Annotated in this window: 39 protein-coding genes (1 of these 39 running past the window's edge); 11 read left to right on the top strand and 28 right to left on the bottom strand. The window is 44.9% G+C overall.

Annotated features, from left to right (window positions below; translation table 11 throughout):
- Positions 1–8, top strand: the 3' end of a protein-coding gene (locus tag KTR07_RS14155) for a family 43 glycosylhydrolase (protein ID WP_113747897.1). The gene continues 994 nt to the left of window position 1, outside the view; the window shows 8 of its 1,002 coding nt (coding positions 995–1,002); the start codon falls outside the window, past its left edge; the stop codon is at positions 6–8.
- A 36-nt stretch (positions 9–44) separates the two neighbouring features.
- Positions 45–2,051, top strand: coding sequence for a glycoside hydrolase family 127 protein (locus KTR07_RS14150; protein ID WP_113747896.1), 2,007 nt, complete (start codon positions 45–47; stop codon positions 2,049–2,051).
- Between the two features lie 117 nt (positions 2,052–2,168).
- Here KTR07_RS14150 and KTR07_RS14145 read toward each other — a convergent pair whose 3' ends face one another.
- The 5 genes from KTR07_RS14145 to KTR07_RS14125 form a co-directional block, all read right to left on the bottom strand.
- Complete coding sequence (locus tag KTR07_RS14145; protein ID WP_048696025.1) at positions 2,169–3,020, bottom strand: TonB family protein; 852 nt, start codon at positions 3,018–3,020, stop codon at positions 2,169–2,171.
- A gap of 115 nt (positions 3,021–3,135) precedes the next feature.
- Positions 3,136–4,095, bottom strand: coding sequence for a BT_3044 domain-containing protein (locus KTR07_RS14140; protein ID WP_048696017.1), 960 nt, complete (start codon positions 4,093–4,095; stop codon positions 3,136–3,138).
- A 31-nt stretch (positions 4,096–4,126) separates the two neighbouring features.
- Entirely contained in the window at positions 4,127–6,202 is a 2,076-nt protein-coding gene (locus tag KTR07_RS14135) for a RagB/SusD family nutrient uptake outer membrane protein (protein WP_016269774.1), read from the bottom strand.
- Between the two features lie 24 nt (positions 6,203–6,226).
- Positions 6,227–9,334: a TonB-dependent receptor gene (locus KTR07_RS14130; RefSeq protein ID WP_048696015.1), complete on the bottom strand. Its 3,108-nt coding sequence runs from the start codon at positions 9,332–9,334 to the stop codon at positions 6,227–6,229.
- 31 nt (positions 9,335–9,365) lie between these two features.
- Positions 9,366–10,772: an IPT/TIG domain-containing protein gene (locus tag KTR07_RS14125; RefSeq protein ID WP_048696013.1), complete on the bottom strand. Its 1,407-nt coding sequence runs from the start codon at positions 10,770–10,772 to the stop codon at positions 9,366–9,368.
- A 216-nt stretch (positions 10,773–10,988) separates the two neighbouring features.
- On the opposite strand from KTR07_RS14125, the gene KTR07_RS14120 reads away from it, so the two are divergent.
- Positions 10,989–11,849 (top strand): AraC family transcriptional regulator, encoded by an 861-nt coding sequence (locus KTR07_RS14120; RefSeq protein ID WP_008767033.1) that lies wholly within the window; start codon positions 10,989–10,991, stop codon positions 11,847–11,849.
- 76 nt (positions 11,850–11,925) lie between these two features.
- On the opposite strand, the gene KTR07_RS14115 is transcribed toward KTR07_RS14120, so the two are convergent.
- The 7 genes from KTR07_RS14115 to KTR07_RS14085 all read right to left on the bottom strand — a co-directional run bounded on the left by KTR07_RS14115 (position 11,926) and on the right by KTR07_RS14085 (position 21,133).
- Complete coding sequence (locus KTR07_RS14115; RefSeq protein ID WP_081030174.1) at positions 11,926–12,315, bottom strand: L-rhamnose mutarotase; 390 nt, start codon at positions 12,313–12,315, stop codon at positions 11,926–11,928.
- A gap of 11 nt (positions 12,316–12,326) precedes the next feature.
- Positions 12,327–13,970, bottom strand: coding sequence for an alpha-L-fucosidase (locus KTR07_RS14110; RefSeq protein WP_016269770.1), 1,644 nt, complete (start codon positions 13,968–13,970; stop codon positions 12,327–12,329).
- Between the two features lie 118 nt (positions 13,971–14,088).
- A complete protein-coding gene (locus tag KTR07_RS14105) occupies positions 14,089–16,005 on the bottom strand; it encodes a glycoside hydrolase family 97 protein (protein ID WP_048694844.1) in 1,917 nt (638 codons plus the stop codon).
- Between the two features lie 11 nt (positions 16,006–16,016).
- Positions 16,017–17,429 (bottom strand): glycoside hydrolase 43 family protein, encoded by a 1,413-nt coding sequence (locus KTR07_RS28755; protein WP_234135610.1) that lies wholly within the window; start codon positions 17,427–17,429, stop codon positions 16,017–16,019.
- Positions 17,372–17,533, bottom strand: a complete 162-nt coding sequence (locus KTR07_RS14095; protein WP_008767038.1) for a hypothetical protein — start codon at positions 17,531–17,533, stop codon at positions 17,372–17,374. The genes KTR07_RS28755 and KTR07_RS14095 overlap by 58 nt, the downstream gene beginning before the upstream one ends.
- Positions 17,534–17,632: 99 nt before the next feature.
- Positions 17,633–19,018, bottom strand: a complete 1,386-nt coding sequence (locus KTR07_RS14090; RefSeq protein ID WP_062695788.1) for a family 43 glycosylhydrolase — start codon at positions 19,016–19,018, stop codon at positions 17,633–17,635.
- 171 nt (positions 19,019–19,189) lie between these two features.
- On the bottom strand, positions 19,190–21,133 hold the full coding sequence (locus KTR07_RS14085) for a glycoside hydrolase family 97 protein (protein WP_016269766.1): 1,944 nt from the start codon (positions 21,131–21,133) through the stop codon (positions 19,190–19,192).
- Positions 21,134–21,360: 227 nt separating this feature from the next.
- Between KTR07_RS14085 and KTR07_RS14080 the strand changes: the two genes are divergently transcribed.
- Together KTR07_RS14080 and KTR07_RS14075 are read left to right on the top strand one after the other, a co-directional pair.
- Positions 21,361–24,165: a two-component regulator propeller domain-containing protein gene (locus KTR07_RS14080; protein ID WP_225629652.1), complete on the top strand. Its 2,805-nt coding sequence runs from the start codon at positions 21,361–21,363 to the stop codon at positions 24,163–24,165.
- Between the two features lie 84 nt (positions 24,166–24,249).
- Positions 24,250–26,724, top strand: a complete 2,475-nt coding sequence (locus KTR07_RS14075; RefSeq protein ID WP_074858240.1) for a glycoside hydrolase family 31 protein — start codon at positions 24,250–24,252, stop codon at positions 26,722–26,724.
- A 977-nt stretch (positions 26,725–27,701) separates the two neighbouring features.
- Here KTR07_RS14075 and KTR07_RS14070 read toward each other — a convergent pair.
- The 12 genes from KTR07_RS14070 to folP all read right to left on the bottom strand — a co-directional run bounded on the left by KTR07_RS14070 (position 27,702) and on the right by folP (position 44,310).
- Positions 27,702–30,170 carry an alpha-L-arabinofuranosidase C-terminal domain-containing protein gene (locus tag KTR07_RS14070; RefSeq protein ID WP_117981101.1) on the bottom strand — a complete coding sequence of 823 codons (2,469 nt, stop codon included), beginning with the start codon at positions 30,168–30,170 and terminating at the stop codon, positions 27,702–27,704.
- Between the two features lie 70 nt (positions 30,171–30,240).
- Complete coding sequence (locus KTR07_RS14065; protein ID WP_080973934.1) at positions 30,241–32,676, bottom strand: family 43 glycosylhydrolase; 2,436 nt, start codon at positions 32,674–32,676, stop codon at positions 30,241–30,243.
- A gap of 41 nt (positions 32,677–32,717) precedes the next feature.
- Entirely contained in the window at positions 32,718–33,689 is a 972-nt protein-coding gene (locus tag KTR07_RS14060) for a glycoside hydrolase family 43 protein (protein ID WP_055229082.1), read from the bottom strand.
- 59 nt (positions 33,690–33,748) lie between these two features.
- On the bottom strand, positions 33,749–36,085 hold the full coding sequence (locus KTR07_RS14055) for a beta-galactosidase (protein WP_117981102.1): 2,337 nt from the start codon (positions 36,083–36,085) through the stop codon (positions 33,749–33,751).
- 297 nt (positions 36,086–36,382) lie between these two features.
- The gene (locus KTR07_RS14050) at positions 36,383–36,949 is read right to left on the bottom strand and encodes a hypothetical protein (RefSeq protein ID WP_008767050.1); all 567 of its coding nucleotides are present in this window, start codon (positions 36,947–36,949) and stop codon (positions 36,383–36,385) included.
- Positions 36,950–36,986: 37 nt separating this feature from the next.
- Positions 36,987–37,775 (bottom strand): DUF1266 domain-containing protein, encoded by a 789-nt coding sequence (locus KTR07_RS14045; RefSeq protein WP_008762597.1) that lies wholly within the window; start codon positions 37,773–37,775, stop codon positions 36,987–36,989.
- A gap of 28 nt (positions 37,776–37,803) precedes the next feature.
- The gene (locus KTR07_RS14040; protein WP_032841365.1) at positions 37,804–38,835 is read right to left on the bottom strand and encodes a DUF3137 domain-containing protein; all 1,032 of its coding nucleotides are present in this window, start codon (positions 38,833–38,835) and stop codon (positions 37,804–37,806) included.
- A gap of 7 nt (positions 38,836–38,842) precedes the next feature.
- A complete protein-coding gene (locus KTR07_RS14035; protein ID WP_113747888.1) occupies positions 38,843–39,403 on the bottom strand; it encodes a LemA family protein in 561 nt (186 codons plus the stop codon).
- Between the two features lie 293 nt (positions 39,404–39,696).
- On the bottom strand, positions 39,697–41,016 hold the full coding sequence (locus KTR07_RS14030; RefSeq protein WP_048696275.1) for a TldD/PmbA family protein: 1,320 nt from the start codon (positions 41,014–41,016) through the stop codon (positions 39,697–39,699).
- A 31-nt stretch (positions 41,017–41,047) separates the two neighbouring features.
- A complete protein-coding gene (locus KTR07_RS14025; RefSeq protein ID WP_113747887.1) occupies positions 41,048–42,589 on the bottom strand; it encodes a TldD/PmbA family protein in 1,542 nt (513 codons plus the stop codon).
- A gap of 18 nt (positions 42,590–42,607) precedes the next feature.
- Positions 42,608–43,372 carry a diadenylate cyclase CdaA gene (cdaA, locus tag KTR07_RS14020; protein ID WP_008762592.1) on the bottom strand — a complete coding sequence of 255 codons (765 nt, stop codon included), beginning with the start codon at positions 43,370–43,372 and terminating at the stop codon, positions 42,608–42,610.
- Positions 43,373–43,446: 74 nt separating this feature from the next.
- Positions 43,447–44,310 (bottom strand): dihydropteroate synthase, encoded by an 864-nt coding sequence (gene folP / locus KTR07_RS14015; protein WP_008767053.1) that lies wholly within the window; start codon positions 44,308–44,310, stop codon positions 43,447–43,449.
- A gap of 127 nt (positions 44,311–44,437) precedes the next feature.
- Between folP and KTR07_RS14010 the strand changes: the two genes are divergently transcribed.
- On the top strand, positions 44,438–46,453 hold the full coding sequence (locus KTR07_RS14010; RefSeq protein WP_008767054.1) for an ATP-binding protein: 2,016 nt from the start codon (positions 44,438–44,440) through the stop codon (positions 46,451–46,453).
- Positions 46,454–46,527: 74 nt separating this feature from the next.
- Positions 46,528–47,826: a UDP-N-acetylmuramoyl-tripeptide--D-alanyl-D-alanine ligase gene (gene murF, locus KTR07_RS14005; RefSeq protein ID WP_008762589.1), complete on the top strand. Its 1,299-nt coding sequence runs from the start codon at positions 46,528–46,530 to the stop codon at positions 47,824–47,826.
- Between the two features lie 153 nt (positions 47,827–47,979).
- On the opposite strand, the gene KTR07_RS14000 is transcribed toward murF, so the two are convergent.
- The gene (locus KTR07_RS14000) at positions 47,980–48,372 is read right to left on the bottom strand and encodes a VanZ family protein (RefSeq protein ID WP_008762588.1); all 393 of its coding nucleotides are present in this window, start codon (positions 48,370–48,372) and stop codon (positions 47,980–47,982) included.
- A gap of 103 nt (positions 48,373–48,475) precedes the next feature.
- Between KTR07_RS14000 and KTR07_RS13995 the strand changes: the two genes are divergently transcribed.
- Complete coding sequence (locus KTR07_RS13995) at positions 48,476–49,846, top strand: sodium-dependent transporter (protein WP_008762587.1); 1,371 nt, start codon at positions 48,476–48,478, stop codon at positions 49,844–49,846.
- On the top strand, positions 49,846–50,775 hold the full coding sequence (locus tag KTR07_RS13990) for a helix-hairpin-helix domain-containing protein (protein ID WP_113747886.1): 930 nt from the start codon (positions 49,846–49,848) through the stop codon (positions 50,773–50,775). The genes KTR07_RS13995 and KTR07_RS13990 overlap by 1 nt, the downstream gene beginning before the upstream one ends.
- A 202-nt stretch (positions 50,776–50,977) precedes the next feature.
- Here the strand turns inward: KTR07_RS13990 and KTR07_RS13985 are convergent, their stop codons facing one another.
- The 3 genes from KTR07_RS13985 to KTR07_RS13975 are packed head-to-tail and all read right to left on the bottom strand — an operon-like array spanning position 50,978 to position 54,495.
- Positions 50,978–51,634 (bottom strand): ABC transporter ATP-binding protein, encoded by a 657-nt coding sequence (locus KTR07_RS13985; RefSeq protein WP_117981103.1) that lies wholly within the window; start codon positions 51,632–51,634, stop codon positions 50,978–50,980.
- 9 nt (positions 51,635–51,643) lie between these two features.
- Positions 51,644–52,360: a ThiF family adenylyltransferase gene (locus KTR07_RS13980; protein WP_113747885.1), complete on the bottom strand. Its 717-nt coding sequence runs from the start codon at positions 52,358–52,360 to the stop codon at positions 51,644–51,646.
- Positions 52,360–54,495: a cation:proton antiporter gene (locus KTR07_RS13975; protein ID WP_113747884.1), complete on the bottom strand. Its 2,136-nt coding sequence runs from the start codon at positions 54,493–54,495 to the stop codon at positions 52,360–52,362. Before KTR07_RS13975 ends, KTR07_RS13980 begins: the two co-directional genes overlap by 1 nt.
- A gap of 184 nt (positions 54,496–54,679) precedes the next feature.
- Here KTR07_RS13975 and KTR07_RS13970 point away from each other — a divergent pair, with 184 nt between their 5' ends.
- Together KTR07_RS13970 and KTR07_RS13965 are read left to right on the top strand one after the other, a co-directional pair.
- Entirely contained in the window at positions 54,680–56,419 is a 1,740-nt protein-coding gene (locus tag KTR07_RS13970; RefSeq protein ID WP_062695795.1) for an ATP-binding protein, read from the top strand.
- A gap of 67 nt (positions 56,420–56,486) precedes the next feature.
- Positions 56,487–57,494, top strand: a complete 1,008-nt coding sequence (locus KTR07_RS13965; RefSeq protein WP_008762581.1) for an aspartate-semialdehyde dehydrogenase — start codon at positions 56,487–56,489, stop codon at positions 57,492–57,494.
- The last annotated feature ends 177 nt before the right edge of the window (positions 57,495–57,671 follow it).

Here is a 57,671-nt window from a genome sequence, read left to right as displayed (position 1 = left end):
CACCATAACACCACAACAGAGATTCATACTAAAATAATACCAAGATGAAAAACGTTCTGACTGCGACATTCCTGACCTGCATCTGCATAACAGGCAGCGCGCAAATAAATCATGGATATCCTATAGACCCTGTCCCCTTTACTTCCGTTAAAGTGACGGACAACTTTTGGGGACAGCGCCTTCAAGCAAGCCGTGAAGTAACCATCCCTCTGGCATTCAGCAAATGTGAAGAGACGGGACGTTACGAAAACTTTGTAAAGGCAGCACATCCCAGCGATACCTACAAAGTAGAGGGCTTCTCTTTCGACGATACCGATGTATACAAAACAATAGAAGGAGCCAGTTACTCTCTGCAAACCTATCCGGACAAGAAACTGCAAAAGTACATTGACAGCGTACTCGTCATTGTTGCCGGAGCACAGGAACCGGACGGTTACCTTTATACAGCCCGCACCATGAACCCGAAGCACCCGCACAACTGGGCAGGAAAAGAGCGTTGGGTAGCGGTAGAGAACCTGAGTCATGAGTTCTACAATCTGGGGCACATGATAGAAGGAGCTGTAGCACATTATCAAGCTACCGGAAAACGAAACTTCCTCGATATCGCCATTAAATATGCCGACTGTGTCTGCCGTGAAATCGGCAACGGCCCTCAACAGAAGAAATACGTACCGGGGCATCAGATAGCCGAAATGGCTTTAGTCAAACTATACATGGTGACGGGAGACAAAAAGTATCTTGATCAGGCAAAGTTCTTCCTAGATACCCGTGGATATACCAGCCGGAAAGACGCCTATAGTCAGGCACACAAACCTGTGGTAGAACAGGATGAAGCCGTAGGACATGCCGTACGTGCCGTATATATGTATTCCGGCATGGCAGATGTGGCAGCCATCACCGGAGACAGCAGCTACATCAAAGCGATAGACAAGATTTGGGACAACATCGTTTCTAAAAAGATTTATATAACCGGAGGCATCGGTGCACACCATGCAGGCGAAGCATTCGGCAACAACTACGAGCTGCCTAACCTGTCCGCTTATTGTGAAACCTGCGCCGCTATCGGCAATGTATACATGAACTACCGTCTTTTCCTGCTGCACGGAGACGCCAAATATTTCGATGTCCTGGAACGCACACTATACAACGGTCTGATATCGGGTGTATCACTGGACGGAGGTTCTTTCTTCTACCCCAACCCGCTGTCTTCTAACGGAAAATACAGCCGCAAACCTTGGTTCGGCTGCGCCTGCTGCCCTTCAAACGTCAGCCGTTTCATTCCGTCATTACCGGGATATGTGTATGCCGTGAAGAACGATCAGGTATACGTGAACCTTTATCTTTCCAACAAAGCCGAGCTAAAGGTAGACAAGAAAAAGATTCTGCTGGAACAAGAAACCGGCTATCCCTGGAATGGCGACATCCGCCTGAAAATAACGCAGGGCAATCAGGACTTCACCATGAAACTCCGTATCCCCGGCTGGGTACGCGGCAATGTACTTCCCGGTGATCTGTATTCTTACGCCGACAATCAGAAACCTGCCTACCAAGTATCCGTAAACGGACAGACAGTAGAAAGCGATGTCAATGATGGCTATCTCAGCATTGCCCGCAAATGGAAAAAGGGAGATGTGGTAGAGGTACATTTCGACATGATCCCCCGAATAGTAAAGGCAAATCCAAAAGTAGAAGCCGATCACGGACGTGTTGCCGTTGAACGCGGCCCCATCGTTTATTGCGCAGAATGGCCGGACAACAGATTCAACGTCCACAGCATACTTCTCAACCAGCATCCGCAATTCAAGGTAACAGACAAACCGGAGTTACTTTACGGCATCCGTCAGATAACGACCGATGCGCAGGCATTAAGTTATGACAAAGCTGGAAAACTGGTAACTAAAGACGTAGAACTCACACTGATACCCTATTATGCCTGGGCACATCGGGGCGAGGGTGACATGGAAGTATGGCTGCCTATCGATGTAAGCGCCACATCAGCACAGCCACAGGAAGCGGGAAAATGGGAAGATAACGGATTCTTTAAGAATTAATAATAAGCTGAGTCGAAGATAAGAAAGTACAGAGAACTTTTTAGGCACGGATTTCACAGATGAACACGGCTTTTATTCATTAAGACCGTGTAATCCGTGAAATCCGTGCCTAAAATATCAATCAGCCATTATCTTCACATCCGGCGAAGGGGCCCGGAACCAATATTCCGTCACTTTTCTTCCCTGTCCCGGAACCGTAAAAGACAACTTAATCAGATTATCATGCAATCGTTCCACACTGATTTCATTCTTTACTCCTTGTATAAAAACCGGATCAACCGATTTTTCCACCATCTCCACGTAAGTGCCATCCGATGGCAAACTGTACTCTCCCTGACAATAGATGATGGCATTTGACCTGCCGTTCATACCGGCTGTCATTATATTCATGAATGTCTGATCAGGCGATATGATCTTTATAACAGGCAATAACAGAATTTTATATCCATGTTCGCCCGGTTGCACAACACAACTCTGCCATACTCCTTGCAAAGACCTGTTTTCTACTTCCTGCCCGATAGGTACTACAAGTTCGGGGAAAGTAGGTCTCTGTGCCTCCGGTCTGGACAGATTAAACATTATCGGAGCTGTAAAACGTACTTTCACTGCCTCGCCTCTATCCATTCCCGGTTTCCATTTCGGCATTAATTTCACTACGCGCAAGGCTTCTTCGTCCAGCAAGGGATCGATTCCTCTTACAACTTTAGCCTGATCCAATGTTCCGTCTTCCATTATGACAAACTGTACGATCACACGACCGGAAACGCCTTTCTTCTGTGCTTCTACAGGATACTTAATATTTGTAGTCAAAAACTTCATCATCGCCTGCATCCCACCCGGAAACTCCGGCATTTGATCGGGCATCAGATAAACTCCATCACTATCTACCTTCTCTACAGGCTTTTGTTGGGCAAGCGAAGGCAGGCATACCAACAATGCGATAAACAAACCGAATAATTTTGTGTTCATGGCTATCATATTTTAAGGTTAAACAATACCGCAATATAGTGTATTTTTATTAAAACACAGCAATATTCGTCTGTTTCTTTTCGCATAATGAAAAAATATCTATAGTCGCCAATCACTATTTACTTATGATAGATTCGGCTCTTAAAGTTTCACGCACAACCTTCCAGCCTTCACCATTATCAAAACGATAATATAAGTAAAATTGCTTTTCTTCTGGATTATAATAGTTCCGATATCCATATGAGCCATCATTGGGATCAGAACTTGGAGATAACATTTCAACTTTTAATCCATTCTCAGAATCGAAAGCAGATATCAGCACTTGGTTATCGGCATCTACAGTGATTACCATCGAATTTTTGTTGATTGTTTCTTTGGTATCATTCGCATCGTAAATTTGTCCGGCAATGTAAGTGCGTATCTTATTATATGCCAATGGCATGATAATTTTAGAGTCGAACGGCATTACGACATCATCCATAAAGCCGGAAGAGGCATAGTAAGTGGGTGTCTTTTGGGATGCATACTGATTCTTTTTATAAATTCGGAATAATACATTCCTTTTTTCTTCATTGATTTCGTAAGGTGTTGCCTCTTTAATGCGGAACGAAAGAAAGTAAGCAGAGTCAACGGATAGTTTTTCAATGATCGATGTCTTTATTTTCACTTGTAATTTTCCCACTTCATAGCTGGGGTTCACTCCTGCTTTTATTTCAACGATAGAAGATAAAAGTGAATAATCCCCGTCCTTCAGCTCACGGGCATATTTATCTGTTTCATCCATGTAGGTATTATAGTTATATTCCGTCAACAGCTCCGGATCTTTTTCTATGTTCAGATGCACATCCTGATCTATAGGATTAGTGCCGCTTACTGCGAAAGGCTGCACGCCTATGATATCTTCTTCATTATTCAGTTCAAATTCAGCGTGAAATATTTGCTCATTGTCGCTGATTGCATAGATCATTTTCTTGTAGCGTTCATCCTTGAAGAACTCGTCGCCATTGGAGCATGCCACCAAGCTTCCCCCACATAAGATTGTCAAAAAAGCTATATAAATATATTTTGTTTTCATGGTTATTTATGTTTTAATACGAAGTAAATTATTAATTCTCCCAGCCCGGGTTTTGGTCGAGATTTTCTACACGACGTACTTCAGCTTTGGGCAAGGGTAATAGGATCAGTCTCTTATCTATCACGCGATTTCGGTTGTTAACCTGATTCACAGGAATCGGATTCTGATAATAAGTATATTTATCTCCTCCCAAACGCATTCCATAAACACCAGCTTTTTCAGTCTCTTCATATATGCCCCACCGACGTACATCAAAGTATCTGCGGTTTTCGCAAGCGAATTCGATCATATATTCTCTCTTGATGATGTTGTCCAAAGTTGTTTCATCTGATGCGGCTTCTGTGTCAGATAATCCAGGCAGACCGACGCGATTTCGTATCGGGTTGAAGTATTTTTGTATTTCAGTTGGAATACGTTCGACTGTATAGCTTTGCGGAGCATTATTTCCACCATTGATTGCGGGTAATTCGACGGTATAGCTTTTACTCAGGTGATTTATTGCTTCTACATATCCTAATAAAATTTCCGCATATCGGATGATAGGAAAATATTTGGTAGTTCGCATACTTCCGGTTCCTATCCATGCGTCGTCCGCATGGATCCATTTAGTCAGCACATATCCTGTTGCCGGATAATCCAGAGGATTGGTTATGGCGGAATTTTTCCCGGAAAACAGATCGCGTCCTGAAGTTACCATTTGATGATACCACGCCCTATAAGGGCCATATTGTTCTTGGGTATTGGAACGTGCTGCCCAGTAACGTCCGGAGTAACCTATTGTAGCATAAAAACGATTCTCTCGGTTTAGATACATACCGTATACTCCCATCGGAATAGTGTAGCCGGAGAACTCCTCTGCACTGGTGGAAAAGTAATCATCGGTCACTGTACCGTTTGCTACATGATATGGATATTCTTTACTTGCATCATTTTTATCTCGTCCATCCACCATATAATAAGCGTCTACCAGTTTTTGAGTAACGCAGAGGTTGTTCCATCCCCCCATTGCTTTTTCCGTCGGGAAACTGCATTGTGTCATGTTTGCCATAGCATCCGACTGTCTACCCCAGATAAATTCTGGATTTTTACTGCCTATCGTTTCTCCGGTGAACATTTCTGAATAGGAACGATAATAGTCGATATTCTGAAAATTGGGGTCAGTGATTGTCACGGAAGCCGGCAATGCTCGGGGAGGCATGCTTGGATCGATGGGAGAAGTATGCAATTTGTATTTGTTCATCTCAATGACACGTTTACATGCTGCAGCTGCTACTGCCCAGCGTGTTTCATCGTAGTTCAGATTCACATAGTTGGCTCCGTCCACTGTCCGCTTCCAGTTGCCGAAAGCTGTGCGTGCGGCCTGTCCGCCATTATATAACGGACTTGCTTGTTGCAACCGCAGACGAGCTATCAACGCAAAAGCAGCACCACGTGAAGGACGTCCAAAAAAAGTCGGATTTAAGTCTATAGGCATATATTTGGCAGCAAGTTCCAGTTCATTACAACAGTAATCCACACATTCGTCATAAGTCGAACGGGAATAATTGTAAGTTTCAGGTAATTCATTATTGGGTAAGATATCGTCACCGAGTATAATGCACGGACCATAAGACTGGATCAGATTGTAATAAGCATAACCACGCATCATGTGGGTGTAGCCAGTGATTTCCTCATCTTGTATTGTATTCATGTGAGCCTCTCCTTTGCGTGCCAGTATGTAGTTACATTTACGGATCACTTTATACATGGACGACCATATATTCATGCTATAGTTACCGATGTTATCGGCATTAATAGTTCCCAGAATGTAGGAGAGTCCGCGAAGGCCATGCTCCGGATTCTGACTTGAGAAAGCTTCATCCGTAGCCATCGGACCGGGAGTGACCGGATCAGAAAGGATGCGGCTCTCGTCGGGGAACTGATCTGATGTTCCCCACATATATTGTACCAGGTACTCGTATTTAGTAAAGATACTGTCAAACTTCATTGTATCGTCAAAATAGTCGTCGACTCTTAAAAAATTGCATGAGGTGAATCCTCCGGTTGTAAGTATCCCAAGAAATACGATGAATAGGTTTATTGATCGGTGTGATATATACTTTTTCATAATTTTGTTATTTAATGATCATGTTTAGAAATGAACAATTGCCTGGAAACTAACGCGGCCCGGAATCGGATAAGCACGTCCATTACTTGTGGCGAGTTCCGGATCGAATAATTTAACGCTGTCCCAAGTATGCAAATCGTTTGCTACCACAGCGAGATCGATCGAATTTATTCCAATACTTTTTAATAAATTACAGTTCCAGTTATAGTTCAGACTGATTTCATCGAGCCGTAAATATTTGCGATTACCTTTCCAGAATGTAGATGCCTGCGCATTGTTCTGATTGCTACCGTAACTTAGCCGCGGGAACATGGCATTGGGATTTTCTCTCATACTGGCTGGTATGCTGGGATCGTCATAATCGGCCGGAATCCAACGGTTGGCAGGATTGGCTGCAATAGTGAGTACATTGCCCAGTTTACCATCGTAGAAAGGAATATATCCCACATTGTTACTTCCCCATGTCCATATTTTGTAATAGTCTGTGTTACCTATTCCACTGAAACGTACGCCTAATGTCAGCTTTTTCCATCGAAATTCTCCTCCGAAGCCATACATCAGACGCGGGTAATCCTGATAACTGACCGGCACCTGGTCGTCACTGTTAACAACACCGTCACCGTTTACATCCTTATATTTGATATCTCCCGGCAGGTAGCTTCCAAAATCTTGTTTCGGACTGTTGTTTATCTCTTCCTGATCCTTGAAAAGTCCTAAAGCGATATAACCTTTCATGTAGCCGTTAGGGCGTCCTGTTGCTGATGTATATTCATACTTGGTATCTCCTTCTTCATAGTAGTTCACCTTATTGGTAGAGTATGTGAAATTAGCACGAAGCGTGAATTCCATGTCTTTATTGATGCGTTGGTTGAAGGTGATATTGCCGTCGCTACCCCAGCTTACCATGCTGCCCACATTACCGAATGGCATGTTTACGAGTCCTACAAAATCAGGAACTTGTTTGCGTTCTTGGAAAATTCCGTCGCGAGTATCTCGGAAGAAGTCTATTACAAACTCAAATTTATCGAATAATTTACCTTCCAAACCTACGTCAAACTTCTTTGCTTTTTCCCATTCCAGATTATCTGCCCCGATCGAGTTTTCCCAAATACCTCCCTTGGTATACTTCCAGTTTGTGGTAGCGGAACCATTTACATTTATACTAGTCAGATATGGAAAACGCTTGTCGGTGATACGGTCATTACCAACTAAACCGTATGAAGCACGGACTTTAAAATAATTCAACCATGGCATTTTATCTTTTGTCCATTGATAGCTACTCGGTACCCATGCACCAGATATGGATGGAAAGAATCCGAACTGGCGTCCTGGCTGGAAATTCTCGGAACCTGTATAACCGAAGTTGCCGTCGACTATATACGTATCATTATAATTGTAGCCGACTTTAGCGGAAAGTCCTTGATAACGAACTGGGATAGCCGACATCGTGTCATTGGCATCAGTTGACCGCTTTTGATCACTCATTTCATAATGCGCCAGTGCCATAAGCGTGTGTCCGTGTCCTAAATCATGTGCCCAGTTCATGGTAGCCTGAAGGAAGTATTTGCGGTATTGCATTTCCCATTTACTGTACTGGGTCGTTATGCGTTCGGTCTGGCGCTTTCCAGCAAGTTCTCCAGTTGCATTACGCTTATCATATGACCACAGTTCGGGGATGATGTAGCGTGTTTCATGAAAAGCGTTGTCGTTGGTATACGCTCCTTGTATATTCAGCTTCAATCCTTTAATCAGCATACCCAGGTCCTGATCTAAACTTAATGTATAGGTAGAAGTGAATTCTTCTTCTTGTTTCAATCCTGTGTGGTTCAGAAGTACATAAGGGGACATTTCATCTGTCACTCCATTGGCTGAAGGAAGCATTCCGTTAGAGTAAACCACTGGTATGGTAACCGGAGTAAGTTTGCTGCAAGCAGACCAGATCAGATTAGTATCTGCGGCACCCGGCAGATTTCTGATTGTTTTATTGGCATTGACACCAAAATATAATTTGGTAGTTTTAGTTAAATCTATATCAATATTAGCACGTAGCCCAAAGGTATTATATGCCAAACCTTTAAAATATTTACTGGATTTATCCTGTTGGTAAGCAGAAGTCTCGTTAGAACCATTTAAGCTGATAAAGTACCGTGCTATACTACCACCGCCCCGGGCACTCAAATAATAGGTTTGTTGCCAATAAGACCTTTTGAGAACTTCATCCTGCCAATTGACATCCGGATATAAATCCGGATCCAGGCCGTATTTAATGATATCCAGTTCCTGATTCGTATATTTAGGATCATCGCCACGTACTACGAGTGCTTCATTCGCCAATTTCGCATAGTTATATCCGTCACAATATTCCGGCAAGCGCTTTAGCCATGATATAGTAGCATTTGCACGTGCGGTAAAACTCAGTTTTTCTTGTTTTCCCCTTTTGGTGGTGACAAGTACTACACCATTTGCTCCACGTACTCCATACATGGCTGTTGCCGAAGCATCCTTTAATACGGAGAAGCTTTCAATATCAGCCGGGTCTACATCATTTAGGCTACCTTCCAGACCGTCAATGAGAACAAGTGCTGATGCGTTTGCTCCAAATGTTCCGATACCACGTATCCAGAAGTCTGAGATATTTTTACCCGGTTCGCCACTGCCTTGTGTCGAGATGATACCGGCAACTCGTCCTCCCAGCATATTAGCCAGGCTAGTGGCAGGAGTCTGTAATGTCGCTACATCTACGGAAGTGACGGCACCTGTCGTTGTTATTTTACGAGTCTTGCTTCCATAAGCTTCTACTACCACTTCATCAAGTGCACTTACATCCGGTACTAATTGGATAACCAGTTTTTTTTCAGTTTTTAATGCTAGATACTCGTGTCTGGCATATCCTATAAAACTGAACTGCACTTTATCTCCACGATCGACTTTCAAAACGAATTTTCCGTCCATATCGGTATTTGTACCTATGCCTGTTTTATCTTTTACATATACGCTGACTCCCGGGACAGGCTGTCCTGTTTCATCTTGGACTATACCGGATATCTCAAACTTTTGCTGTGCTTGTGCCATTATGGTAATGGAGCAGAAAAACAGCATAAGATATATTCTATTTGTTATATAAGCTTTCATTTTTTCTTCTTTAAACGATTACTACTCATCATTACATAAATGCCAGTTTCATTATTACTTTATTACCTGCATCTGCAATGTAAATGTCATTTTCGGGAGTTATACAGATACCATAAGGTCTGTTCATTCTTGAAACTGTAGGATTTCCGGCAGCATATCCGGATTTCCCGCCTATTCCTGCTACGGTACTCATTAATTTTGTTTCCATATTGTACATACGTACACAGTTATTGTTGGCATCACAAATGTATATCACCTTTTCTCCGGTTTCAGGGTCGTGCATTGACAAAATCTGTTGAGGATTGTTCAATCTTGCCACAGAAACGTGTCCATCTTGATATGCTCCTGGTCCCTGTATGCCGCAGACATCTGTCTCAAAGCCGCTGTCTTCCGGATTCTTTGTCAAATCAATACAGGTTATTTTGTTGTATTCATTCAAGGCACAATAAATCTTGGTCGGGTCGTCGGGGTCTGTAGCCAGACATGCATCTGATTTGGCAAAAGTGGTGACATAATCGTAGACACGATCTTCAAGTTTGAAACGGAAGAATTGACCTTGCCACGTCCGGCAATAGATAAAACTTTCGCCATTAGCATCTGTTGCACGAGCATAGGAACACATATACTCCAACTTCTGACCGCTTGGTACCGGACGATATCCTTTTGCCTGATAACTGGCGTCGGGAGCAATCAACTTCCTTTTCACAAAAGACCATGAATCCTTAGGATCAACTTCCCAAAAAAATGGAGCATGGTGCGCACAGAAGTAAACCTTCTCTGTTTTTTCATCATAATACGGAGTGCTAGGCGAACCTCCGTTTTCAGTAGATGCCCCATAATCCAAAAACTTAGAGTAGTTCTCAGGTTCATTAATATAAATAAGACTGCCACTTTGACCTGTATTTTTATGGTTCATATATATGACGCCACTGGGATCGCACGCTAGATGCTGCATACTATTGGCAAATGTTGTGGTTTCCAAGCTTCCTTCTACAAATGTTTCTGTATTGGAGTTGAGCTGTCCGGCTACATATATCAACTGATAATTCTTTTCATAGGCGAAATGCTTTTCTGCGAAAATAGTATCGGTGGTGTTACCGTTTAAAAGCATACCTATCTTACAATCATCACCCGGGAGCTTCGGGACATGAACCAGTACCCGATCGCCGGATGCTCCTACAACAATCGCTTCTTTTTTATTAAAGAATACACGTACCTTTTTAGGGTTGTTGCCAAAGTTTTCACCCTGGAGGATTACTTTATCAAAGTATCCGCCTTCCTGGGGAGACAATTCGCTAATTCTGACCGGAAGATTAGGGTTATACCCGTCTTCTTCTTTGTCATCGCTGCATGAAACAATTGTAAACGCTGTGGTCACAAAAAGAAAAGTTCGGAGTCCAATAAGAGGAAGCCATGTGTTTTTTCTCATACTTTTCATAAATATTCCTATTAGATTATATACCGCAAATGTAACAACTCGGCAGTTCACATTGTAGGACTAATACGATTTAGAGTAATACAATATCGACATGAACGACTATAGTAGGATTTATTATAAAACAATATCGATATATTATTTAAAATTATCGACATCAAAAGAATTATATTTATTTTTTATATATCTTTATCTTCACATTAATAAACCCTATATGCTATGGCTTCATTTGTTGATAAATTGCACCCGCTTGTTTTGAACATAGGTTTGGCTATTCATAATGCCGATTGGAACTGGAAAAATGTCAATAGCCCTTTTACACGTTTATATTATGTGACAGAAGGTACTGCACAAGTCTTAATATCGGGTAAAACTCAGATTCTAAAAGCTAACCACATGTATTTTATTCCAGCTTTTACCAAACATAGCTATATCTGCAACTCTTATTTTTCCCACTATTATCTGCATATATATGAAGAACACCAGTCAGACAGCAACTTACTGGACAATTGGGATTTTCCAATAGAAATCCCGGCTGTCGAAATAGATTTGGCATTATTTCAGCGGCTCTGCACTATAAATCCACATATGACCTTACAGAAATCAGACCCGACTTCTTACGATAACAATTACACCCTTATGCAGAATCTGCTAAAAAACAAACAACGGACCTTGTCTGATAAGATAGAATCAAGAGGTATCGTATATCAATTGCTAGCACGTTTCCTAAAAAGAGCTCAAGTAAAAATGGAATTGAAAGACAATCGGATAGAAGAAGCCATTCACTATATCCGTAAACATATAAATGAAACTATTGATTTAAGAGTACTCGCTGAGAATTCCTGTTTATCAAAAGACCATTTTATTCGTCTATTCAAAAAAGAGACAGGAGATACCCCCTTAAAATACATTAACCGTAAGAAAATAGAAAAAGCTCAACTCATACTAATAACCGATGATATGTCAATCAAAAATGTTGCATTAAATCTTGCTTTTGAAGATTATTCATACTTCAACAGGTTATTCAAAAAAATCACAGGTATTACTCCCCAAGAATATCGCACCTCTTATCACTCTTAAGCAGAAAAAAAGGAATAGCAACTTTCACACTATTCCTTTTTTCTCAACACGTAGTAAACGATTACGTTATCCTCAACTAATCTTCATACAGATAAAACATACGTTCCATCAACTTCCATTTTTCAGCAGAAGAACTCAAACACGGACAGTCTTGAAATTTAGACACATACTTTTCCCACTCAGCCTGCCGCGGAAGATTAGACAGTTTATCCATAGCTATCTTCCAATCAAAGTCCAGTGGAGTTTCTATAATCATAAAAAGTTGTGATCCCAATATATAAATTTCCATTTCCAGAATCCCTACTGCACGTATCCCCGCCCTTATTTCCGGCCATGCCTTTTCTTCACTATGTATCTTACGATACTCTTCAATCAGAATCGGATTATTTTTAAGGCTTAAAGTTTGGCAATACCTCTTTGTAGGCATGCTATACTCTTTCATTTTGTATCCCTGAATAGACGACATAGTAATAACTTTTATTTTCTAATTTTCAAGACAGGGGCTATATTCTTCAACGATTTAGCGGGTATATCAACAACAAGTCCCTTATCAGTACGTGTAAAAGATACTTTTCCGTAACCAAGCAACTCTACTCTGCCTATTTTAGTGGGATATAACCCGTTACCTTCCGCTAAAGACCTAATTAAGATTTTCCCATCTTCAGGCCATCCTAAAACTGTAGCATACAAATTTTTATCTGTTTGTGTAAAACGTATTTCCTTTGCATCAGCTTTACTATAGGCCCATTCGTTAAACCCCTGGGCGTTGAGTTGAACATCTTTATCCGCTATAGGTCCCTCACCAAATATTTTCCATGGACGCGTTTGATAGATTGCTTCCTTATTGATATTCATCCAATTACCAAATTCATTCAATATCTTTTCTTCTTTTTCATCAAATGTACCATCTGCACGCAACGGGACACTCAGAAGTAAGTTACCATTTTTACTGACAATATCAACTAACAGCTTCACTACGTCAGCTGCCGACTTATATTGATTATTATTATAAATAGACGTATTATAATGCCACCCGCCAAGGCACGAACATGACTGCCAAGGTTCATCTATTATTTTATTAGGAGCTCCACGTTCTACGTCCCATACCAAAGCTTTACGTTGATTTGCATCAAGAATCTTACCAAACATTACGGCATTCAATTTACCCTTTTGCATTGACATATTATGATTATAAAAATGAGCCGCAATTTTTAAGCCTGCATCACTTATAGGATAAAAAGGTGCAACAGTTACATCAAAATACAACAAATCCGGATTATAACGGTTTATTACATCAAGTGTACGATTATAGAAATTAGTGCAATATTCCTGTGTTGGTAAACAAACTCCATTTCCCCATGCCCATTGCCTATGAATTGTACCATTATCCCAACTATCCTGACTTAACGGATGATTCTGAGCATACAAGTCCTGAGGATCATATCCTTCCCACCACTTTCCTTTTCCATCAGCTTTCGTTAATTTCCCATCATACGGAATACCTTTTTTAGGACCTTGAGTATCGTGTCTTTGGGAAGTCTCATACCAACTCCAAGCATGGTCTGCATGCAGACTGACCCCAAAATAAAGTCCATGTTTACGCGCTGCTCTTTCCCATCCTTTCAATATATCTTTTTTAGGCCCCATATTAACCGAGTTCCATGGTTGATACTTACTATCCCAAAGGTCCATATTATCATGATGGTTACCCAAAGCAAAAAAATACTGAGCACCTATTTTTTTATAAAATGCAACCAACTTATCGGGGTCCCATTTTTCAGCCTTCCATAACGGAATAATATCTTTAAAGCCAAATTCAGAAGGATGACCATAGTTCGCTATATGATGTCGATATTCAGGCGAATTTTCCATATACAAAGAACGAGCCATCCAATCGCCAGATCCTTCCACACATTGGGGGCCCCAATGAGCCCAAATACCAAACTTTACATTTCTAAACCATTCCGGTATTTTATAATTAGCCAATGATTCCCAAGTAGGCTGGAATTTCCCTTGCATCATAGGTTCATCTTGCTCCGAAACAGGAACCTGATAGTTTTGAGCAGATAAAGTCTCCGTTATAAATAACAAGGATAGTAATAGTAATTTTTTTGCTTTCATAAATATTACGATTGAATTATATAATGCAAACGTAGCGCTTTTTTAGTAGAAAAAAATAGGATGAATACGATTTACAATAAAACAATATCGACATTTAAAACAATATCATTTATTATCCTTACTTTATTACTGCCACAAATCCTCCACGAGGAAGACATGACATATCCATTTTATCGTTTGATAACTGGATGTTTTCTTCGATGGCAAAACTCTTATCGTCCACCCCATCCTTAAATACATCCATCGTTTTTCCTTCAACTTGCAGAGGAACCAATGAAAAAGAAAGAGTTTTATTCTCGTTAGTTCCGTTCAATCCTCCAATATACCATACATCTCCCTTACGTCGTGCCAGTACGATGTCAGTACCCGGATAGCCACACAACAGTTTTGTATCATCCCAAGCAGTAGGTAATCCCGAAAGGAATTCTCTTACTTTTCGAGGTAATGAACTGTACACCTCCGGCCTATCAGGCATATGCTGCAATGCTGACTCAAACACAACAGACAAAGCTAGTTCATGCCCACAAGTAGTGATATGAGGATGTTGGGAATCAGAGAATGTACCAGGTGTATAATCCATTGAGCCAATGACATTTCTGGTAAATGGCAATGTTACATTATGTTCAGCAGCACGATCTGTAAGTATTGGCTTATTGTTATACCACTCTGCCCCATAAACGGCTTCCATAGTCATCAGATGAGGATAAGTCCTTTGCCATCCACGAGGAATAGTAGCTCCATGAAAATTGACCATTAATTTATATTTAGCTGCATCTTCCAGCAAATCAATATAATAATCCATATTAGACGAATAATCATCAGGAAAAAAATCAATCTTAACCCCTACTACACCTGACTTTTGAAGCCAAGTATATTCCTTTATTCTATTTTCCTTACTATTCAAGCGGTAAAGAGGACCCGGCCCCATCCAAGCAGTTGACGAATTATACCAAATCATAGGCTTTATATTTCGACTAAGAGAATAGGTTATCAAATCTTCAATATCTCCACCGTTTGACATTTCATTCCATTCCGCATCTATCAGACTATATGGCCACTTCATATCAACAGCCAAGTCAATGTAGTCTTTTACAATCTTGAAATTTTTGGAACCATGATTATGCGCCCAGTATACCCATGATGCAGAGCCCGGCATAATCCAACTTGTATCAGAAATTTTGTTAGGTTCAGAGACATCTGTCACTAAAGTAGATTCTACAACATCAGACAAAGAACCTATCATAAGAACTCTCCATGGCGATGTGAATGAATCACCCAAGGCTAATTTATCATCTGTCATCCGCACTTGATATTGATTCATATCATTTCCATTATACAATCTGGAACCACTATGTCCACGAAGTATATTGGCCTCAGTTATCAACACAAACAATGAATCGGCTGGTTCCAAAAGTAATGGATAGCCCCACATATTGTCTTTGCCTCTTTCTGCTCTGGTTTTCAATGGATAGAAACCTTCATAACCAACAGAATAATTCTGTATCCATCTTTTCGTTCCTTCTGGAATATAGTAAGCTGTATGTTCAGATGTCAGACTATCCTTATCTTGAACAGATGGTAAGCTATATCGAAATACAATCCCGTCATCGTAAGCCCTGAAAACGATATCTAAGGTTTCTGCCTTCTCATTCTCAAACCGAAATATCCTTTCATTTCCTCTATTCTGACAATGACTTCTTTTACCGGTAAGCATCACATAATCATCTTCAATTAGTTTAGTACCGGACACAGATTTCAACCTGATGTTATCGGTAAATGACATAAGCTGGGTTTCCAAGCCAATTCGGGTATCAGATAGAACCCTTCTGGAAGTTTTACCATCTTTGTACTCTACATTAAAAAAGACTTTGCCAAAACCGTCTTTTTCAGTATCTTCCTTTATTTCAACAGAAAGACATATCTTCCCATTAGGAGAAATCACACCTGTATCTTTTTGAGAACAAGAACAGAATGGAATACAAATGAGCACATAAAGCAGTAATTCATAACTTAAACAATTAAAGGAATGTTTCATACACTAAACAGTTAATATAAATAAATAAACTCATCCACATCGATATACCCCGCATCCGCTATATTATTAAAACAGTAAATCCCAATGCGGCTTCCCCGGTAATATCCCCATTCAAGTTGATATACCTCTCCGAACGGGGTAAACTTCCTGCCATCTGTACTATATGAAAATTGGCTTTTTCCATCCAGCCCCCATACAGATTTAATCCACACCTTGTTTCCCTTTATCGCAGGACCTGTGATTTTCTCTTTATTGGTCTGAAATTCCAGATTCCGGTCTTTGCCGGACTGGCGTACCCCCACCATGGCATAACTCTTAGAGTAATGACACAGTCCGGCTTTCTGTCCGTCAACCATGCCCTCAATGTTCATTTTTACAATAACCTCATTTTTGTTTGTACGAAAACAACGCTGAGTCAAGGTATTTCCCGCTTTCAGCAAATTATCCGTGACTAATGGACGAAAAGCTTTTAACCGCAAATTGCCTGGTCTTTCCGTTAATGACCACATCTCGTCCCGGGGCTGGTAGTTCCATTCCCATTGAGGAGAAAGTACCGACTTGCTAAAATCATCAGATGATTGTGGAGTCCGAACCGGATACTCATTGGAAGGCTTGGCCGCTTGCCATACCATTGTGCCAATGCCATCCTGCCCAACCTCACCAATAATCGGCCAACCATCGACCCAATATACCGGTAGCAGACTAGCAATCCGACCTGCCCAGTCACCCGTACCATGGTGGGTAAAAAAATACCACTTCCTGTCAGGACCTTCAACAAGTCCGCCTTGATTAGGCTCATTATATTCACGCTGTACATGACTTAATTGTTTCCTTTCAAGATACGGTCCTGTAATTGAAGAAGAACGTTGCATCATGATATATCTACCGCCATTTTTAACTTCACTGAAAAAATGATAATATGTTCCGTTGATTTTATAAAGTTTACTTGCCTCGCGACCATACCCCTCATTAATTAATATTTTAGAGTTTTCGATCAAGGTCTTCCCATCAGGTGTCATCCGGTACAGGTAAGTTTTGTATTTATCAGCAAAATGGGTACCTACAAAATATAGTTGCCCGTCATCGTCAAAGAAAGGACAACAGTCATCCCATCCCTTTTCTGCTTTTACACAGTGCAACGGTTCCCACGGTCCCGCAGGATCGGTAGCTGTCGACATAAAATAACCTTCATCCGGTGTACCGAAATACACATAGAATTTTCCCTGATAATAACGAATTGCCCCTGCCCAAATACCTCGGCCATAACGATTCATACGCGTCCAGTTCATTTCTTCACTGATCTGTCTCAGATCAGAAACCACATGACCTTTAATCGTCCAGTTCACCAAATCCTTGGAATGTATGATCACCATACCTGGGGAATATTGAAAGGTAGAAGAAATAGCATAATAATCATCCCCCACACGAATACAATCAATGTCACTGTAATCGGAAGGAAGGACAGGATTACAATAGGTGCCATCTCCCTGATCGCCCCAAGTTGTCCATTCTCCTCACTTGTAATCATTCTGTGCAAATACATTTACTGTTGACAAAGTAAAAATCAATACTACAATACATGTGGGGACTTTCATATTCATTTTTATATTCATACACTTTTGGCTTATTAATAAATATTCCATTCCCAGATACCGGGGACTCCTTTTAGGATTTTAATTCTCAGATAACGGAACCTTTTATTCAAGACATCGGTATGTGGTGAACACATCTTCCTATCTTGATGGACAGCGAACTCTTGCCAGACTTTTCCATCTATCGATGCTTCAATAACATAAGCATGTCCGGCAGTAGGGCGTACAAAATAAATTTCACTGCGTCTGACCTTCTTTACAGTACCCAAATCTGCCACAATCCATGGATTAATACTATCTTCGGCAGCAGACATCCATCGGGAACCATTTGCCCCGTCCACCGCAAAAGAAGGAACAAAATATTCTGTCCGCAGACATGTCGGGTCTTTCATCGGTTCAATCTTCAACGGCACTTCAATACTAGACGCATAAACAGTATCTATTTTTATTTTTTTATCTGATTTCACCTTCTTCAATGCCCCCACTCCATCCATTGTTAGTTCGACAGGGCGAATCGTACCGTCTTCATTAAATTTCAGTTGATTCACATATGTCTGACGGTTTGTACTTCGCCTGCCAAACTCTAAATATGCGAAATAATAATTATCCGTACCCTCAAGATGAAAGACACAACCATGTCCCGGTCCGAAGATTCCCCGTTCATAATTGGTAGTAGATATTATATCCTGTTCAGGAGCTTCAAAAGGTCCCATAGGGGAAACCCGGCTCATTACATACGCATATTGATATTTCTCATCCCCTCCGATAGTGTACAAATAATAATATATTCCTTTACGTTTGAAAAAGATAGGTCCCTCAGAGTACTCCTTGCGAGGAGTAGAAATTACCTGTACTACAGAATCCACCGTAATCATATCCTCGTTGAGTTTGGCTACATGCCTTCGTCCCCAAAACACATAAGCCTGTCCATCGTCGTCAACAAAGATTTCAGCATCAATCCCGCCCGGATTCTTACTCTGCAATAAAGTAGAAGGAGTAAAAGGCTTATAGAATTCGTCTTTCCCACGTGCCAGTTTAAACGGTCCTTCAGGCTTATCAGCTACAGCAGGATACATATACCCATTGATAGTGGGATATATATAATATTTACCATTAGCAAAAATTGCTTTACTGGGAGCCCAATACTTCTCCTTTGCAGCCGAAGGGAAGTAAGTTCCATCAAAACTCCAGTGTACAAAGTCTTTTGATTTCCATACTACCGGAGGGCCTGATGTTTTAAGTCCCTGCCCATAGCCATCAGTAGTGGCATAGCAATAAAAGACACCATTAATTTCCTGAATACTCGCATCGGCAATCATATCCGGAATCAATGCATTGCCAAAAGGATTATTGTGCTGAGCTTTCACTTTCCCTAACAACATCATTACCAGCACAAAACTAAAAAAGATCTGTTTTTGCATACTATTATCTATTATCCAAAGTTAATGCCTGATTCATACAAAAATTACAGTTGAATAAGACAATGCAAACGTACTTTTTTTCTGGTAAGTTTAATAGGATAAATACGATTTACGATAAGACAATACCGATATTTAAAGTAACAGCATTTACAAATAAACCATATTGACAGGCTACTTTATACAAAGAATACCTCCTTGAGGGCGGATTTCCAACTGCACCTTACCGTTTTCCTTCACTTTCAGTGACGTTAACTCCGGTTCTCCCTTTTTATCATCCTTATAAAGAGCCACCGTCTTTCCGGCAAACATTTCCAAATCCAGTTTTAGTTTCAGCGGTTCTTTGCCGGCATTTACAGCCGCCAGATACCAGGTATCTCCCTGACGACGGGCCAACACCACATACTTCCCCGGATAGCCATCAACAAACCGTGTCTCATCCCACGTTGTGGGCACCCGCTTCATAAAGTCCATGCAAACAGCCGGAACATCTTTCAGATTGTTAGGAGCCAGTGCAAAGTTCTGAACCGGATTCTGAAAGAGAACGGTAGTCGCCAACTGGAACACGTCCGTAGTCCGGCGTGTCGTACCGCCGTCGTTATTACGGTTCAGGCGCTTATTCAGAAAGCAGCCGCCAAACTCCATCGATCCCACCGTATTGCGGATAAACGGATGCAGGCAAGTATTGAACGCTTCCTCATCACAGAAATGCTGATTGAACACCATATTTTCCGAAGCCAGCACTGCTTCACTGCCCACATAATTCGGATACATACGCTCCCATCCGCGAGGTAATGTGCAACCGTGGAAAATCACCATCAATCCGTGATCGTCCGCATCGCTCAGAATATCTTCATACAGCCGCATTGTCTCCTGCTTGTCACCGCCGAAGAAATCAACCTTGATTCCCTTCACACCGAGACTTTGCAGCCATTTCATTTCACGTTTACGAATGATTGCATTATCCATTCGGTTCACCGGTCCCTGTTCAATGTCATTCCAATAGCCGGAAGAACTATACCACAAGAACAACTCGACACCTTTATCGCGTGCATACTCAACCAGCGACTTCATACGCTGATGCCCGATTCTAGTATCCCACCAGTTATCGATCAACGCATACTCATATCCCATAGCCGAAGCAAAATCAATGTAACGTACCTGATCATCATAGTTGATACTGCCGTCCTGCCAAAGAATCCAGCTCCACGTGCCACGCCCGAAACGATAATCATGTTTTGTTTCATAAAGCGGGCTTACCACATCCCACGGAACGGTTGTTTCTACAATCGGCTTCAGATGATCTCCCACTGTGATGGTACGCCACGGAGTAGCGCCGGGCAGTGCAAAAGCAGGAGCGACCGTTCCGTTTCCATTATTTTCTTCCGCCATCGGAAAGGCGACCGTATATAAATTCCCTTCACTCACATCACTCAAACGTGAACCGCAATAACGACTGTCCACACCCGTCTCGCTGACCAGCACCCAACCGTCATTTCCTATACGAAACAAACAAGGGAACGTATACCCATGTCCGTACTGCGAACGGTCGCTCATCGGCGCATCCGCTTTATATTCTTCTTCATAACTGGGTTTCGTACGTTTCCAGCCAATCATCGCATCGCTCTGCGGACACAAGAAAGTAGTAGTCTGCTCCGGAAAGCGGAAACCTGTTTGTTCTTCCTTCACCGTCACACTCGCTTTTCCTCCCTGATGCGGCAAAGTATAGCGGAAAGCCACATCATTATCACTCACCCGAAAAACAACTCCCAGCTTTTGTCCCTGCTCATTCTCTAAATGACAAGTCAGTTCATTGGCACGGTAATGTACGTTGGAAACTTTGATACGTGTCTGTTGATAAACAGTGTCGATCTTGTCGACGGAATGTCCGGTCAGTTTAAGATTCTTCGTAAAATCACCGATATTGGTATTCATGCCTAAAGGAGACTTTTCCAACATCGTCTTTCCGTTGTAACTCACAGAATAACAAGGCTTCGTCTCGTTTTGCACAAATACCGCCAACTGCAACTTTTCGTCCGGTCCTTTTACAACCACATCCTGTGCTGCAAGAGTGCTTATACCAAGAATCGCTGTCAAAGTGCTTACAAGTTTCTTCATAATATTATTTTTCTTTTATGATTAAATGTCCTCATTGTAACAAAAGCAAAAATAGGGAATATAATTATATTCGCATACAAACTTTCATCGTTTGCATGATTTCCCCCCTTTTTTGATTGATATGCAGACATTCCCTCCTGAAACCCTTTACAAAAAGAACAGTTTATCCAAGTATAACCCCGACTTTTTTTATCTTTGCATCATCGAACATCATAATCCTTATCCCAATGGCGGCAAATAACCAGAAAAACACCCGAATACTACTATTCCTCCTCCTGTGTATCAGGATGACACTGACGGTGGACGCCAACGACTTCCTGTTTACATCGATCAACACGGCACAAGGATTGAGCGACAACCAGATACGCTACATACTCCAACTCCCCGACGGAAGAATGGTATTCACCACCAACGGGAATGTCAATCTGTATGACGGCGTACATTTCAGCTACCTTCACCGCACAGCAGAAGACGTTTCCCCGCTGAAACAGTATGAAGGATGTTACCGTATCTATCAATGCGGAGATTCACTCCTATGGATTAAAGATTATCATAAACTGATGTGCATCGATCTCCATCAAGAAAAATACATACCTCACCTTGACTCCTATTTCCGCAGAAAAGAGATACACGAACCGGTAGAAGACCTTTTCGTCGACAATTCGGGACGTATCTGGCTACTTACTTCCCAGGAGTTGCGGGAACTGGAAACGGGCATCCGCCTCGCCCTGCCGGAGAATGAACATCGACAGCTACAGGACATACATTCGGATGAACTTGCGGTTTACCTATTCTATCATACGGGCGAGGTCGTTTGTTACGATCCGAAAACCGGGAAACAGTTGTATGACAGAGCTGCTTATCCCGCTTCCGAACAGGAGAACTTCAACCGTACTTCTCTCGTTGTCAAAAGCAAAAAAGGATTCTACCAGTTACGCAACGGCCGCAAAGGAGGATTCTTCTACTTTAATCCCCAAAACCGGACATGGGAGAAGCTGTTCGAACAGAACTACACGCTCAACACCCTGATCATCACTCCACAGGGCGATAAAGCTTATATCAGTTGTGTTCACGGTTTCTGGATCATCGACCTCGAAAGCAGGGAACAGCAATACATCCCCGTACTGGAAACAAAGAAAGGACAGCTCGTTTCGACCGAAGTCAGCACCATCTTTCAGGATGCCCAGGGCGGTTTATGGGTCGGCACACTCAATCGGGGATTACTCTATCATCATCCTGCCACACACAAACTGATTCACGTCAGCCGCACTGCTTTCCCCGCATCACCGGAAGAGGATGTCGCTGTCAAAGCCTTTGCAGAAGATGATAACGGCAATATCTATCTGAAAAGCCATTCCACAATCTATCAGTTAGCTGTCGATCAGGACGGTTCACGGACTCTGCTGCCTGTACCAGCCTCATCGGTCTCTGCAGAATTGGCAAAGGAATTAGATCAAAGAGGTGGAAACAAATATTACAGAGGGCAATCATACACCGCCCTATGCACCGACACACGGGGCTGGACATGGGCAGGGACAGCCGACGGACTGGAACTCTTCACCGATCAAGAGCAAACACCGGATAGCAAACCGACCACACAAACAGCAGATAATCAATCCGCCTCACCTAATAAACAAGCCCACCGCATTTTCTATCGTGAAAACGGACTGAGCAATAACTTCGTACAATCAATCATCGAAGACAGAAACAACTATATCTGGGTAACTACCAGCAATGGCATCTCACGTATCCATATCAATCCGGAGAATCAGGAAATCGGCTTTACCAACTTCAATCAACTGGACGGGGCTTTAGAAGAGGAATATATACAGGGAGCTATCTTTGAGTCTTCGGACGGTACACTCTATTTCGGAGGCATCGACGGCTTTACCATTTTCCGTCCCGACCATGAATCCGCCACTCCGGGCCTGCCTTACAAACCGGTTTTCACCAACTTACATCTCTACGGTGAAAAAGTAAACACAGGAGAAAAGTACGGAAACCGCATCATCCTGCCGCAAGCCGCCCCTTACACAAAGGAGCTAGAACTGGACTATAACCAGAACTTTCTGACCTTCGAATGTTCGGCACTGAACTACGTGAACAGCGAACGCACCTACTACCGCTACCAACTGGAAGGCATCGACAAACAATGGATGAACGCTTTCGCCAGCGGACAAGGGAATGCAACAGTCGGCAACGGCATCCTACAGGCCTCCTATACCAATTTACCGCCGGGAGAATATACATTCAAAGTCGCTGCATCCGACAACCAGTTACAATGGAACGATAACATCACAAAGATACACGTCATCATCCACGCTCCCTGGTGGAAAACGACTACCGCCTACGTTCTGTATACGATCATCGTGTTACTGATTGTCTTAGCAAGCATCCGCCTCTATATCTATCAGACCAAGAAAAAGATGAAACAGCAACATAAAGAAGAAATCCTGCTGCTCCGCATCCGCAACCTGATAGAGCAATGCAACAGCTATGAAGCCGAACAGAAAGCCCGTTCGGAGAAGAAAAGCCACCCTTCCGTCTGCGACAGGAACGAAACGGCAGATGATAATGAAAAGCCAAACGGCATAGAACCGGACAGTGCAGAATCCGCCTTTTTAGTGCAAGCGATAGAACTGGTAGAAAAGAACCTTGACGTCAACGGCTACTCCGTAGAGCAACTAAGCCGTGACCTCTGCATGGAACGCACCGGACTCTACCGCAAGCTGGTGACTTTGCTCGACCAGTCCCCCAGCCTCTTTATCCGCAACATCCGCCTCCAACGAGCAGCGCAACTACTTGCCGAAGGCAAACTGAGCGTAACCGAAATAGCGGAGCGTACCGGCTTCAGCAGTTCCAGCTACCTAAGCAAATGTTTTCAAGAAATGTATGGATGCCGTCCCTCGGAATATACAGAGAAAGCGAAGAGAATGGGACAAGAAGAGAACAGAGCAAAAGCAGGGCAAGCAGAGAACGAGAAGCCACATGAGAAAGCAAAAGAAGAAAAGGAAATGAAGAAATCAACCTGATTGTTGTTTGTTTCAACATAGCTATTGTCCGCAAAATGTCCTTCCATCCTACCTTTGCCGTATCATAAAGCACTTAAAGAAACCATGAAAATGAATCTAAGAAAAACAGGCATCCTGTTGGCATGGGCCATGATCATTGCCGCAAACGGTACGGCACAAAACGTACAACGTACTTCCCAAGGCATCAAGTATGCAGCACAAGGGATGAACGTCAGTGTAGAATTTTATTCGCCTTCCATCGTCCGGGTATATAAGACGCCCGGTGAGACAGCTTCCGACAAAGAAAGCCTCGTTGTCATCAAAGCACCGGAACAAACCCCGGTTTCCTTCGGTGAAAACGGGAAAAATGTAACATTGAGCAGTCAGATGATACAAGTGGAAGTGAACCCCGAAACAGGCGGCATCTACTTCTTCGACAAGCTAGGGCAACGGCTGCTGACCGACAAAGACTACGGAACACAGTTTACCCCTTTCAATGACGCGGGCGTCCCCTCCTACAATGTCCGTCAGGCTTTTCTGCTGGATAAGGACGAAGTAATCTACGGTCTGGGCCAACAGCAGACCGGCAAAGTGAACCAACGCAATCAGAAACTCTTTCTCCGCAACCAGAACATGAGTATCTGTATCCCCTTCATCCACTCCATCAAAGGCTATGCCCTCTACTGGGACAATTACTCCCCTACCACCTTCCTCGACAATCCGCAGGAAACCTCCTTCGACTCGGAAGTAGGCGACTGTGCCGACTACTACTTCATCTACGGCGGCAACGCCGACGGAGTCATAGCCGGAGTACGCGACCTGACCGGACAAGCCCCGTTGTATCCTCTCTGGACACTGGGCTTCTGGCAATGCCGCGAACGCTACAAAAGTCCGGACGAACTGTGCGAAGTCGTAGACAAATACCGGGAGCTGAAAGTTCCTCTGGATGGAATCATCCAAGACTGGCAATACTGGGGCTGCAACGAGAACTGGAACTCCATGAAATTCCAGAATCCCCGCTACATCAACAAGATGGGTGACCCGGAATACATGAAATTCCTCCCGAACGGAGAAGACAAGAATGCCGACTACGGCACTCCCCGCATCAAAAGCCCCAAAGAAATGATCGACTACGTGCACAAGCAGAACGCCCACATCATGATCTCCGTATGGGCCTCCTTCGGTCCGTGGACAGAAATGTATCAGAAGATGGACAGTCTGAAAGCACTGCTCCATTTCGAAACGTGGCCGCCCAAAGCCGGAGTCAAACCTTACGACCCGTATAATCCGGCAGCACGGGACATCTACTGGGAAGCGATGAAAAAGAACATCTTCGACCTCGGCATGGACGCCTGGTGGCTCGACTCCACCGAACCGGACCATATGGATATCAAAGACCAGGACTTCAACACGCAGACTTATCTGGGTTCTTTCCGCAGGGTACACAACGCCTTCCCTTTAATGTCCAACAAAGGCGTATACGAACACCAACGCGCCACTACTTCCGACAAACGCGTATTCCTGCTTACCCGTTCCTCCTTCCTCGGACAGCAACGGTATGCTTCCCATTCATGGAGCGGAGACGTAACTTCCGAATGGTCCGTCATGCGCAAGCAACTAGCGGCAGGACTGAACTATGCGTTATGCGGCATCCCGTACTGGAACACAGACCTAGGTGGCTTCTTCGCATGGAGATATAACAATAACGTAAACAACATCGCCTATCATGAACTGCACGTCCGCTGGTATCAGTGGGGAGTATTCCAGCCGATCATGCGTTCACACAATTCCAGTCCGGTAGCCGTAGAAATCTATCAGTTCGGCAAGAAAGGCGACTGGTCATACGATGCACTGGAGAAATACACTCACTTACGTTACCGCCTGCTGCCATACATCTACAGCACTTCCTGGGAAGTGACCAGCAAAGCAGGCAGCATCATGCGCCCTCTCATGATGGACTTCCCGAAAGACAAGAAAGTGCTCGATATGGACACCGAATATATGTTCGGACGCAACTTCCTGGTTCGCCCGGTGACGGATTCATTGTACACATGGCAGGACAAGAAGCAAAACGGTCATCAGAAAGACATGAGCAAAATCGGAAAGACCGATGTTTACCTTCCCCAAGGTGCCCGCTGGATCGACTTCTGGACCGGGCAAACACTGGAAGGCGGACAGACCCTGCAACGTGAAGTCCCGATCGACATTATGCCGATCTACGTCCGTGCCGGTTCTATTCTCCCCTGGGGTCCCGCCGTGCAATACTCTACAGAAAAGAAATGGGACAATCTGACCATCCGTATCTATCCGGGAGCGAACGCGGAATTTACCCTTTACGAAGATGAGTTCGACAACTACAATTACGAAAAGGGAGCTTACTCTACCATTACCTTGAAATGGAACGACCAAGACCGTACACTGACCATCGACGACCGGAAAGGCAGCTATAAAGGAATGCTGAAAAGCCGCAAATTCAACCTCATAGTTGTAGAACCGGGAAAAGGCTGTGGCGACGGAGACGCAACCACCTTTGACAAATCCATCTCCTATAGAGGTAAGAAAGTGATTACCAAGCTATAAACTGACGATAATCAGATAACTAACACGAGTTCGATATGACCCAACTTGTTGGATTATATCGAACTCGTACCATAGTAATAACATGCTTTTCTATTGTCACTTATCACCTTTGAAGGATAATAAACTGATTATCAGCAATCATTTGGTGATAATAAGGGGTGATAATAGGGTGACAATAGCCATATATCACACATTTTATTGTCACCTTTCCCCATCCTATTACCTATTACTTATGATTCAATGCCTATTACTTATTACTTGTTACTTATTACTTGTTACGTTCCCCTATATCCAGCCCCTAACCTTATACAACAAATACCATATACTACCGGTATCTTTTACTTATAGTGCCTTTATTCTTCCATTAAGACACTGATATTGTTAGTTGTTCACGGCCGTGGCAAGAGTTGATCACGACCGTGAGCAATGCTCTTCACGGATGTGATCAGACCTGTTCACGGCCGTGAACAACTAAAGATATCTGCGTCTTATTCCTACTTTCCTTATAGGAAAAAGCAAGGATGCAAGAGGTTAAAGAGAACTTTAGTACTATCCTATGGCTGATTACACTATAGACAGCAAACGAACTACCCGTTCGGTGAAAGATGAAAACCATCTTTTCTATTATGAAGAAGAAAAGAGAAGGTACAAAAGTCAATAATACCTAAACCTGGACTGACTAAAAAGTCGATTCTATCTCGAATCTCCTCCTTCGGGAAGGAGGAGTGGTCGAAGACCGAGGTGGTAGGAGAAATAATGTTTGTTCCTATTTCTTTGTAAATGACAGGATTATGTATCCACCTACCACCTCCCCCTACGGGTACTCCTCCTTCCCGAAGGAGGAGAGTTAGGATACTATTGACTTTTTAGTCAGCCCCTACCCACAGGGGGAGGTGATAGGTGAGCACTCCTCCCCAAAATAAACTAACCCCTATTGAAAACCAGTTTATTGTTTATTGTTTATAGTTTATAGTTTCTTATTTCACCTTTTGTGTCTTCAAGCGGATAACCGTGAACGAATAAGCAGGCAATTCCTGTTTGAAGCTGGTTCCTGCTTCTATCGTATCCGTCACCGGAAGCGGAGTCGCCTCGGGTGCACCTGCCAGTACAGTCCGCGTAGCGGAAGACTGAATACCATCCATTCCCGGCAACCGGACATCGGTCTCTATGCTGACGGGCAACAGATTGACTAACTTCACAATCACATCCCCCGTCTTACTGTCACGAACGATGGAAGAACCAACACGGAGTTTTACGCGACTGTCTTGATTATCAAGGTTTATCTGTGAAGGGATGTAATGGTCGCCAGCGTTCTGACCGTACAGTTTCTGCACATAGTATCCCGTTGTCGGTCTTACCTCCCGATTGTTGAAGTAGATCAAGTCCGGATTCCACTGCGTCCGTCCGTCTTTTGCCAGCAGAGGAGCATAAGAACTCATGTGCACTACATCTCCATTCCGTTCCAAAGCAGCCAGATAAAGTGCTTCGGTCAAAGCTGTTTCCATATTCGCTCTGCGTCCGGGGATGTGAGTGGCATATTCGCCCAGATATACTTTCGTTTTTTTAGAGCGATCGTACTTGTCATAGAAGTCCTGATTGTGCAGGAACCATCCCGGAGACTGATAATAATGTTCGTCTACCATCGGAACACCGAGTTTGTCCGCCAGTTTCCAGCCTTCCACATAGTCTGTTCCCTCATTGAAAGGACCTACCGTGCCGACAACGATTATCTCCGGATATTTCTCTTTGATAGCAAGGTATATCATCGTGAAGCGTTCTTCGAAGACATCGGTGATCAAGTCTTCATTGCCGATGCCGATATATTTCAGATTGAAAGGCTTCGGATGACCGGATTCGGCACGTATCTTGCCCCATTTGGTTTTCTTTGCATCACCGTTCGCCCATTCTATCAGGTCGAGGATATCCTGAATGTAAGCACCCATCTCGCTCATCGGGATACCGCCTTGCTGACCGCCTCTCAAATCGCCATGACAGGCGGAATTCTGACAAGGTACACCTGCCGCCAGCACCGGAAGCGGTTCCGCACCTATATCTTCGCAGAACTGGAAGTATTCATAATAACCCAGTCCCATGCTCTGATGATATCCCCAAAGGTTACGGGCAGGTTTACGGGCTTCCAGCGGTCCGATAGTATTTTTCCATTGATAGATGTTCTTCAAACCGTCACCATGAGCCACACAGCCTCCGGGGAAACGGACAAAGCGCGGGTGCATATCGGCAAGTGTCTGTGCAAGGTCGGGACGCAAACCGTTCTTTCTGCCTTTGAATGTATTCTGCGGGAAGAGAGAAATCATATCCAGTTCGATTTCACCTGCCGATTGCGGACGAAGTTCCAGACGGGTATCGGCGGACGCTTTTGCTGTCAGCACTGCTTTATACGTTTTCCACGAACGGGAAGAGACGGTAACTGTCGTTTCACCCTGTACGGTGTCGTCAGCATCTACGAGGCGTACGAGTAGTTTTCCGGACTTGCTGCCTTCCGGGATACGGGCAAACAAGGAGAAATCATACTTCTCGCCTGCTTTCAAGGCGATTCCGTCAAAACCGGTGTTGGTCAGGGCAGCTCCCGGCTGGTTCGTCTTCAAGACGGCATAATGCGGGTTGTTCGGATGGATAGGGTCCGAAGTCGATACGGTAAAGGTGGCGTTTTCTCCTTCCAGCTTCCATGAATGGGTGCTGTTCCAGTTCTTGTCCCCTTCACGGTCGGACGGGTCGTATTCGAAGTCCCGGTTTTGGATCAGTTCGGCATACAGGCCGCCGTCGGCGGAGTAGTTGATGTCTTCGAAGAAGATACCCATCAATAAGTCGCTGATTTCTTTTGTTTCTTCCGGTTGTGCTGTGACGGTGGCTTTGATCGGTTTCAGTCCGGCAAAGCGTTCTTTATCCTGTACAGGGCGTTCGCCATACAGGGAGTTACGGTATTGGTTCCGTTCGTACGTCCGGGTCAGTCCGTCCACTACCGACCAGGGCACTTGGCTGACGGTTCCCGTTTCTTCGTGTCCGGCAATCTTTGCTTTGACTCTTGTTCCTTCAAAATCGGGAGTCGTACGGGGATATTGCTGGGCTTCCCAGTAGATCAGGTCTTTTGATCTGGCCTGACCGTATCCGTCGTGGTCGTTCAACTTCCAGACACAGAGCCATTCTCCGCCGGGGAGTTGTTTCAGATTCGGATCGAGCATCTTCTTCTGCGATCCCCAACGGCTGTAATCGCAACGAAGATAGCCGTAGTTTTGTCCTATTTCAAACCAATGTTTCCCGTCCATGCTCCATGCAAAGCGGAGTCCGCTACGGCCGTCGTCACCTCGGGTGGCGTAAGCAAAAAGGGATACTGAATCGGGAGTAGCAGTCGTTTCATGCGTTGCGGCAAATGCGGCCGGCTGCAACGATAGTAGTAATACACTAAATAGTAGAAGTAAATGTTTCATGGTATAAATTATAATATAAGATCTCTGCAAAAATAGAGTATGTATTCACTAAAAAAGGTCTGATACTCTGTCATTTCCTGTTTTCCCAATGACTTCTCAGTCTGGCGGCTTCTTCTTTTGTCAAATGGATCACCGCGCCGTGTTTGGGCGACGAGAAATTAGTCGTTTTCATCACTCCTTCGTTGAAACGTCCCAAGTTCTTGAAATTCACGAAGTCGGAAGTCTCGATGAAAGCGAAGTTATGGGGGTTGATGCCGTAGACGTCATACATCAATACCCATTTGTCTTCTCCGATACGCTTCCAGAGGTTGGGAGCTTCGCAGGCCCTGGGTTCGAAGTCGTACCAGCGAGGGTCATATTCGTAATCACCGTTGATGCGGTCTGACACGGCCTGTTTGATTCCGGCGCCTCCGTCGTGCGAAACGTAGAACATGCGATACCGGTCGCCTACCTTGGTGATGTCACCGTCGATAGCCGATATTTTCTCGTTGGGATACTCGAAGAGGATTTGCGGGAGTGTCTCTATCCGGTCGAAGTCATCATTGACATAGACATAGTACAGTTTGTTCGCCTCGTTCTTGAAACGCATGGTGAAGTAAATCATCAGTTTACCTTTCTTGTCATCGTAAGTCACTTCGGGCGCCCATACGCAGCCGATTTCACCCAAACCCGCCGATAACAGGTCGAAACGGGCATTGGTACGTTTCCAATTGATCAGGTCCCATGATTTCATCAGTACGAGTCCGCGGTTGTTTCCCCACCCGTATTCTTTTCCGTCACGTTCCCATTCGGTATCACGGAAGCCGTCTTTCTGCGCATAGATGTGCAGGTCGGTCATGGAAAGGTAGAAAGCTCCGTCCGGTCCGCGGAAGATGTGCGGGTCACGGATACCTTTTTGCAGGGCGATGGTATCTCCGGCGATCACCGGTTTGCCGTCGTTCAAGGCAGTAAATGTATATCCGTCGTCACTGACGGCCATGTAAAGGCTGTGCGTTTCGTCTTTATGGAAGACCATCAAGTAAGCACCCATGTCCTTTTCCTGTGGGATGGCGTTACGGTAACGGAACTGACGGAAGCCGGCGCTGCCTTTTCCGGAGGAAAGCAGTCCGATGCGTAAAGCGTAGAAGCCGCCGTAGTTGTTATGGTGCAGCTGAGATACATCCATGTTTTCTACCAGCGTAGTCCATTCCTTGCCGTCCTTGCTGACTGCTATCCGGACACTGTTTCCCTGATTCTGTATCTTGGCGAGGAAACGTTTGCCCAACTTGTTAGGGAGGGTAAAGCTGTTTTCCGCGTTTCTGTAGATAGTGAAGTTCTTTCCGTCAGACACGACTCCAGCGTATGCCTTTTCGCTGTAATATAGAAGAAGTCCGGCTGTGTTACCCTTGCCTACGTTGACTTCCACCTGTGTTTCGTAATTCTTGTCTTCGGCGGTGGCCAGCAGTAAGCGGGCATCGGAAGGGGTACTTCCTTTCGCATCTATCCATAAGGTCTGTTTCTTGAAGCTGAGCGACTGAGGGGCATATTCTTTCCAGAAAGTCCATTGGAGTCCCGGTTCCGGTCCTTCGAAGTCATCCGAGAGGCTGAGTCCGTGTTTGATGGACGGATCGGTCTTGATGGGAGTGGCGGTGGATTTGGTACGATACCATCCATCGGCGGTCCATTCAATCGGTTCGATGAGGGTGGAGCGTCCCAGGGTGTGATAGCCTTTGGCATAGGCATGATATACGATCCACCAGTTGCCGTTCACATCGTCGATCAGTGTGCCGTGTCCTTTCGACCACCAGTTGTCATGGGCACTATAGGTATGCACTACCGGATTATAGGGAGAATTTTCCCACGGTCCGGTGACACTCTTCGAACGGGCGGCAACTGCCATGTGGCTTGTTGCCGGACCGGCCGTTCCTCCCTGTGCGGAAGTCAGGTAATAATAACCATTATGGTAATTCAGCTTCGGCGATTCCAGACACATACATTCCGTTTCCCAGTGATTGGGATATCGCCAGCCTTCGTACACTTTCTGTTTTTGGCCGATGGTGGCCAGTCCGTCGTCCGTCAGTCGGATGACTTCTCCTTTGTCAACATATAAATATCTGTTCCCCTCCTGATCGGCTATGTGTCCGGGGTCGATGCCACTCACTTTCAGGTCGATGGGTTTGCTCCACGGGCCCTTGATGTCATTTGCCCAGATCACCCAGTTTGTTCCTTTGGCCGGATAATAGATGTAGTATTTTCCTTTGTACTTCAATAAGTCGGGTGCCATTGCAGAGCCTTCGTATTCGGGCATTACACGGCAGACGGGTTCCCAGTTCATCAAGTCACGGGAGTGCCAGATGAGGAATCCGGGAGCGTAGTAAAAAGGAGAATGAGTCATGTAATAATCCTCGCCATCGCGCATGACAGAAGGGTCCGGATAGTCACCCGATAAAACGACTTTCGGGTATTCTTGCGAATAGGCCTGTACTGTTGCACAGACAAGCAAAATGAACAACAGGAGTTTTTTCATGGTATTTATTTATGGGATATTAGATGGTGCATCTGATGGCTTTACATCTTGTCGGGCTTTCCGTAGACCTTGTACAAGCGTTTCAGTTCCTTGTCAGTAATCGGCATTACGGTGCCGTGGCGCGGATGGAAGTCCATGCTAATGGCATTGTCTATGACTTTGAAATTCTCCAAATCGGTGCTTTCCGTAAACTGATACTTGCCTTTCATATATACATCGTACATCAGGATGTACTTGTCCGTACCTATCAGCGGGAAGATGCCGGCACCTTCTACAGCTTCTTTCGTCTGTTGCTTATAATCTTCCGATTCTGTCCATTGTCCGGAAGTCAGGGAGGCGGTGGTTGCTTTTTTAATTCCATTGCCGTCTCCTTCCGTTTTATAGAACAGGTGGTAAAGTCCGTCTTTATAAATGATGTCTCCGTCAATACAGGATTTGCCATTCTTCGGGAGGAACAAAGTTTTGGGTTCTCCTTCTATATCGGTGAAATCTTTGTTAGCGTATGCGTAATAAATAATGTCCGGGCCATTACCATGCTGCATTGACCAGTAGACCATGTATTTCTTCGCTTCTTTATCATAAATAGTTTGCGGTGCCCATACCCGCTTCAAATCTTCCTGATTCGGGTATTTCTTCTGGATATTCACGATGTTGGAGGTCCAGTTGACGAGATCTTTCGATTTCAACAGTACCATGGCACGGTTGGAACTCCATCCGTTGCCGGAGACCATGTCGGTTACGACCATGTAAAATGTCTTTCCGTCTTCACAACGAAGAATGTGCGGGTCACGCACTCCACCCGTAGAACTGATTTCACGGGAATCGATGACCGGTTGGTTTCCGTTTAATGCATAGTAGTTGTATCCATCGGGGCTGACAGCCATCCGGATGGCTTCCTCACTCATCCTGTTTCCGGTGAAATAGACAAACAGGTAGGCAGACTGCTGGCTGTATCCTGTCAGCACTCCTACTAAAAGGAGTGCCAGGAGTAAAGTATATTTTTTCATATTCATTTGAGAGTAAATGCTTATTTATAAAATTATCAAAAGGCCGATATTGGCTTATTATTGGTTTAATACTTGAAATCAGACGGTTTCACATAGACGCGGTATTCACGAATCATGCCCGGAAAGTCCTTTTCGGCACGGGGCAGATAACGGAAGCCCGTCACTGTTTCCACTTTGCTCAGGTCGATTACCAGTTGATGGGGGTAAGCGACATTGTCAACGGTCATCCAGAAAGTGGATTCCTGCAAGTCGAATATCTTATCCGCCGTACGGTTTCCGCTGCGTGTCTCTTCGCTATCGGCATAACGGATTTTCCAATGTTCGCGGGATACGGGTTTGCCGTCGGCTCCCAGCACATCGAACTCTGCAATAGCGGCAATATTGTTATTGGCTTGCGGAGAGAGTGCTTCCAGACAGAAGAAACGTCCTTTTACCGGAGCGTCGAAACGTACTTCCTGCCAGCCGTTGCCCGGCGTGAAGGCTCCTTCGTGCGCAACCTTTTCTCCTGTCAGTTTCAACTTTTCGCCATCCTTGCGGTGTGTTTCCGGCGCTTTCTCGCGGAGTACGTCGAGGATCGGTTTCTTCAGACCCTTGATTGATGCTTTCGTCGGACCTTTCAGGTCGAGGACGAGGATTTCATTCTCACCTTCTTTCAGCCAGCAGCCCGGTATGAAGAGTGTCTGCTGGGGACCGATTTCCCAGAAACGTCCCATCGCATGACCGTTCACCCATACCATACCTTTGCCCCATGTGCTCATGTCGAGGAAAGTGTCGCCTACTTTATCGAGTTTGAAAGATGACCGATAGTAAGCAGGCATAATCGGTAATATTTTCGTATCCTTGTAGTTCTTGTTCTTGATAAATGAGTAGTCTACGGGGAAGTTATATACAGTCCAGTTTTTCAGTTCTTTCACCTGATTGCCCGAAAGGAGTTCTACCTTTTCGGTGATTCCCTTCCGGTCGTGGATGGACTTATCAAAGTTGACACGGCCCATCGCCTCTACCAGAATATCCAGTTGCGTACCTTTCTTCAAAGCCGGCAAGGTAGTGGTAAATTCTCCTTTGCGGCGATCGAGGCGGGCCAGCAGCTTGCCGTCGGCGTAGATTTGTGCCCAGTCGTGCACTTCGGTGATTTTCAATGTAGTGCCTGAGGTTACTGCTTCGGGCAATGTGGTACGGTACAGGATTGTTCCCCACCCTTGGTTGAATTGCTCCATCGGCTGAATATCCACCGACTGCTTGGCATCCGGCAAGTTGGAGAAAAGTGGAGCTACTTTGGTAAAATGAAATTCGGGTACTTCAATGACCGGCATTGCGGCAGGAACTTCCGGCAGTGCTTCACCGGCAGGAAGATACGTTTTCAGCAGGTCGCGGAGGAGATAGTATTTCTCTGTCGTCCATCCGGCTTCGCTGATCGGGGCATCGTAGTCGTAAGAACTGCACATAGCGGAGTAGGCAGGATTGTTGGCACCACCCCAATGTCCGAAAGTCGTTCCTCCGTGAGTCATATAAAGGCTGAAGGAGATGTTGCGGTCGAGCATTTCTTTGATGCCCTGTACCATATCTTTGGCAGGACGTGTTTCATGTTTCCGTCCCCAGTGGTCGAACCATCCGCTCCAGAACTCGCTGCACATCAACGGAGTTTCCGGACGAAGTTCTTTCAGTTTCTTGAATTGCTGGTCTATATTGGCGCCTGTTCCGAAGTTGATGGTCCAGATCAGGTCGTCGAGTGCATTCCGTGTAAAGTTACTGCTCCAGTCGCATTGGAAGAGAGGTACATCGGTAAAACCGGATTCGCGCACCAAGTCGCGTACGGCAGAAACATAAGGCTTGTCAGTGCCGTAAGAACCGTATTCGTTCTCCACCTGCACCATGATAATATTTCCGCCCTTATTTACCTGTAGCGGCGCCAGTTGCTTACCGACTTCTTTCATGAAGATGCCTACCCGTTCCATATAATAAGGATCGAGCGTGCGCAGTGCCACATCTTTCTTCTTCAGCAACCACCAGGGCAGGCCGCCCATTTCCCATTCCGCACACACATACGGACCGGGGCGGACGATGACATACATTCCGTGTTTCTGAGCGGCACGACAGAAGGCAGCGATATCATTCTGACCTGTAAAGTCAAACTTGCCTTCTTCCTGTTCGTGTATATTCCAGAAGATATAAATACAAATAGTGTTCATTCCCAACGCCTTACACATCTCAATACGATGATCCCAATAGGCTTGCGGAATACGGGTATAGTGCAGTTCGGCAGCTTTTACTACGAACGGCTTCCCGTCCAGCAAGAAAGTATTCTTGCCTGCCTCAAACTTACGGGCAGTAGTCTGCGCCTCTGCACTACTGAAAAAGATGACTGTAAAAAGTACTAGTAAAGCAATAAATCTGTGTCTCATGGCTTTTATCTCAATATAGAATTATAATTATATATAGTATACGGCAAAGATAGGCGATTCACCTAAACCGCAGGTACCAATTATCATTCAAAAAAGGTTAGAAATAAAGCAAAATCCCCTGAGACAGATTATTTTTAAAGGAAATACGACCTTTTGTTGACAGGTTACTTGTGTCTGTACCCGCCCCTCCGGTCGATTTCCTTTATAGTATGAATGTTTTTCTTTCTTGTGTTTTTTCTTCCATTTAGAAGAGTTTTCTTCTCCTCAGAGCTGTTTTTATAATCCAGCCCCGATGAATCAATTATCTTCTTCGTCTTTAAACATTTGTTTAATTAGATCAATATTATCATCATAATCATTACCCGATAAAGTGATGACATCTGCCAAACCTACAATATTCGAATCTGAATCATAAGTGGTCAGCAAACAGTACATTTCACGTCCTGTGGCGTCTTCTTCAATATGAAGTTGTACCGGTTCACTTCTTCCTCCGGGAAGGTCTGCCAGATATTCAAAGTTCCTGGATAAGAAAGCTTCCACTATCTTCGCAGGGTTTGTCTCATCACGCTTAAACTTCTTGACTCCCATACTCTTGACTTTTCCTCCACTTTGAAAGTTGTATATATCAAAGTTATTCAGATAGGCAGCTATCAGGCAAACCAGTGTCATGATGATTCCGGCTGTACGCACCAACCAGCCTGCCAATGGAAGCAAACCGGGAAAAATAGCCAGAACGGCTCCTACCACGGCCAAACCTAAATATAACACAGGTTTCAGATTGTTCTTTCTTTTTTCAAATTTAGTCGGGTTGGCGGCATAATACTCGCTGATGTAACTGTAGTACTTGTTGTTCTTTTGTTCCATAATTATGTGTTTTTGTGATTAAACTATCTTGATCAATTTACCATTTGATTTGCACCCAAGGGCTCTTAGGATTAGACAACAGATCGTCTGCCATTCCCTTCATTCCTAAATTGTGAGCATTGGTCCCTCCCCAGATAGCCCTGCCAATAACATAACTCATCGCCATATCGTGCCATGATGTAAAAGAAGAATGAGCCAGTTCATACGCCTTGTCGATATAATTCCACGCTTCCATTTCTGAGATATATTTCATATCGCAGCAGGCACGGGCAACAAAATTAATTCTGCCGGCATCCCAGCCAATCACTCCATAGCGGGCTATATCTTCTTTAGAAGTAATCACTTCATAAGCTATCAACTCCTCATAGACCTCTTTCAAATTTTGCAGTTGCCCGACAGCTTTTTCATAATCTTCCTGACTCTCCATGTTCTGCTGGAAAATATCGTCTTGCGCATTTTCATCGTCAAGCAAAAAAGCCTCATAAACAAACGGAAAGTAGTAATCGTAACCTTTCCGGCACAAATCATCCAATGTTTCGCGGGCATCATGAGCATTATTTATTCCCCACCATTCACCAAGAATAGTAGGCAACTTATCTTTGATATCCAACGAGAGAGTGTTCAGATATCCGCCTTGCTGCAAGGCATACAATGAACCTATAGACAGTTTTTTATACTGTTCTACGGATAATTTTGATTTTGATTTAAAACGAGGCCCCCGAAAAGCTCTTATAATAGTACGGACAAATGGCCATACCTTCATATAAAGAAAAGAAAGGACCATTACTCCGCCTACGACCCAAGGCATCCAACTCATGTCTGTCATAAATAGTGTTTTTGTTTTATTGTTAATACTAATTCAATCTTAATTCCTCTGCCACTTTGCAGGACAGGCTGATATCATTATATATGTCCTCAAGCAGCTTCCCGTCATTCAACGCACTTGGACGCACACATAAAAAACCGGAAGGCATCACGGCGGCATAGTAGAAAGTACCTCTGCTGAACGAAAGCATGATATCACATCCGAAAGTCTGGTGCAGCGCCGTCATATGACGCATCATCGCAGGAGTGAGCAACATACGTGCTTCTACTTCATCATCGGCATAAACGGCAAAATAGTTCTCAAACTCCTGATCTTCCAATTGCACCAGTCGGGCACTATAGCGCTTCTTCAACCCCTGGATATTCTTCGCCAGATATCCGATCTTTTGTTCCAGGTGATCGGGCAATATGATAATATTTCCTTTGAATCGCTTGTCTATCTTACACCAGCCAAACATCCCCCGAAAATTGTGCGGACTGCTATCCAGCCGCGAAGCAAACAGCGGACGAAGCACAAAACGGTAGATCATGACAAAATATCCCAATACAGGATTGTACTGCAACTTGTTCAACAGCCCGTAAGACACGCCGATATCCGCCACATGCAAAGAGTGCTCGCCGTGCGGAAACTGGATATATCCATACGTATTGGCTGCCAGTGCCGGATCAGAAAAAGAGGCGGAAAAGAGTTTGCTGTCTCTCAATATCCGGCTGTCTACCTGAGAGGAAGCCGAGAAATAAACGGTAGGAAACAGGGTAGACATAATGTGCTGCATAGCCTCCGACTCCCGTTCCTGAAAGTTCGCCATGCAGCGAGTGAAAACGAAGTTGACCACTATAAATCCAATGAATACTGGTATTATATACTGCGTAAACTGCATATAGTTCTCAAGACCTATATAAGATACAAGCGCACCGCCAAACAGCACAAACATAAACCAGCAGAATACAAAAAGATAAACTGCAATACTTCCTGTTCGTACCACCTTTCTCCAACCATTTACCCGTAAAAGCTCCGAACGAAGCTGTTCTGATAATTTCTTAAAATCAATTGTGTCCATATTCGTATTATCTGAGAAGTTCGGCGACATTTACATTCTGTTGTTCCGGTTCGGGAATATCAATCAGTTCTTCCTGATGGTGCCCTTGCTGACGGGCTACAACGGAAGAAGGAAACATCTCGATGGAATTATTGTAGTCTGTTACTGCCGCATTATAGGTGCGCCGGATGGCTTGCAGTTGCAATTCCATGCCCTCAATACTGTTTTGCAGGCGATGGAATTGTTCATTTGCTTTCAGTTCAGGATAATTCTCGACCGACAACTGTAATTTTGATAACAGGCCAGACAGCTCATTGCCATTTTTTATTTGTTCGGCTTCCTGTGAAGGTTGGAAAGAATGTGAACGAAGTTCCGTGATGCGGGTAAGAATTTCATTTTCATGACCCATATATGACTTAACGGCGGCCACCAAATTAGGTATCATGTCATTCCGCTGCTTTAATGCCACGCAAATACCGCTACGACATTGCTTCACCCTGTTTCGCTTAGCTATCAAATTGTTGACTGCCCAAATATACCAGAGTGCGATTAACAGTATAAGTCCCGACCCAAAATATATAATTCCCATGCTTTTACTTTTGTGTGTATATCAGTTTTCAATAGTTATATCGTAGCTATTAAGACACAGGCAAAAGTAAACAGCATCTCACAAATTTGCAAACAAAGAGGGGGTATAAATACAGGTAAATAAAAATCAGATAATACGTTAATTAATAAAGTATTAGTTAAACAGAAGACGGGGTATAGCAGGGTATATTTATAAAATTCAAGGGGTAGTATTATAGTAATGGTCAGAAGATGATGCCCATTTTATGTCCATCATCTTCTGACCATTACTTAAGTCTGTTCAAAGCCAGTGTCCTACAATCCGCTGAAATCGACTCCCTCAAATACGAGTGAAGGGATTCGCCAGGAAGAGTTCAGACGCGGGTCGTTTCCGGTTGCAACCAACGAGTTCCATAAGGTAATCAGGTTACCGGTAACATTCATTTCGGATACCGGCTGCGTCAGTTTTCCGTTCTCGATCAGGAAGCCTTCGATACCATAAGAGAAATCTCCGGTCGAACTGTTGCTGTTACCACCATTAAAGCCCGTAACGAGGATACCTTTTTCCACTCCGGCAATCAGTCCATCCAGATTCTTATCTCCCGTTTCCATGACCAGAATGGATGAGCCGCTGATAGTCGGATCGACTCCCATCTTCTTAGCATTGTAGGTATCAATGAAATAGGTATTCAGTACTCCCTTGTCAAAGATGGAGCGACGTTCCGTAGCAATCCCTTCATTGTCGAAATAGCGGGCGCCGGAGGCTTTCACCAAATGAGGTTCGTCCGTCAAAGTCAGCCGGTCACTGGCTATCTTTTCATTCAGTTTATTCAGCAAGAAAGAGTTTTTCTGTTGCAAAGCCGAGCCGTTCAGCGCACTCATCATCGGACTTAGCAAACGGCTGGAGTTCATCGGATCGACTACCATCGTATATTTGCCGGACTGTACTTTCTTTTGTCCCAGTTTGCGCAATACGCGTTCCAGCGCTTTCTGACCGATTCCTTTCTTGATCAGATCGTTCATATAAAGCGACGATTCATACCAGTAAGCAGAAGGACGCGCTTCTCCTTCCCCTCTGATCGTGATGTCGGCAGAGAGTGAGTACCACGTACTTTTTGTTTCTCCTTCGAAACCGTTGCTGATCAGGCGGTAAGCAAAGTCCTCGCCATCGCCATAGGAAGAACCGACAGAGATGATCCGTTCGTCCTTGCCTAGTGCTTCTTCCGCTACGGCTTTCGCCATCTCTATTTTATCGTCCGGATTTAAGGATGCGAACTTGGCATCATATAGCTTTAAGTCCGGTTTCCCACCTTTATAGTAACGGGAAGGGTCTGCCAATACACGCGCCTCATCTTTAGCCAGATAGCGTGTAGAGTCTATTCCGTTTTTGATAAATGTTTCGAGTTCTTTCCGGTTCAGGCGGTTGGTAGAGATACTACCATAACGTCCGTCCACATACAGGGAAAGGCTTAATCCGCCTTCCGATGCCTGTTGCAATCTGTCCATCTTCGCGTCGCGCAGTTCGAAAGAAGTGTTCGAAGAAGAGTATAAAAGGACTTTTGCTGCCTGGCAGCCATTCTTCAAGGCATAGTCCATCGCCCACTGTGCCAGTTTCTTATTTTCGTCTGTAATCATAGGTTCGTCTTTTTAAAGTAAGCATTTACTTCTAGTTCTCTCCACCGACAGTCAGTTTGCTAACCAAGGCTGAAGGCATACCGCAAGTCACCGGACAGGATTGTCCGTCTTTTCCGCAAGTCCATGTACCGTTGTCGATCTTCGCGTTGGTAGCTACCATCGTGATATCCGCCAAAGCTTTCGGACCGTTACCGATAATATTAATGTCCTTGATCGGTTGCGTCAGTTTACCGTCTTCGATCATGTAGCCCGACTTCACAAAGAATGTAAAGTCGCCGGCACCGATCTGTACCTGACCGTTCGTAAAATTATCTACAAAGATTCCCTTCTTTACAGAAGATATGATATCCGATTCGTTCACATTTCCGGCTTCCATATATGTGGCACGCATACGGGGTATCGGCATATTGCGGAACGATTCGCGACGTCCGTTGCCGGTTGGTTCCACTCCGTAATGCTTTGCACTGATACGGTCGTGCAGATAGCTGGTCAGTACTCCGTCTTTGATCAGATAAGTTTTCTGTCCTTCGGCACCTTCATCGTCGAAGTTCACCGAGCCCCGATTGAACGGAATCGTACCGTCATCCACCACGTTGATATGTTCGTTGCAGACTTTCTTATTCAGCTGATCGGCAAATATGGAAACATTCTTCCGGTTAAAGTCCGCCTCAAAAGTATGTCCGATAGCCTCGTGAAGCAAGATGCCCGATCCTCCGGCACCCATGACAACAGGCATTTCACCGCCTTTGGGTTTGATAGCCTTGAACAGAAGAGAAGTCTGGTCTACCGCTTCGCGGGCAATTACGTCCACTACCTCGTCCGACAGGAAATCGAATCCTCTGCGATAAGCACGGGCAGCGTAGCCGTTCTCCGTCTTTCCGTCTTCTTCCATGATGCACACTGCCCCCAGCGTCACCATCGGACGGTAATCGTAGAACATCACTCCCTCCGAGTTGCAGAAGAAGATATGCGAAGTGGTATCGCTCTGACTTGCCTGTACTTTATGTACCCTTTTGTCCAAAGCGAAAATCCGGTCGTTCAGTTTTTGTAGATAAGGCATCTTATCTTTCAGGCTGACTTCCTCCCACGGGGAAGCAACGGTATAGTAGTTCTTCTTCAGTTCCTTTTCAGTGAGATTCAGCGGTTTGTTGCCTTTGTTGGCAGAAGCGATGCGAGCGGCAGTACGGGCAGCTTTCAGCATATCCTCCACAGTAATATTCTCCACGTAGGCATAGCCACTCTGGTCTCCAATCAGTACACGGACTCCGACTCCATAGTCAATATTCGAATAGCTGTTGTTCACTGCACCATCCATCAGGCGGATGCTGTTGGTTATCGTGTGTTCAAAGAAGAGGTCGGCATAGTCGCCTCCTTTCTCCAATGCTGCGGCAAGCACCTTCTTCAAGTCTGCCTCGCTTACTCCGAAATGATTCATAGCCAAAGCAACTGCTGCTTTCTTGTCAGCTCCTTCGCCGCCCAATGCACCCGGGGTAGTCAGAGCCATAGCAGAACCTGTCGCCAATGATCCGAGTAGAGCTATACCTCCGGTTTTTAGAAAATTTCGTCTGTCCATGTTCACTTATATTTAGTTTCAGTTTTCTTTTGTCAGCAGACTTTCCAGTTCTTCGGCATTCAGACGAAGATAGAATTGTCCGCGATAAGCTACAGAAATAGCTCCTGTCTCTTCGGAGACGATGATGGCGTGCGCATCCGATTTCTGCGAGATGCCCATAGCCGCACGGTGACGCAAACCCAGTTCTTTCGGGATGTTCAGGTCGTGAGAGACTGGCAGGATACAGCCTGCGGCTTTGATCCGTTTTTTGCTGATAACCATTGCCCCGTCGTGCAGAGGACTGTTCTTAAAAAATATATTCTCAATCAGACGCTGGCTGATAGCCGCATCTATAATTTCTCCCGTACGGACCACTTCGTCCAGCGGAGTGGTATGCTCGATCACGATCAATGCGCCTACTTTCTGCTTTCCCATGCTCAGGCAAGCCATTACCACCGGCATGATATCATCATGTTTCAAGGCTTCTTTCCTCGCCCCGCTGAAAAAATGCGCCAATGCACTGACATGCCGATGCGAGCCCAGCGTCAAGAGGAAACGACGAATCTCATCCTGAAAAAGGACGATCAAAGCAATCACACCCACATTCATCAAGGTATCGAATATGGAGCCCAGCAGTTTCATCTCCAGAATCTGAGTGACCACCAGCCAAATCAGGATAAAAACCAGAATGCCGGTAAAAACCTTGATAGAGCCGGAGGCCTTCATCAGTTTGTAGGTGTAGTACAACAGAAGGGCGACCAGCAGTACATCGATAAAATCTTTTATGCCAACGTCAAAAAACACGGTACTTATTACTTATTACAAGTTATTAATTCACAAACGACAAGAGAGTATCACCAACGGATAATGCCATTCTATCATTTGCCATATTCACTCTCAGTTCTCAGTTTATCCACAATCCGGACGGCTTCCACCGCTTCGCGCACGTCATGCACCCGAAGAATGTTCGCTCCTTTCATTAACGCAACGGTATCCAGTACGGTTGTTCCATTCAATGAATCCTGCGGAGTTCCTCCCAATAGTTTATAAATCATTGATTTCCGGGAAACACCGACTAACAGTGGAAGTTCGAAAATGCTGAACTCTTCCAGGTGAGCCATCAACTCATAATTATGCTCCAGTGTCTTCCCAAAACCAAAACCCGGATCGAGTATAATGTCTTTCAGACCCAATTCACGAAGTTGTTGCACCTTGCGAGCAAAGTACATGAACACTTCCTTCATCAAATTATCATAATGGGGTTCTTTCTGCATATTTTGGGGAGTTCCCTGCATGTGCATCATGATATAAGGCACTCCCAGGCGGGCCACAGTCTCAAACATCCGGTTGTCCATCTCACCGGCAGCGATATCATTGACGATAGCTACGCCATACTCCTCCACACACTGTTCGGCTACATCCGCCCGGAAAGTATCGACCGAAACGATAGCATCCGGATGATTCCGGTTTACGATCTCCAGTCCGGTACGTAAGCGGTTCATTTCTTCTTCGGCGGTGATGTGTTCGGCGTTCGGGCGCGAGGAGTAAGCTCCGATATCAATGATAGAGGCTCCTTCATCGATGATCTGCCGTGCCCTCGCTGCAATTTCCTCCTGCGTCTGCATCCGGCTGCCGGAATAAAAAGAATCGGGTGTCACATTGAGAATACCCATCACTTGCGGAGTAGCAAGATCGAGCAGACGTCCTTTCACATTTATATAAGTTGGAGAGATCAATTTCATTCTTGATTATATTCCAGTTAGACTGTTGCAAATGTAGATAAAAAAAGCAAGTATTCGTATTAAAATTAGGAAATAAACGTATATTTGCAATCAATAGCAATCAATAGAACTACCGAAAACGAATACCATGAGCCGATTGTCCCGAATTATCTTAGGATACCTTGTCTCTTTTTTGTTCATCGTTATTCCTGCAAAAGCCCAGAAAGAAGCTGAAGTTTATAACGTTGATTCCTCTTTGTATGCCTACTATCAGCGTTGCCAGGAACATTTGCTGGAACCGGTCGTGCTGAGTATGTCCGATACGCTGTTCCGTATGGCTAGCGGACAAAACGACCAGCGGATGCAGGCGGTAGCTCTCTCCACCCGGCTGGACTATTATTATTACCAGGCCAATAATGAAGACAGCATCATTTTTTATACCAATAAGGTAAAACAATTCGCTAAAGAAATACAGCAGTCCAAGTACTACTATTTCGCCTGGGCCAACCGGCTGATCCTATATTACCTGAAAACCGGAAGGAGTAACATCGCCCTCTATGAAGCCGAAAAAGTGCTGAAAGAGGCACAAGCCGAGGACAACAAGACCGGACTCATGTACTGCTACAACATCATGTCGCAGATTTACACAATCAAGAACTTTGATGTCATGGCGTCCGAATGGCGCGTGAAAGAAATCGAACTGACCGAAAAATACAAATTAGAAAACTATAATATCAGTAATACTTACGCTCAACTTGCCAATTACTACATTACGCATCATCAGCCGGAACCAGCGCTGGAAGCACTGGAAAAAGCAGTAAAAACAGCCAACTCCGCCAGCCATAAAATACTGGCAAAGCTGACATACGTAGAGTATTACAGTGAATTTAAAGATTTCTCAGCAGCGGAGAAGATGCTGAAAGAATGCAGGGAACTGTTCGACCAGGACAAAAGGCTGGACTCACTCAAAAAAAGGTTTTACCGCACAGAGGCTTTCTACTACCAGCGCAGCAAACAGTTCGTCAAGGCACTGGAAGCTGTCGAGAAGCAGAAAACCGAAGAGCAACGGCTGAATGAGTACGCCATGAGCAGCGGACAATACCGCCTCAAAGGAGAAATCTACAGACAGATGGGCAGACCGGATGAAGCGGTGAAATTTCTGAAAAAGTATATTGAAGTAGACGATTCTTTGAAAATAGCCAATGAACAACTGGCGAGCAGCGAATATGCCACGCTGCTAAATGTAGAAAAGCTCAATGCGGAGAAAAAGGAATTAATGCTTCGGACAAAAGAAAAGGAGTTGAGCAATAAAACGACGCTGATTTTTTCATTGATCATCCTGTTAGCCATCCTCTTCTTGTTCTTATATCGGGAAAGCCGTCTGAACCGGAGGCTGAAGGCCTCGGAAAGTGAATTAAGAAATAAGAACGAAGAACTGACTTATTCGAGAGAAGAACTGCGCAAAGCCAGAGATCAGGCAGAAGCGACCAGCCAGATGAAAACGACTTTTATTCAGAGTATGTCTCACGAAATACGGACACCGCTCAATTCGATCATAGGCTTCTCACAAGTATTAAGTGACCACTACGGCAATGAGGAAACGAAAGAATTCGTCAACATCATCAAAGCCAACACGGACGATCTGCTTCGACTCGTGACCGATGTGCTCGCATTGTCGGAGCTCGACCAATATAACAAGCTCCCTACAAATATCCAAACGGATATCAATATGATCTGCCAGCTATCTATCGAAGTAGCTAAAATGCAGAAACAAGACACAGTCGAATTCCTTTTCAAACCGGAAAGGGAAAAACTAATCATACTCAGCAATCCGGAACGCATTTCGCAGTTACTTGCCAATCTGGCACACAATGCGATCAAATTCACGACTCATGGCAGCATCGAACTGACTTATTCGGTATTGGAAGCAGAAAAGAAACTCGAGATCAGCGTTACCGACACCGGTATAGGAATCCCTAAGGAGAAACAGGAAAAAGTATTCGAACGCTTCTACAAAATGAACTCCTTCTCACAGGGCACGGGCCTCGGACTGTCGATCAGCCGGACGATTGCCGAAAAGTTAGGAGGCAGCCTCCACATCGATTCATCCTATACGGACGGGTGCCGGATGGTGCTGACTCTTCCTTTGGTATATGCTGAGTAAAAAACGCTTCTGACCGATACCAAATCCGAAAGAATAGCCTATCTTTGCAACATTTAAAAATAAAAGCTCAGGCTATGAAACTTTCTGCTCTTTACCAGATATTTCTGGATTGCCAATTAGTGACGACCGATAGTCGGAACTGTCCTGAAGGATCACTGTTTATCGCTCTGAAAGGCGAGTCATTCAATGGAAACGCTTTTGCCGGAAAAGCATTGGAAACCGGTTGCGCCTATGCTGTCATCGACGAATCCGAATACGCGATTGAAGGCGATCAACGATATATACTCGTAGACGACTGCCTGCAAACATTGCAGCAGCTTGCCAATTACCACCGCCGCCAGCTGGGTACACGAGTAATCGGTATCACTGGTACCAACGGCAAGACGACTACGAAGGAACTGATCTCCGCCGTACTCTCTCAGAGCCACAACATTCTTTATACGCTAGGTAATCTGAACAACCACATCGGCGTGCCCTCTACCCTGCTCCGCCTGAAAGCGGAACACGACCTTGCCGTCATCGAGATGGGCGCCAATCATCCGGGAGAAATCAAATTCCTCAGCGAAATCGTAGAGCCGGACTGCGGTATCATCACCAATGTAGGCAAAGCCCATTTGGAAGGCTTCGGTTCTTTCGAAGGTGTGATAAAAACCAAAGGAGAACTTTATGACTTTCTCCGTAAGAAAGAAGGTTCTACCGTCTTTATCCATCACGACAATGCTTATCTGATGAACATTGCCGAAGGACTGAACCTGATCCCTTACGGCACCGAAGATGACCTTTACGTAAACGGACGAATCACCGGCAACTCCCCTTATCTCACTTTCGAATGGAAAGCGGGCAAGGATGGTAAATCCTATCAGGTTCAGACGCAACTGATCGGAGAATACAACTTCCCCAATGCACTGGCTGCCATCACCATCGGTCGCTTCTTCGGAGTGGAAGATGCAAAGATCAACGAAGCCTTAGCCGGATATACACCACAGAACAACCGCTCGCAACTAAAGAAAACGGACGATAACACACTGATCATCGACGCATACAACGCCAATCCGACCAGCATGATGGCTGCCTTACAGAACTTCCGCAACATGGAAGTTCCTCACAAAATGCTCATCCTTGGTGATATGCGCGAACTGGGTGCCGAAAGCGCTGCCGAACATCAGAAGATAGCAGACTACCTCAAAGAATGCGCGTTCGAAAAAGTATGGCTGGTAGGAGATCAGTTTGCAGCAGCAGAGCACTCCTTCCAAACCTATCCCAACGTACAGGAAGTAATAAAGGAACTGGAGGCCGACAAGCCGAAAGGATACACTATCCTGATCAAAGGGTCCAACGGAATTAAACTCAGTTCGGTTGTAGATTATCTATAATATCGCTGTTAATTTCTCAAAGTATTCTCATGCCTTTGAAAAAAAATTCTCACCACGATGAGAAAAAATACTCATGCCTATGAGAATATTTTCTCACTGCAATGAGAATTTTTTCTCATAGGCATGAGTATGATTATGCATTACTACAGTCTTCTATTCCCTTCTCATCATTCGCGGACGAACCACATAATAAGCCACTAAACTGGCAAGGATGGCACCCACCGAGTTGGCGGCAAAGTCCAGCCAGTCTCCTCCCCGATAAGTCGTGCAATATTCTTGCAGCAATTCCACACAGCCGCTGAACAGTATGGGACAGAGGAATGCCCCTACCCATGCGTGCCATAACGGTGCGTCATCACGACGATGCGCCCGCAGAAATTCCAGCCATAACATACCTGACATACCAAAGTACATACAGATGTGAACTAATTTATCTAAGTTAGGGATTTCATTCAAGTCCGTTTTAGGAGGTTTGAAGAAAGACAGATAAATCACAGTTAAGATGATAAAAAGTGAAATAGGATATTTCTTAATATAAGATAGCATATCTAAATAAAATTACGATTCCGGTACAAATATAACTATCATTTTCTATATTTGCATTTTAATACGTACATTTTATAACGATTTGTAAGACAAAACAAGATTTATGACGAAAATTGATAGAGCGAACTTCGGAAGTAAATTAGGCGTAATACTTGCTTCCGCCGGCTCGGCAGTAGGATTGGGAAACATCTGGAGATTTCCCTATGAAACGGGTAATCACGGTGGCGCAGCCTTTATACTGATCTATTTAGGATGCGTTTTTCTTTTGGGACTTCCCATTTTGATTGCCGAATTCCTAATCGGACGCCGTTCGAGGGCAAATACAGCGGGAGCCTATCAGAAATTAGCTCCCGGCACTCATTGGCGCTGGGTGGGACGCATGGGAGTCCTCGCAGCTTTTCTGATTCTCAGTTATTATTCCGTAGTGGCAGGATGGACGCTGGAGTATGTGTATGAAGCTCTTACGAACGGCTTTACGGGTAAGACTCCCACAGAATTCATCTCTTCCTTCCAGCAGTTCTCCAGCAGTCCGTGGCGACCGGTCTTGTGGTTGGTTCTGTTTCTGTTGGTTACTCATTTTATTATTGTCAAAGGCGTGGAGAAAGGTATCGAGAAATCTTCCAAGATCATGATGCCGACTCTGTTCATTATTATATTGATACTTGTAATCTGTTCGGTTACCCTGCCGGGAGCAGGTGCGGGTATCGAGTTTCTGCTGAAACCGGATTTCAGCAAGGTGGACGGAAATGTATTTCTGAGTGCGATGGGACAGGCTTTCTTCTCCCTTAGCCTAGGGATGGGATGTCTCTGCACCTACGCTTCTTATTTCAGCAAAGAAACCAATCTGACCAAGACAGCATTCAGCGTAGGGATTATAGACACGTTTGTGGCGGTATTGGCAGGCTTCATTATCTTTCCGGCCGCATTCTCCGTAGGGATACAACCGGACGCGGGTCCGAGCCTTATCTTTATCACACTGCCCAATGTATTCCAGCAGGCATTCAGCGGAGTACCGATATTGGCCTATATCTTCTCCGTCATGTTCTACGTATTGCTTGCCATGGCAGCACTGACTTCCACCATTTCCCTGCACGAAGTGGTCACCGCTTATCTGCACGAAGAATTCAACTTCACACGCGGCAAGGCAGCCAGACTGGTGACCGGAGGATGTATCTTCTTAGGTATCCTTTGTTCTTTGTCGCTCGGAGTGATGAAAGGATTCACCATCTTCGGATTGGGAATCTTTGACTTATTCGACTTTGTCACGGCTAAGATCATGCTGACACTCGGCGGTCTGTGCATTTCCATCTTTACCGGATGGTATCTCGACAAGAAAATCGTCTGGTCGGAGATCACCAATGACGGTTCGCTGAAAGTTCCCGTATACAAACTGATCATCTTTATATTAAGATATATTGCACCGATTGCCATCTCTCTGATCTTTATCAATGAGTTGGGACTTATCAAACTATAATGTGGAAAGACTTTTTTTATTTTACTAAAACCGAACGACAAGGCATTATCGTCCTTGTCGTTCTTGTTATAGGGGTATACACAATCCCCGCACTCTTGCAGGCTTTCTCCGGACCGGAGAAAACCGACCCGACTGAACAGGCGAAATCCGAAAAGGAATATAATGAATTTATCTCTTCCATAAAAGAAGCAAAGCAGGACAAGAAATATCCAGTTTACAGAGGCAAGTATTCATCGCCCGCCTATCCGAAAAAAGAAATTAGACCGGCAGCGTTCGATCCGAATACCGCCGACTCCGCCACTTTCCTCAGTCTCGGCTTGCCTACCTGGATGGCGGGCAATATTCTGCGATACCGCAGAAAGCAAGGCAGATTCCGACGTCCGGAAGACTTTCGGAAAATATACGGGCTGACGGAAGAACAATACCGGACTCTTCAACCGTATATACGCATTACCGAAACACCGGTCCTTCAAGATACCAGCCGGATATTAGTAGTACAAGCGACTGCGCCATATGATACTTTAATGAAATACCCGCCGGGCACTATCATCGACCTTAATCAGGCGGATACCACCGAACTTAAAAAGATTCCGGGGATCGGAAGCCGGATTGCCCGATCGATTGTAAACCGTCGCCGGTTATTGGGAGGATTCTATCAGATAGAACAGTTAGGGGAGATTCGGTTAAAAGCGGAAAAGCTCCGTTCGTGGTTCTCCGTGGATGCCGGAAAGATTCACCGGATCAACATCAATAAGGCAAGTGTAGAGCGAATGATGCATCATCCGTACATCAGCTATTATCAAGCCAAGGTCATTGCAGAGTACCGGAAGAAGAAGGGGAAAGTAAGAGACTTGAAACAACTGATGCTTTACGAGGAATTCACACCCGCAGATTTCGAACGAATGGCGCCTTATGTTTGTTACGACTAGAATCGTATTTGTTGTGATATATAAAAAAAGATGCATTCCTATCACACCAGACAAGAATGCATCACACACAAACAAAACAAACACTCTACTGACATCTTCACAGACTTACGTAGAGAAGCGACTATAAATATATAGCTAAAAGATTGAACTCACACAATCTTCTAGTGATTTGGTATCCATTTTTAGAAGTTTGGTTTCCTTATTAATCTTTTTTAATTGTGCCATCCACCATATGTACCGTTCTATCGGTGATTTTGGCCAGTCCTTCATCATGGGTAACGATGACGAAAGTCTGTCCCAACCGGTCCCTCAGGTCGAAGAACAATTGGTGTAAATCTTCTTTACTATGTGTATCGAGACTTCCGGAAGGTTCGTCCGCAAGGATGACTGCCGGATGGTTAATCAAGGCACGTGCTACGGCCACCCGTTGCTTCTCTCCTCCCGACAGTTCGTTCGGCTTATGGGAAGCACGGTCGGTGAGTCCCATGAAAGCCAGTATCTCCATAGCACGTTCGTTTGCTTCCTTAGACGATACTCCGGCGATAAATGCGGGGATCATCACATTCTCCAACGCGGTAAACTCCGGCAGAAGCTGATGAAACTGAAACACAAAACCGATATTCTTATTGCGGAAAGCGGACAGTTCTTTCTCCTTCATCCGGCTGACTACCGTTCCGTCAATCGCCACCGTGCCCGCATCCGGTTCGTCAAGCGTTCCCATGATCTGTAAGAGAGTCGTTTTTCCGGCTCCGCTAGGTCCTACGATACTGACGATCTCACCTTTATTGATTTCCAGGTCAATGCCTTTCAGCACCTGCAAAGAACCAAAACTCTTGGTTATTCCTTCTAATTTTATCATAATAGCTTCTTAGATTCGTTTAATGACATATTCCGCCAGATAGCAGCCGAAGACTGCCGGCATATAGCTGACCGTTCCGCAGGTCGATTTCTTATTCCGTTCGTCATCCGTGAGCAATACCGCTTTCGGGTCCGCCTGTTCGGTACTGAATACGACTGGAAGTTTACGCTTTACTCCCATTTTCTGCAAACGCTTCCGCACCGCTTTGCTGAGTCCGCAGTGATAGGTATCCCAAAGATCGGCAAAGCGAATCTGCGCAATATCGCTCTTCGCGCCTGCGCCCATGCTGGAAACAATCTTTATATGACGCTTCATCGCTTCATAGATCAGAAAGCATTTGGGGCTGATCGTATCGATGGCATCCACTATGAAGTCAAACTTAGCGGAATCCAGCAGTTCGGGGATATTCTCGTCTTTCAGGTAGACGGGTAAAACGGTCAGTTCAATATCCGGATTGATGTCTTTGTAGCGTGCCGCCAACACTTCCGCTTTCGGCATCCCCAGGGTGGAATGCATGGCAGGAAGCTGACGGTTCATATTGGTAGGCTGCACGGTATCCGCGTCTACAATCGTCATCCTGCCTACCCCAGCCCGGCAAAGCATTTCGGCAGCATACGCCCCCACGCCTCCCAGCCCGACAACCAATACATGCGAAGCACGGATACGCTTCATTTTCTCTTCTCCCAACAGGAGTTCTGTCCGTTGTTGCCAGTTATTTTCTTCCATCAGCTTTTCTTAAACCATTTATAAAACCATTTGCCCACCTTTTCATAATGCTGCGATTCGTTGTAACCACGCGGGTCGGAGAAAGACACAATCTCCTGCGGATCGCCGAACTGGTCGGGGTACAGGATAATCAGACTGTTGTTGGAGAAATACTTGCTCAACTGTGCCGGCAGACGTTCAAAGGACGGATCATACGAGATAGAACCCCGACGGGCAGAGATGACAACGAATAAATGATCGTAGTTCACCTGTCCGGTCAGCAGCAGAAGGTCGCCCCACTCTTCGAGCAGAGAAAATTCGGTCGGGGTACCGCTGAATTTCTTCTTCACCAGTTGTTGCAGACGCATCAGTGTACGTTCGTTGGCAAAGAAGTGCACACGGCAGCCGAGAATGCTTCCCATCCGGCAGAAATGCTCTACCCATTTGGAAAAACCGGTTTCAAATTCGGCTTTGGGCGGAACGGCGATGATGATGCGGCGGAGCGTATTGACCGGCATCAGGAATTTGGCTATCATCACTTCGCGGTGAGTACCTTTCAGCAGGCTTTCGGCAAGGTTGCCAAAGAAGGAATCGACGATATTCGCCTTGCGGTGCAGACCGATCACTACATCCGTAGCTTCATATTCCTTAATCGTATGTATAATCCCCGAAGCAATGTTCAGATCGTAGCGGCTTACCATCGTCACTGGCACATCGGCGGCGGCGGCAATCATGGCGGCTTTTTCGAGATTCCGCTTGCCTTGCAGTTCCTTATTCTCCGAGCTGTTATTGTCATTAATCACATTCAGGGCAATCATGCCATTCTTCTGCTTGGCATCCTTGATCACCAGGGCGAGATTCACCAGGTTCTCAATCGTTTCCGGATTAGCTACCGGAATCAGAATCTGCTCCATCGCTTTCTTCGCTCCCTTATCTTCGGGCTGCGCATCTTCGTTCAGTGCAAACCGGCGGGCGGAACGTTCCGTTACCAGCGAACTGATGACACAGGTGAAAAGGATCATCACGACCGTACCGTTCAGTACGTCATCATTGAGCAGACGCTCTCCGTTTTCCATGATAATTTCGTGCCCGATCAGCACCGCTGCCAGCGTAGCCGCCGCCTGTGCATTACTGAGTCCGAAGATCATGCTGCGTTCATTGGGCTGCATACGGTAAATCTTCTGCGTGATCCATGCAGCAAGCCATTTGCTGAAAGTAGCTACCACTGTCATGACTACCGCCACTTTCAATGCTTCGCCCCCCGTAAACAGGTTTCTGACATCGATAATCATACCGACACCGATCAGAAAGTAAGGAATGAACAAGGCATTTCCCACAAATTCCAGACGGTTCATCAGCGGAGAGACATGAGGAATCAAGCGGTTCAGGACCAATCCGGCAAGGAAAGCTCCCAAAATTCCTTCCATTCCAACAAACTCCATCAGTCCGCCTCCGAGGAAGACCATCGCCAGCACGAACACGAACTGCATCACGCTATCGTCATACTTCCGGAAGAACCAGCGTCCGATGCGGGGGAAGAAGAAGATAATAAGGAAACCAAGGAAGGCTACTTTCGCAACGAGGAACACCCAGAACAGACCATCGACGGTGCCTTTAAACATTCCGCCAATAACGGCAAGGATGATAAGGGCAAGAGTGACCGTAATGGCCGTACCACCGATAGTAATATTGACACTACGCAGACGGGACAATCCGTAACGGCTGATAATAGGATAAGCAATCAAAGTGTGAGAAGCGTACATACTGGCGAGCAGCACTGCGGTAAGAAAACCGTATCCCAGCATGCTCATACTGCTCCATATACCCAGCGCCATAGGAATCAGGAAAGTAAGCAAGCCGAAGACAACGCTCTTCATCCGGTTTTTCTTGAAGTCCTCCATGTCCATTTCGAGTCCGGCAAGGAACATGATATAGTAAAGCCCCACTTTACCAAACAGTTCGAAGCTGCTGTCACGGTCGAGCACATGGAATCCGTGTTCGCCGATCAGCACACCGGCCAGAATCATACCTATAATATGAGGTATATGAAGGCGCCCCAGAATCATCGGAGCAAAGAGAATGATAATTAGCACCAGAAAAAACACCCAAGTCGGATCGGTTATCGGTAACGCTAAATTGAATTCAAACAGGTTCATAGGTCCGTGGTTTTAGGATTTCTACGCAAAGGAACAAAAAAGTTCGCAGAATCACAATGCAGGTATTATAAATCTCATCCTCCTGTTTATTTAATAGGAATAATAGCAACAATTGCAGAAGGATAGTTGTTGGAGATAAAAAGAAAACTTAACTTTGCATCCATCCCAATAAAATGAACGCATTATGGCAAAAGGAATCCCTTATGGCATATCGGACTTCAGCAGGCTGATAGACCAAAATTATTATTATGTAGATAAAACGCATTTCATTCCCCAGATAGAAGAAATAGCAAACTACCTTTTCCTTATTCGTCCCCGACGGTTCGGCAAGAGTGTATTTCTCACCATGATGCGTGCCTATTACGATATTTCACAGAAAGATCGTTTTGAAGAACGGTTCGGCAATCTATGGATCGGTAAGCACCCCACCCCGCTTCAGGGAATCTACCAGGTGCTCTATTTTGACTTTTCCAAAGCAAACCTGGGACGTGGAAGTCTGGAAGACAACTTCAACAATTATTGCTGCATACAGTTGAACGACTTCTTCAGTACTTACCGGGAATACTACCAAGGCGAGAAAGAACTGGAGCAAATCATCGCTTCTACCGAAGCCGCTACAAAGCTGCATTGGCTGGAAGCCACCGCCCGCCGCCTGGGACATTTGCTCTACCTCATCATTGATGAATATGACAACTTTACGAATGTCATCCTGAGTGAACAGGGGAAAAACCTTTTCCGCGACCTGACCCACGCCAGCGGCTTCTACCGGGAATACTTCAAGCAGTTCAAGGGTATGTTCGAACGCATCTTCCTGATGGGGGTAAGTCCTGTCACGCTGGACGACTTATCCAGCGGATACAACATAGACTGGAATATCAGTGTGGACCCGCACTTCAATATGATGATGGGATTCAGTGAAACAGATGTACGGGAGATGTTCGACTATTATCAGAAAGAAGGTATGCTGAAAGGAGATATAGATGCCATGATTAATGAAATGAAACCGTGGTATGACAATTACTGCTTTGCCAAAGCCAGCTTGAAGACCGATCCGAGAATGTTCAATTGCGACATGACACTATATTATTTGCGTCACCGGGTTAATTTCGACGCATCTCCGGAAGAATTGGTCGACAAGAATATCCGTACGGACTACAGCAAATTGAAAATGCTGGCACGCCTCGACCATGAGAATGTATCGGGAGGAGACCGCATGAGTACGATTGAAGAGATAGCTGCTAAAGGAGAGATACTGGTAAACCTCCACACATCTTTTCCCGCAGAGAAGATTGTTGAAACAGACAATTTCCGCAGCCTGCTTTATTATTATGGACTGCTTACAATGTGCGGCACACGTGGAGACCGTATTGTGATGTGCATTCCTAACAATTGCGTCCGTGAGCAGTATTTCGGATTCCTTCGGGAATACTACCAGCAGCGTAAGGAAGTATTCTTGCCTCACTTAAAAGATTTAATTGACGACATGGCCTTCGACGGACAATGGCGCCCTCTGTTTGAGTACATAGCCCTTGCCTATAAAGAAAACTCCGCCATCCGCGATGCCATCGAGGGAGAACACAATTTGCAAGGTTTCTTCAAAGCATACCTTGCTCTTGCTTCTTATTATCTGGTTCAGCCGGAATTGGAGATGAATTACGGATATTGTGACTTTTTCCTCCTGCCGGACAAATCCCGCTACCCGGACACGGCACACAGTTATATTCTGGAATTAAAATACCTCCCGCGCACCGCCACCGATAAGGAACTGGAAGAACAAGCGGAAGAAGGCAGAGGGCAACTAAAACAATATAGCCGGGATAAAAAGGTAACAACTATCAGTGAAGGGACTGCATTGCATTGCATTTTGCTCCAATTTAAAGGATGGGAACTGATAAAATGTGAAGAAGTATCTCCAAAATGCTGATTATATGATAAAATGTTCTAATTTTGCAGCGATTAACCACATTATTCACATTTAACAAAAGAAAAAGATGAAAGTAGCTATTGTTGGCGTAAGCGGAGCCGTAGGACAGGAATTCCTGCGCGTGCTCGATGAGAGAAATTTCCCGATGGACGAGTTAGTTTTGTTCGGTTCTAAACGCAGTGCCGGAACAACCTATACTTTCCGCGGTAAACAGATCGAGGTCAAACTCTTACAACACAACGATGACTTTAAAGGAGTAGACATTGCTTTCACTTCTGCCGGTGCAGGAACATCCAAGGAGTTCGAGAAAACAATCACCAAATACGGTGCTGTGATGATCGACAACTCCAGCGCTTTCCGTATGGACGCTGATGTGCCTTTGGTAGTGCCCGAAGTAAATGCCGCAGATGCGTTGGAGCGTCCGCGTGGCGTCATTGCCAATCCTAACTGTACAACTATCCAGATGGTAGTTGCACTGAAAGCCATCGAACAGCTTTCTCATATAAAAACCGTGCACGTATCTACTTATCAGGCTGCCAGCGGTGCCGGTGCTGCCGCTATGGACGAGTTGTACGAACAATACCGTCAGGTATTGGCCAACGAGCCTGTGACAGTAGAGAAGTTTGCTTATCAGCTGGCATTCAACCTGATTCCGCAGATCGACGTGTTCACGGAAAACGGTTATACCAAAGAAGAAATGAAGATGTATAACGAAACACGCAAGATTATGCACTCTGACGTGAAAGTCAGTGCAACCTGCGTACGTGTTCCCGCACTTCGTGCTCACTCTGAAAGCATCTGGGTGGAAACAGAACGTCCGATCTCGGTAGAAGAAGCCCGTGAAGCATTCGCCAAAGGCGAGGGTCTCGTTCTTCAGGACAATCCTGCTGAAAAGGAATACCCGATGCCGTTGTTCCTTGCAGGCAAAGACCCTGTGTACGTTGGACGTATCCGCAAAGACCTTACAAATGAAAACGGTCTGACATTCTGGATCGTTGGCGATCAGATCAAAAAAGGTGCTGCACTGAATGCTGTACAGATCGCTGAGTATCTGATCAAGGTAAAGAACGTATAAGATACATAGATAAAATGAAATAAAGGTCGGCTTGCTACACGACAATCGTCGCAGTGCAAGCCGATCTTCTTTATTTGCCTCGAAGTCACCAAGGCTTTCCTTTTCCCATCTCTCCTACAAGATGTCTTACCCTGGATTTGGTTGACTACTATAAGTATCAACTAAAATGAATAAAAG

This window comes from Bacteroides sp. MSK.20.82, from assembly GCF_019052485.1.
GTDB classification, from domain to species: Bacteria; Bacteroidota; Bacteroidia; order Bacteroidales; family Bacteroidaceae; genus Bacteroides; species Bacteroides thetaiotaomicron.
This window is presented reverse-complemented; position numbering and strand designations above follow the sequence as displayed.

What these genes read in the sequence shown, in the direction of transcription:
- KTR07_RS14135 (WP_016269774.1), bottom strand. Translation starts at nt 6,202, where the DNA reads ATGAAAAAGTATATATCACACCGATCAATAAACCTATTCATCGTATTT.
- KTR07_RS13965 (WP_008762581.1), top strand. Translation starts at nt 56,487, where the DNA reads ATGAAAGTAGCTATTGTTGGCGTAAGCGGAGCCGTAGGACAGGAATTC.
- KTR07_RS14140 (WP_048696017.1), bottom strand. Translation starts at nt 4,095, where the DNA reads ATGAAAACAAAATATATTTATATAGCTTTTTTGACAATCTTATGTGGG.
- KTR07_RS14120 (WP_008767033.1), top strand. Translation starts at nt 10,989, where the DNA reads ATGGCTTCATTTGTTGATAAATTGCACCCGCTTGTTTTGAACATAGGT.
- KTR07_RS14040 (WP_032841365.1), bottom strand. Translation starts at nt 38,835, where the DNA reads ATGGACACAATTGATTTTAAGAAATTATCAGAACAGCTTCGTTCGGAG.
- KTR07_RS14050 (WP_008767050.1), bottom strand. Translation starts at nt 36,949, where the DNA reads ATGGAACAAAAGAACAACAAGTACTACAGTTACATCAGCGAGTATTAT.
- KTR07_RS14045 (WP_008762597.1), bottom strand. Translation starts at nt 37,775, where the DNA reads ATGACAGACATGAGTTGGATGCCTTGGGTCGTAGGCGGAGTAATGGTC.
- KTR07_RS14095 (WP_008767038.1), bottom strand. Translation starts at nt 17,533, where the DNA reads ATGATTACAAGTGAGGAGAATGGACAACTTGGGGCGATCAGGGAGATG.
- KTR07_RS14090 (WP_062695788.1), bottom strand. Translation starts at nt 19,018, where the DNA reads ATGCAAAAACAGATCTTTTTTAGTTTTGTGCTGGTAATGATGTTGTTA.
- KTR07_RS13970 (WP_062695795.1), top strand. Translation starts at nt 54,680, where the DNA reads ATGGCAAAAGGAATCCCTTATGGCATATCGGACTTCAGCAGGCTGATA.
- KTR07_RS14150 (WP_113747896.1), top strand. Translation starts at nt 45, where the DNA reads ATGAAAAACGTTCTGACTGCGACATTCCTGACCTGCATCTGCATAACA.
- KTR07_RS14105 (WP_048694844.1), bottom strand. Translation starts at nt 16,005, where the DNA reads ATGAAACATTCCTTTAATTGTTTAAGTTATGAATTACTGCTTTATGTG.
- KTR07_RS13975 (WP_113747884.1), bottom strand. Translation starts at nt 54,495, where the DNA reads ATGAACCTGTTTGAATTCAATTTAGCGTTACCGATAACCGATCCGACT.
- KTR07_RS14060 (WP_055229082.1), bottom strand. Translation starts at nt 33,689, where the DNA reads ATGAATATGAAAAAATATACTTTACTCCTGGCACTCCTTTTAGTAGGA.
- KTR07_RS13980 (WP_113747885.1), bottom strand. Translation starts at nt 52,360, where the DNA reads ATGGAAGAAAATAACTGGCAACAACGGACAGAACTCCTGTTGGGAGAA.
- KTR07_RS14030 (WP_048696275.1), bottom strand. Translation starts at nt 41,016, where the DNA reads ATGATTACAGACGAAAATAAGAAACTGGCACAGTGGGCGATGGACTAT.
- KTR07_RS14035 (WP_113747888.1), bottom strand. Translation starts at nt 39,403, where the DNA reads ATGGGAATTATATATTTTGGGTCGGGACTTATACTGTTAATCGCACTC.
- KTR07_RS14055 (WP_117981102.1), bottom strand. Translation starts at nt 36,085, where the DNA reads ATGAGACACAGATTTATTGCTTTACTAGTACTTTTTACAGTCATCTTT.
- KTR07_RS14025 (WP_113747887.1), bottom strand. Translation starts at nt 42,589, where the DNA reads ATGGACAGACGAAATTTTCTAAAAACCGGAGGTATAGCTCTACTCGGA.
- KTR07_RS14110 (WP_016269770.1), bottom strand. Translation starts at nt 13,970, where the DNA reads ATGAAAGCAAAAAAATTACTATTACTATCCTTGTTATTTATAACGGAG.
- KTR07_RS14130 (WP_048696015.1), bottom strand. Translation starts at nt 9,334, where the DNA reads ATGAAAGCTTATATAACAAATAGAATATATCTTATGCTGTTTTTCTGC.
- KTR07_RS14010 (WP_008767054.1), top strand. Translation starts at nt 44,438, where the DNA reads ATGAGCCGATTGTCCCGAATTATCTTAGGATACCTTGTCTCTTTTTTG.
- KTR07_RS13990 (WP_113747886.1), top strand. Translation starts at nt 49,846, where the DNA reads ATGTGGAAAGACTTTTTTTATTTTACTAAAACCGAACGACAAGGCATT.
- KTR07_RS14075 (WP_074858240.1), top strand. Translation starts at nt 24,250, where the DNA reads ATGAAAATGAATCTAAGAAAAACAGGCATCCTGTTGGCATGGGCCATG.
- KTR07_RS13985 (WP_117981103.1), bottom strand. Translation starts at nt 51,634, where the DNA reads ATGATAAAATTAGAAGGAATAACCAAGAGTTTTGGTTCTTTGCAGGTG.
- KTR07_RS14000 (WP_008762588.1), bottom strand. Translation starts at nt 48,372, where the DNA reads ATGCTATCTTATATTAAGAAATATCCTATTTCACTTTTTATCATCTTA.
- KTR07_RS13995 (WP_008762587.1), top strand. Translation starts at nt 48,476, where the DNA reads ATGACGAAAATTGATAGAGCGAACTTCGGAAGTAAATTAGGCGTAATA.
- folP (WP_008767053.1), bottom strand. Translation starts at nt 44,310, where the DNA reads ATGAAATTGATCTCTCCAACTTATATAAATGTGAAAGGACGTCTGCTC.
- KTR07_RS14070 (WP_117981101.1), bottom strand. Translation starts at nt 30,170, where the DNA reads ATGAAACATTTACTTCTACTATTTAGTGTATTACTACTATCGTTGCAG.
- KTR07_RS14125 (WP_048696013.1), bottom strand. Translation starts at nt 10,772, where the DNA reads ATGAAAAGTATGAGAAAAAACACATGGCTTCCTCTTATTGGACTCCGA.
- KTR07_RS14080 (WP_225629652.1), top strand. Translation starts at nt 21,361, where the DNA reads ATGGCGGCAAATAACCAGAAAAACACCCGAATACTACTATTCCTCCTC.
- KTR07_RS14145 (WP_048696025.1), bottom strand. Translation starts at nt 3,020, where the DNA reads ATGAACACAAAATTATTCGGTTTGTTTATCGCATTGTTGGTATGCCTG.
- KTR07_RS14065 (WP_080973934.1), bottom strand. Translation starts at nt 32,676, where the DNA reads ATGAAAAAACTCCTGTTGTTCATTTTGCTTGTCTGTGCAACAGTACAG.
- murF (WP_008762589.1), top strand. Translation starts at nt 46,528, where the DNA reads ATGAAACTTTCTGCTCTTTACCAGATATTTCTGGATTGCCAATTAGTG.
- KTR07_RS14115 (WP_081030174.1), bottom strand. Translation starts at nt 12,315, where the DNA reads ATGTCGTCTATTCAGGGATACAAAATGAAAGAGTATAGCATGCCTACA.
- KTR07_RS14085 (WP_016269766.1), bottom strand. Translation starts at nt 21,133, where the DNA reads ATGAAGAAACTTGTAAGCACTTTGACAGCGATTCTTGGTATAAGCACT.